Below are 47,956 nucleotides of genomic sequence, written 5' to 3'. Positions count from 1 at the left end.
GCGTTCGAAAACCTCAGGGGCCATGTGCCGACGCACAGCACCACACCCGCCCCTGTTGTCCCAGGGCACAACCGACCCCCGCCCCCGGACCGCCCTTTGTAACCTGCGGGAATGAGCCGCACCCCCGACGCACCCCCCGAAATCGCCCCCGTAGCGGCTTCGTTGCTGACCCGCTCCGAGGAACTGGGCACCCGGATGGCCCGCCGCATCCGCGCCGAGGTGCCGTACTACCGGAGCGACGAGCACGTGGCCTTCGAGGAGTTGGCCGCCTCCTGCCGACGCAACTGCGAGCTGGTGCTCCGGCAGCTCGTCGACGGCCGCACCGGCGACATGGCGTCGGCGCAGGACACCGGCCGCGAACGGGCCCGCCAGGGCACCCCGTTGGCCGAGCTTCTGCACGCCTACCGCGTCGGGTCCGAGGTGCTCTGGTCCGCGATCGCCGACGAGGCCCGTGCCGCCGAGGGCCTCACCACCGAGACGATCATGTCGCTGGCCGCGTGGTGGGTGAACGGCGGCCTCGCGGCCTCGGCCAGCGACGCGTACCGCGAGGAGGTCTCCGAGTTGGTGCTGCAACCCGAGCGGGAGCGCTCGGCGATGGTCGAGGCCCTGTTCACCGGGCTGCTCACGGACCGCACGACGCTGTGGGAGGCCGCCGATGTGCTGGGCCTGCCGACCGGCGGGCCCTACCTCGTGGTGGCCGCGGAGGTGCCGGGGCCCGGCCGGGAGGCGCTCCCCGGGATCGAGGCCCGGCTCCGGGGCGAACAACTGCGGTCGGCCTGGCGCCTGTTGCCGGACCTGCACGTCGGCGTGGTCGCCGTGCCGCGCCCGGACGCCGACGACGCGGTGCTGCGCGTCCTGGAGCGGTCGCTCGCCACCCGGGGAGGCATCAGCCCCGCCTACCGCGATCTGCGCGAGACCCCCAGGGCACTCCGGCTCGCCCGTCTGGCGCTCACCGGCGCCCGCGCCCGGCCCACCGGGAGCATCGCCCGCTTCGACAGCAGCCCGGCCGCCCTGTTGGTGGCGGCGGCGCCGGACGAGGCCGCACGGATCGCCCGCACCGCCCTGGAGGGCGTGCTGCGGCTGCCCGCCGACGAACGGGACCGGCTGCTGGAGACCCTGGAGTGCTGGTTCGCGGCGGCCGGCTCCACGGCCGCCGCGGCGCGCCTGTTGTTCTGCCACCGCAACACCGTCCGCTACCGGCTCAACAGGCTGGAGGAGCTGACGCAACGCTCGCTCCGCGACCCCCGCGCGGTGGCCGACCTCGCCGTGGCCCTGCACGCGCTGCGCCTGACGCCCGGCGAGTAGGACCTCACCACCGGGCGCCGAGGTCCCCCGCGGGGTGGCGCGCCCGGTGCCCTACCCGGCCGACTCCGCCCAGGTGACCGGCAGTTCGTGGACCCCGTAGATGTTCATGTCGGTCCGCAGCCGCACCTCGTCGGCGGGGACGGCCAGTTCGAGGGTCGGGAAGCGGCGCAGCAGCCCGTCGAAGCCGGCGCGCATCTCGATGCGGGCCAACTGCTGGCCGAGGCACTGGTGGATGCCGTGGCCGAAGGAGAGGTGACCGCGGGCCTTGCGGTGCAGGTCCAGGGCGTCGGGGTGCTCGAAGCGCCGGGGGTCGCGGTTGGCGGTCAGCAGCGAGACGACGACGGTCGACCCCCTGCCGATGGTCTCCCCGCAGAGCTCGATGTCCTCCGTGGCGTAGCGGTAGAAGATGTCGCCGACGGAGAGGTAGCGCAGGAGCTCCTCGACGGCGTTGGGCAACAGCTCCGGGTCGGCCCGCAGTTCGGCCAGTTGCTCGGGGTGCTCCAGGAGCGCGAAGGCGCCCAGCCCCAGCATGTTGGCGGTGGTCTCGTGGCCCGCGAGCAGCAGCAGGAAGGCGACGCCGGTCAACTCCTCGATGCTGAGGTCGTCCTGGCGGGCCAGGTCGGAGAGGATGTCCTCGCCGGGCTCGGCCCGCTTGCGGGTGACCAGTTCGCCGAGGTACGCGGTCAACGCCCCGTACGCGGCCATCTTGTCCTCCAGCGTCACCTCCCTCTCCATGAACTTCGCGGAGTTGGCCTGGAAGGTGTCCCGGTCCGCGTAGGGGACGCCGAGCAGTTCGCAGATCACCAGCGACGGCACCGGCAGCGCGAACTCCTTGACCAGGTCGATCGGCGGTGCCATGCGCGCCAGTTCGTCCAGTCGCCGCTCGGTGATGTCGACGATGTGCTCTTCGAGCTGCTTCATGCGCTTGACGGTGAAGGCGCCGGTGAGCCGGCGCCGCAGCCGGGTGTGGTCCGGCGGGTCCATGGCGACGAACAGGCCGGGCACCTGCGGGGACGGCTCGGTCGGCACGGGCATGCCGGGCGTCTCGTACGGCACGTGCAGCACGCCGAGGTCCTGGCGGGAGCTGAACCGGGTGTCGGCCAGGAGCTGACGGACCGCCTCGTAGCCGGTGACGACCCAGCCCTCGTGACCGTCCGGGAAGCGCATGGGGCAGACCGGACGGGACTCGCGCAGTCGGGCGAGGTAGCGGGGCGGGTCGAACGGACCGGCGTCGCGCTCCGTGGGGAGGCCGTTCGGCAGGGGAATCGGGTCGCTCATCGGACTTCCTTTCGTGGCGGAACCGCGGTGTGGAAACGCGGTGCGGAAATGCGGTGCAGAGTCACGGCGCACGCTTTGGCGCAGGCATGACAGAGGAAGGGGCGTGACACCCTTCCATCCGAAGAGCTCGAAGAAGGAGGGCTGAAGTCGCACGAGGAAGGGGTGGGTTAAGCGACCGGCCGGTCAGACGCGGGCGCGGCGCACGTCGATGTTGCCGTAGCGGCTGCGGGCGCGGACCTCGACGGTGTCCTCGGCCCCCTCCGGGCTCTCGGAGGCGTCGAGCGTGTTGCGCACCTGCCCCCGCTCGGAGCTCACGTCGAGCCAGGCGGCGGTGCCCGCGCGGATGCCGACCTCGATGGCACCGTAGGAGTTCTCCAACTGGACCGTGCCGCGGGCCACTTCGCCGACCCGCAGGGTGCCGTGGGCGGCGGTGGCGGCGACCGAGTCCTCGGCGCGCTGGATGTCGATGTCGCCGTGGGCGCCGCTCACCCGCAGCTCGCCGATGGCGGCGCCGACGACCGTGGAGCCGTGCGAGTTCTTCAGGACGGCGGGGCCGTTGACGGTGCCGACGCGCAGGCTGCCGGAGCTGGTGGTGATCTCCGCCAGACCCTCGACCCGGTCCACGGTGATCGAGCCGTGCGCCACGTTCAGATGGAGCGGTCCGGTGGCGTCGAGGCGCACGTCGCCCGAGGCGAGCTTCTTCACGCGGACCTCGCCGAGCCGCCCCTCACCTAGCAGTTGGGCCCAGTCGCCGGTCATCTCGACGCGCGAGCCGGTGGGCAGCTCGACGGCGACGTCGACGGTGCCGGTGCGCCCGACGAGGTAGCGCTGCTTGGGCGTCCGGACGGTCAACACGCCGCCGGCGTAGGTGACCTCGGTCCCCTCGGCGGCCCGCACGTCCTGGTCCTTCTTCGGGTCGCGGGGTCGCACCTCGACGACGGTGTCGGCGCGGTCGCCGGCGGAGAACCGCAGGGAGCCGGCGGTCACGTGCGCGGTGGTCGAAATCGGTTCGGGAGTGTCGAAAGAAGGCATGGCCGTACCGTCCTCGTGAGTCCTTGGATCGTCCCCGCCAGTGGGGGACGTGAGGGAAGTGAAGTGGTGCGGGACGGGACGCGACTAGCGCACCCAGCCCGTGAAGCTCTGCCCCATGCTGCGGGTCCGCTCCGTCGCCCGCGGCTGCGCGCCGCCGCCGACCGCGGCCGAAACCGCGCGCACCAGCCAGGCGTTGACCGACAGGCCCTCGCGGCCGGCGGCCTCCTCGGCGCGCGCCTTGAGGTGCGCCGGCAGCCGCAGGTTGACGCGGGCGGTGCCGCCCTCGTCGCCGTCGGCGGGCGCCGGCGCGGCGAGCGGCTCGACGGGCGGGGCGACCGCCCCCGCGGGACCGCCGCCGGCGGGCGGCGGCGTCACCACGAAGTCGGGGTCCAGTCCGCGCAGCCGTACGTCGACCGAGCCGGGGGCGAGCTCGCGGGTGATCTCGTCCATCGCGGCGGAGAGCACGTTGAGCATGGTCAGCCGGGTCGCCGACTCCAGCGGGGCGGTGAGCCGCTCCGCCAGCTCGCGGGCGTCTTCCCCGCCGGCTTCGGCGGCCACCGCGAGTTCACGGCGGAGGGTCTCGACATACGGGGTGAGGTCCATGACGCCATCATGGCACCATGATGGCGTCATGCGCAAGCGCGCATGGCAGCGAGTGCGGGGCCAGCCCAAGCCCACCCCGCCGACCTGGGACAACACCGAGGAGGCGAGCCGAGCCACGATGACACCACGCCTTCTCGCCACTCCCCGATGGCACGGAATGGCACCACGTGGCACCGGACGGCACCGTCCGACGCCGGACGGCGCCACGTGATGCCAGGCGACGCCGGACGGTGCCACGCCGTGCCGCCCGGCTTCGGGCGGGGCGCGGGCGCCGCCGTTCAGGTGAGGACGGAGCGCACAGCGCCCAGGGAGGCGCCAGTTCCGCGGCCCAACGGGCCCCGCGTGACGCTGCGGTCACCCCCTGCCGGCCCGATACTTGATCCCCCCGAGGCAGTCACGTAGGAAGGGCGTCACCCGATTGGCCGATGGTCGTTCAGGGAAGTCAGCAGCGCGAACGCCGGCCGGAGCACCGGCTGCCGAGTCTCCAGGAGGTACCCGTGAGGATGCTGATCAACGTCCCCGAGACGGTGGTGTCGGACGCCCTGCGCGGCATCGCCGCGGCGCACCCGGAGCTGGTGGTGGACGTGGCGAACCGGGTCATCGTGCGGCGGGACGCGCCGGTGGCCGGGAAGGTGGCGCTGATCTCCGGTGGCGGGAGCGGGCACGAGCCGTTGCACGGGGGGTTCGTGGGGCCGGGGATGCTGGATGCGGCGTGTCCGGGCGAGGTGTTCACCTCGCCGGTGCCGGATCAGATGGTGCGGGCCGCGGCGGCGGTGGACAGCGGGCGCGGGGTGCTGTTCGTGGTGAAGAACTACACCGGCGACGTGCTGAACTTCCGGATGGCGGCGGAGCTGGCGGAGGACGAGGGGGTGCAGGTCGCCAGCGTGCTGGTGGACGACGATGTCGCGGTGCGCGACTCGACCTTCACGGCCGGGCGACGCGGCACCGGGGCGACGCTGTTCGTGGAGAAGATCGCGGGGGCGGCGGCCGAGGAGGGGATGCCGCTGGAACGGGTGGCGGCGGTGGCCCGGCAGGTCGTGGCCTCCTCGCGCAGCTTCGGGGTGGCGCTGAGCGCCTGCTCGACGCCGGCGAAGGGCGGGCCGACGTTCGAACTCCCCGAGGGTGAGCTGGAGTTGGGGGTGGGCATCCACGGCGAGCCGGGGCGGGAGCGGCGCGGGATGATGACCTCGCGGGAGATCGCGGACGTGGCGGTGGAGGCCGTACTGGACGACCTCAAGCCGCAGTTGCCGGTGCTGGTGCTGGTGAACGGGATGGGGGCGACGCCGCTGCTGGAGCTGTACGGCTTCGGCGCGGAGGTGCGGCGGGTGCTCGACGAGCGCGGGGTGTCGGTGGCCCGTACGTTGGTGGGGAACTATGTGACCTCGCTGGACATGGCCGGATGTTCGGTGACGTTGTGTCAAGTGGACGGCGAGTTGCTGCGGTTGTGGGACGCGCCGGTCGAGACGGTCGGGCTGCGGTGGGGGCGGTAGACGGTGGTGCTGGACGGTGACCGGGGGTCACTGATGGGGTGTCGTCGGCTGGTTGTCGTTCGAGGAGAGGGGTGATGGGCGTGGTGGACGCGGCGCTTGACGGTGGGTTCTTCGTGCGGTGGCTGACCGCGGCGGCCGGGCTGGTCGAGCGGGAGGCGGAGCGGCTCACGGAGCTGGACTCGGCCATCGGCGATGCCGATCACGGAGCCAATATGCAGCGGGGGTTCGCCGCCGTGGTGAAGGCGGTGGACACCGAGCCGCCCGGGACGCCGGGGGCCGTACTGGTCGCCGCCGGGCGGCAGTTGATCTCGACGGTGGGGGGTGCGTCGGGGCCGCTGTACGGGACGTTGTTGCGGCGGGCCGGGAAGAGCCTGGGCGAGGCGCCCGAGGTGTCGGTGGCCCAGTTGCAGGCGGGGCTGCGGGCCGGGGTGGACTCGGTGCGGGAGCTCGGGGGTGCCGCGCCCGGGGACAAGACCATGGTGGACGCGCTGGTGCCGGCCGTGGAGGCGCTGGGCGACTCGCTCGACGCGGCGGCCGCGGCGGCCGAGGAGGGGGCGCGGGCCACCGTGCCGATGCTGGCGAAGAAGGGCCGGGCCAGCTATCTCGGGGAGCGGAGCATCGGGCATCAGGACCCGGGGGCGGCGTCCTCGGCGCTGTTGTTCGCGGCGTTGGCGGAGGTGGCGCGATGAGCGGCGCGGGGCCGCTGGTGGGCGTGGTGCTGGTGTCGCACAGCAAGGCGGTCGCGGAGTCGGTCGCCGCGCTCGCGGCGGGGCTGGCCGGGGACGGCGGGCGGGTGCCGTTGGCCGCGGCCGGCGGCACGCCCGACGGCGGGCTGGGGACGAGCTCGGCACTGATCGCGGCGGCGGCGCGGGAGGTGGACCGCGGCGCGGGGGTGGCGCTGCTGGTCGACCTCGGCAGCGCGGTGCTGACGGTGAAGGCGATGCTCGCCGAGGGCGACGAACTCCCGGACGGCGCGCGACTGGTGGACGCCCCGTTCGTCGAGGGGGCGGTGGCCGCCGTGGTCAGCGCGTCGGCCGGGGCGGACCTGGCGGCCGTGGTGGCGGCGGCCGGGGAGGCGTACGGCTACCGGAAGCAGTGAGTGCCGCGGGGCCTCAGGGCTTGCGGGCGACGGCGGCGTAGCAGGCGGCCTCGGCGTCGGTGACGTGGGTGGCGTCCTCGGGGCGCTCGGGGCGCCACTGGTGGGACAGCGCGATGCCCGGGTCGAGCAGTTCCCAGCCGTCGAAGAAGCGGAGGAACTCGGTGCGGGTGCGGAACTGCAGCTCGGTGCCCGCGTCGCGGTAGATGTCGACCAGCCGGTGCATGGCGTCGGGGCTGAAGTCCGGGGTGGCGTGCGTCATCGCCAGCGTACTGCCGCTGGGGAGGGCCGACTTGAGGGTCTCGACGACGGTGTGCGCGCGGTCCTGGCCGTCGTCGGTGACGAAGTGCATCAGGGCGTTGAGGCTGAGCGCGACCGGGCGGGTCAGGTCGAGGGTGGCGAGGAGGTGCGGGGCGGTCAGGATGCTGCGCGGGTCGGTGACGTCGGCCGGGACGTAGGCGGTGCGGCCCTCGGGGGTGCCGCGCAGCAGGGCCGCGGCGTGGGCGAGCACGATGGGGTCGTTGTCGGTGTAGACGACGCGGGCGTCGGGGGCGACGCCCTGGGCGATCTCGTGGAGGTTGGGCGGGGTGGGGATGCCGGTGCCGATGTCCAGGAACTGGCGCAGGCCGGCGGCGGCGAGGTGCCGGGTCGCCCGGTGCATGAACTCGCGGTTGATCCGGGCGGCCACCAGGGCGGCGGGGAAGACGCCCAGGACCCGGCCGGCGGCCATCCGGTCGGCCAGGAAGTTGGTCTTGCCGCCCAGCATGTAGTCGTAGATCCGGGCCGAGTGCGCCCGGTCCAACTTCAGCTCCACCACGGGCTCGTGCTCGGTCATCGCGCGCTGCCTCCCGCCGCCGGACGGGTCGCCGATCGACCGCCGGTCCCCGCCGCTCCCCCGCTCCGCCGCCGGGAGCGCTGTCGTAGCAGCACCCTGCCCTGCGCGCCCGTGTTCATGCGCCGGAAACGCTGCGCGCGCGGGGGCGGCACCGGTGCGCGCCGGGCGGACGGTGGTCGCATGGCGCACACCCGGGCGCGGGTTTTGATCGTTCCCGGTCAGGAGTAGTCATCTGCGTACGGAGCGCAGGAATATCTGTCGCCCGGTGCCACAAAACAGCGGGCTTTCCTGTTGATTGGAGGGTGAGGACAGACCGTCCTCCCGGCGCGGCCACCGTCCTCGGTGGCGCCGCGGCGGTGCACGGCGACGGGAACGAGGACGGCGCGTGAGCACAGACCGGGACCGACTTCTGCCGGCCAGAAGGCCGGACCCTGCTGCCATGGCGGAGATAGCCGTTCCCCAGGAATCGGGGCCGGAGTTGGCGCTCACCTTCGAGGCGTTCTTGGCGACCCACGCGCGCAGGTGGCTGGCCTACGCCTATCTGCACACCGGCAGCCGGACCGCCGCCCGCGAGGTGACCCTGGCGGCGTACGAGCAGTTGGGCCGGGTGTGGCCGCACGCGTTACGGCAGGCGTCGGTGGAGGCGTACGCATGGTCGGTGCTGAAGGAGCGGGTCACCGAGTGGCTCTACGACCGGCGGCAGCCGACCGCGCTCACCGAGACCGCCGCCTTCGCCGTCGTCACCCAGGCACTGCTGCGCGAGTGCCAGCAGCAATTCGCCATGCTGGAGAGTCAGTTGGGGCTCTATGCGGCGATCGCGCGGCTGCCCGAGCGGCAGTGCGACGTGATCGTACTGCGGCACGTCATCGGGTACGGCGACGCGCAGATCGCCGCGCTGCTGGGGGTGGACGAGGTCACCGTGCGTTCGTACGCGAGCCGGGGCAGGCGGAAGCTGGCCGCCGCGCTCGGCATCGATCAGGGTTGACCGGCCGGGCGACGGCCGGGAGTTCAGCGGGAGTCGGACATGGGGGAACGTGAGATGACGAGGACGCACCGGGACCGGGGCGAACGCCGGGAGACCGTCGAGTCGCTGCTGAGCGCCGCCGCGGCGGTGGCCGGGATCGACGGGCTGGCGGACTTCGGTGCGCTGGACGACGCCGGGGCCCTCGACGGGCTGGGCTGCCTGGCACCCGCCGCGGCCGTGACGGACCGGCCGGCAGTGGTGCCGCCGGGGCGGGCCGCGCCCAGCGGGTATCCCACCGCGCGGGACGAGGCCACCGGCGAGCTCCAACTGGCCTGCGCGCTGGTCATCAACGCCGCGGCGGCCGCGGCGAGCCTGGAGCGGTTGGTGGACGACCACCACATCGACCCGGAGGGCGCGCTGGTCTTCGGGTGCCTGCTGCACATCACGGGCCGGACCCAGGCGGCGCACTTCTGGTGGCACTTCGGCGCGGGGGCCGGCAGCCGGACCGCCGCGTACTGCCTGTACCTCGCGCACCGCCGGGACGGCGAGTTCCGCGACGCCGCCTACTGGCGCGAGCAGGCGGCGCACCCGTCCGACGAGGAACCCCGGGCGCTGGCGGCCTTCGACGAGAAGCAGTTGCTGCCCGACGAGGCCCGGCACAACCTCCTCGTCCAGTGGCACAGCGGGCTGGCGCCGACGCTGCCGGCGGCGCTGGAGCATGTGATCAACCGGCTGGTGGTGGAGGGCGACGACGAGGACTTCGGGGCCATCCCCCGGCCCTCGCCGACCCTGGTGCAGGACCTGGGGCGCGCCGCCCTCCGCTGACGCCGGCCGCCGCCCGCCCGGGGTCTCAGAGGAAGTTGACGCCCTGGGCGAGCGGCAGGTCGGCCGAGTAGTTGACGGTGTTGGTGGCCCGGCGCATGTACGCGCGCCAGGCGTCCGAGCCGGACTCCCGGCCGCCGCCGGTCTCCTTCTCGCCGCCGAACGCGCCGCCGATCTCCGCCCCCGAGGTGCCGATGTTCACGTTGGCGATGCCGCAGTCGGAGCCGTCGGCGGCCAGGAACCGTTCGGCCTCCCGCTGGTCGCGGGTGAAGATGCTGGACGACAGGCCCTGCGGCACGCCGTTGTGCAGGGCGAGGGCCTCGTCGAGGGTGCGGTAGGTCAGGACGTAGAGGATCGGGGCGAAGGTCTCGGCGCGGACGATCTCGGCCTGCCCGGGCATCCGGACGAGGGCGGGGCGGACGTAGGCGGCGTCCGGGGCCTCGGCCTCGAAGCGGCGGTCGCCGCCGGTGAGCACGGTGCCGCCGGCGCGCCGGGCGGCGTCCAGCGCCCGGGTCATCGCGGTGTGCGCGGCGGGGTTGATCAACGGGCCGACGAGGGTGGCCGGATCGTCGGGGTTGCCGACCGGGAGCTGTTCGTAGGCGTGCACCAGGCGGGCGGTGAGGGTGTCCGCGACGTCTTCGTGGACGATCAGGCGGCGCAGGGTGGTGCAGCGCTGGCCGGCGGTGCCGGCGGCGGCGAAGACCACGCCGCGGACGGTGAGGTCGAGGTCGGCGGTGGGGGTGACCACCGCGGCGTTGTTGCCGCCGAGTTCGAGCAGGCAGCGGCCGAAGCGGGCGGCGACCCGGGGTGCGACCTGGCGCCCCATCCGCACCGAGCCGGTCGCGCTGACCAGGGCCACCCGGGGGTCGTCGGCGAGCAGTTCGCCGAGTTCCGCGCCGCCGAGCAGCAGGTGGTGGACGCCGGGCGGGGCGCCGGCGTCGGCGGCGGCGCGGGCCAGCAGCGCGGCGCAGGCGAGCGCGGTGAGGGGGGTGAGTTCGGACGGCTTCCAGACCACCGGGTCGCCGCAGACCAGGGCGACCGCGGTGTTCCAGGACCACACGGCCACGGGGAAGTTGAAGGCGGAGATCACCCCGGCGACGCCGAGCGGGTGCCAGCTCTCGGAGAGCCGGTGGCCGGGGCGTTCGCCGGCGATGGTGCGGCCGTAGAGCTGGCGGGAGAGGCCGACCGCGAAGTCGCAGATGTCGATCATCTCCCGGACCTCGCCGAGCGCCTCGGAGCGGATCTTGCCGGCTTCGAGGGTGACCAGGTCGGCGAGGTCGTCCTGGTGGGCGGTGAGCAGCTCGCCGAGCCGCTTGACCAGCGCGCCGCGGACCGGGGCGGGGACGGTGCGCCAGGTGTGGAAGGTGTGTTGGGCGTCGGCGAGAGCGGCCTCGGCCTGCTCGGGCGTGGTGGCGGGCAGGTGGGCGAGGACGGCGCCGGTGAGCGGGGTGCGGGCGGTGACGGTGGCGCCGGGCGCGGCGGGGGCCTGTGCGGCGTACGCGTCGAGGCCGACCGCGCCGCAGCGGCGCAGGGCGGCGCTGGCGCGGGCTCGCAGGGCGTCGGTGCCGGGGAGGCCGAGGGTGCCGGGGTGCGCGCTGGTGGCGGTCATGGGGTCTCCTACGAGGGCGGTGGGGGCGGCTAGTTGGCGGCCGGGGCGTCCAGGACCTGGAGGGCGGCGTCGGCGCCCAGGGTGGTCAGGGCCTCGCGCAGCGCGCGGTCCTGCTGCTCGGCGTAGAGGGCGAACGGGTCGAGCACCGGGCGGTTGAGGGCCTCGGCGAGGCGGTGGGCGTCGAAGGGGGTGCCGTCGCGGCGCGGGTCGCGGGTGCCGTCGCCGGTGAGGTTGGAGTGGAAGATGCCGGCGGCGGAGCGGGGCAGGAAGTCCTCGTAGACGAGGGGGTCGGCGGTCAGCCAGCCGCCGGTGAGCAGTCCGGCGAGGTCGGCGGGCGGGCGGCGGCCGTCGCGGGGGCGGTCGGTCACCGGCCGGTGGGCGAAGAACGCCAGGCCCTCGACGGCCAGTTGGTGCTCGGTGCGGGGGAAGTCCCGTTCCCACAGGGCACGGGCGGTGCGCTCCCGCTCGGCGGCGGGTCGGCCGGCGGCGCGGCGGTCGGTCTCCGCGGTGAGCGTGTCGTAGCGGGCCCGGCCGGCGCGGGTCAGGGCGATGCCGCGGGCCTCGACCTCGCCGAAGCGGACCCGCAGGGCGCCGCGGGTGAGCCGGCCGTCGGGCTCGCGGAAGGTACGGGCCTCGTCCAGCGCGCGGAAGGAGGTCTGGCGCAGCAGCACGTCGGGGCCGGCCCAGCGCGGCGGGCCCTGGATGCGGTCGATCATGGTGATGCCGCGCTCCCCCATCCGCCGGTAGAGGGCGTCGATGTCCAGGACGCGGGGCGTGAGGTGGTTGATGTGGGTGCTGGTGACGCCGCCGATGTCGGCGGCGACCGCGGAGATCCGCTCCAACTCGGCGTACCAGGCCCGGTCGACGGGCTCGGCGGCGAGGGTGAACGCGCCGACGGCGAGGGTGAGGAACCGTTCGGCGTCCGACTCGACGAGGCCGCCGTCGCGTTCGGCCCGTCCGGCGAGCGGGAGGAGTGCGGGCGGGAAGAGTTGCCGGTGGGCGAGGAAGGCGGTCAGTCGGGCTTCCAGCTCCGGGGCGAAGAAGCGGCGGTCGCCGGTGGTGAGGAGGGAGGTGAAGACCCGGAAGGGGTTGCGGTCGAGTTCGACGGGGTCGGTGGGGCGGAAGGCGGTGGAGACGACGGGGACCGCGCCGATGTCGCCGTCCCGCAGGTCGTAGAAGCCGACCGGGTGCATGCCGAGGGCGGCGAAGACCTGGGCGGCCTGCCGGAGTTCGGCGGGGGTGCCGACGCGGATGGCACCGTGGCGTTCGGCGGTGACCCGGTCGAGGCTGCCGAGCCGGCCGGCGTCCGGATCGCGCCGGGCGACCTCGTCGTTGACCTGCCCGGCGACCTCCAGGAGCGTGGTGTAGGCGGGGACCTCGGTGCCGTACATGGCGGAGAGCCGGCGGGCGAAGGCGGCGCGCAGTCGCCAGGTGGGGATGTGGGGCATGGGGTCGCTTCCTTCGGGGCGGTCAGATGATGTGGGCCTCGGGGCGGGCGGCCGGGCGGCCCTCGAAGCGGCTGGCGGCGAGCGGGCCGACGTCGAGGAACGGTTCGCGGTGCAGGTAGAGGTCGCGGACGATCTCGCCGACGGCGGGGGCCTGGAGGAAGCCGTGGCCGGAGAAGCCGGTGGCGTAGAGGAAGCGGCCGGGGTGCGGGGCCTCGCCGATGAGGGCGTTGCGGTCGGGGGTCATCTCGTAGAGGCCGGCCCAGCCGCCGGTGATCGGCAGCTCGGCGAGCTCCGGGGCCCGGCGGGCCGCGGCGGCGCGGAAGGGGGCGAGCCATTCGCGGCTGAACTCCCGCTCGAAGCCGGGGGGTTGGGCGGGGTCGGAGAGGCCGAGGAGCAGGCCGTCGGCGCCGTCGTTGTGGAAGTAGAGGGTGGAGGCGTAGTCGAGGGTGAAGGGGATGCGGGGCGGGCGGGGGCGCAGCGGGCCGGTGAAGGCGATCTGCCGGCGCAGCGGGGTGACCGGGAGGGCGACCCCGGCCAGCGCGGCGACCCGCCCGGACCAGGCGCCGGCGCAGCAGATCACGGTGCGGGTGCGGACGGTGCCGTGCGGGGTGCGGACGGCCTGGAGGTGGCCGTCGGTGACGTCGATGGCGGTGACCGGGCAGCGGGTGCGGACGGTGGCGCCGCGCCGGCGGGCCGCGCGGAGGTAGCCGGCGACCGCGGCCTTCGGTGTGGCGTAGCCGTCGGTGGGCGAGAAGGCGGCGGCGACGAGGGTGGTGGGGTCGAGGTAGGGGCAGAGGTCCTGGGCGGCCCGCGGGGTGATCATGCGGCTGGGCACGCCGTGGGCGTGCTGGATCTCCATGCCGCGGGCGAAGGTGTCGCGTTCGGCCTCGCTGCCGAGGAGGAAGAGGTAGCCGACGGGGTCCAGTCCGACGTCGGCGCCGGGGCGGCGGGCGAAGTCCCGCCAGGCGTCCAGACTGCGTTGCCCGAGGCGGATGTTGAGCGGGTCGGAGAACTGCGCGCGGACGCCGCCGAGGGGTTTGCCGGAGGATCCGGAGGCCGGCAGGTCGCGCTCCAGCAGCAGCACCCGGCCGGCGTCCGCCTCGGCCAGGTGGAAGGCGATGCTCGCACCGATCACCCCGCCGCCGATGACCACGACGTCGACGGACGCCGGGAGCGGGGCGGGCGGCGGGTCGGTGACGGGGGGAGCCGACGTCGTGCGGTGGACCATCCGGGCCGCCTTCCCTGTCGCGTCGTCACGGGGGGGGACGTCCGGCCTCGGCGGGACCACCGGGCCGGTGCCCTTCGATGGTGACCGTCGGGGGGGCGCCCGTCCATGCAGGGTCGTTGGAGGTGATCTATCAGGAGGTGTGCGGCCGCGGGGGTTTGCGGCGGCGCGGATGGCTTCGGCGAGGGGTGGGTAGGGTCCCGCCGTGGAATTGCCGGGGGTGCAGCTGCGGACGCTGTTGGAGCTGACCCGGAGCCGCACGATGACGGCCGCCGCGGTGGCGCTGGGCTACACGCCGGGCGCGGTCTCCCAGCACGTCGCCGCGCTGGAGCGGGCCACCGGCACCGAGTTGGTCCGCCGGGCCGGGCGCCGGATGGAGCTGACGGACGCCGGGCAGACGCTGGCGGAGCACGCCGAGCGGATCCTGGGGGCGCAGGCCGAGGCGGTGGCGGCCCTGGAGCGGTCCCGCGGGATGGTGGGCGGGCGGCTGCGGCTGGGGGTCTTCGGGACGGCGGCGGCGATGCTGCTGCCGCCGGCCCTGCGCCGGTTGACCGCGCAGCACCCCGCGGTGCGGGTGGTGGGCCGCGAGGTGGACGTGGACCAGGCGTACGCGGAGGTGCGGGCGGGCCGGGTGGACGTGGCGCTCGGCCTGGACTATCCGGACGCGCCGCTGGACCGGGACGGCGCGGTGGAGTTGGTGCGGCTGCGGTCGGAGCGGTTCTCGCTGGCGATGCCGGTCGGGCGGGCGCCCCGGGAGAGGGAGCGGGTCCCGCTGTCGCTGGCCGGGGCCGCGCGGCACGACTGGATCCTGCCGCCGGCCGACTCGTACTACGGGCGGGCGATCCGGACGGCCTGCCGGCGGGCGGGCGGTGAGCCGCGGGTGGTGCACGAGATGACGGACACCGCGACGTCGCTGGCGATGGTGGGCGCCGGGCTGGGGGTGGCGCCGCTGACCGCGCTGATGCTGCGGCTGCGGTCGGAGGGGATCGTGGCGGTGCCGCTGCGGGAGACCGTCGAGCGGCACATCGTGGTCGCGGTCGGCGCGGCCGCCCGGGGCCGGCCGTCGGTGACGGCGCTGATCGCGGCGCTGCGGGCGGAGGCGGTGCCCGGGACGGGTGCGGGGAACGTCACACGCAGGAGTCAGACCGACCGGTCGGCGGCGCTTCGCTCGCAGGCGTGAGTCCACGGCGCCGGGGCCGGGTCAGTCCGCGACCTCGGCGTCCCCGGCCGGCGGCCACGCGGGGCGGCTGGCGGCGGGGACCGCGGCCAGCGCGTGGCCGACCGTCGGGTAGCAGGAGAAGACCCCCAGGGACTGCGTGCCGACCAGCAGCTTGAGCATCCGTACGCCCAGCGACGCCAGCAGCAGCCGGCCCTCCAGCCGCCGGCAGAGCCACTCCAGGGCGAGCAGGCAGCTCAGGCCGCGGGAGTCGCAGAATCGCAGCGCGGTCAGGTCCAGCACGAGGAAGCGGTGCCCGGCGGAGACGACGGACCGGGCCTCGGCGAGGAACGCCTGCTCGGTGCGGAGGTCCAACTCCCCGCTGACCCGCAGCACCGCGCACTCGTCCTCCTGGACGAGTGCGGTGACCGCCAACGACCGCATCTCCGAGCTCATGGCGTCCAGCCTAAGCGCCGTCGAACCCCGCACCACCGGTGTGGCACCGGCGTGCGCTGGCCGGCCCGGGGCGCGGTGACGGACGCGCACAGGGGCGGGAACGGGCCCGGCACCCGCGCCGGGGCCCGGAAAACGGCCTTCGGAAGCGGGCAGAATCGGGCGGCTTTGGTTCCGTAACGGGCGGCGGCGGGCAGGTGATCTGTTGCTATAAACCTGGCTGCGGGCAGAAACGGGCGCCGCTGTGACCGAACGGAAAGCAATCCGCTGGGGACGCGACTGTTCGGAAGCGGGCGGACGGAGCGCGGCGGGCGATCCCGCCAGGGGCAGGAGTGAGCGATGAGGGCCGAGGAACGCCAGAGCCGTCTGCTGGTGCTCGCCCGGCAGTCCGGGCGCGTGGAGGTGGCCGCGGCGGCCGACGAGTTCGGGGTGGCCCGCGAGACCGTCCGGCGCGACCTGCGGGAGTTGGAGCGGCGCGGGCTGGTCCGGCGCACGCACGGCGCGGCCTACCCGGTCGAGAGCGCGGGCTACGAGACCACGTTGGCGCGGCGGGAGACCCAACAGGTGCCGGAGAAGCGGCGGATCGCGGCGGCCGCGGCCCAGCTCGTCGGCGAGGCGGAGACGGTCTTCGTCGACGAGGGGTACACCCCCGAGCTGGTCGCGATGCTGCTGCCGACGGACCGGCCGCTGACCGTGCTGACCGCGTCGCTGCGCACCGCCTCGCTGGTGGCGGCGTCCGACACCACGACCGTGCTGCTGGCCGGCGGGCGGGTGCGGGCCGGGACCCAGGCGACGGTGGGGCCGTGGTGCCGGGACATGCTCGCCGGCTTCGTGGTCGACCTGGCCTTCCTCGGCGCCAACGGGATCTCCCGCGAGCACGGCCTGACCACGCCCGACCCGGCCGTCGCCGACGTGAAGGCGCAGGCGGTGCGCTCGTCGCGGCGGCGGGTGCTGGTCGGCGTGCACAGCAAGTTCGGGGCCAGCAGCTTCTGCCGGTTCGCCGCGATCGGCGACGTCGACGCGATCGTCACCGACACCGGGCTCTCCGCGCCGGAGGCCCACCGCTACTCCCTCCTGGGGCCGCAGGTGCTCCGGGTCTGACGCCCGACGCCCCTCTCCCCCCGCACCGCCGCCGGCCCGGCCGGCCGCACCCCTGGCATGCCCATGCCCGTCCCCTCGGGCCGAACCACCCGGAAAGGCAGGAGCCGTGCGCGCACGATCCCCCGGAGCCGTCGGCGGCGCGGGCCGCCGCCTGAGGCGGCTGGCCGCCCTCGCGGCCGCCCTCTCGCTGACCGCCACCGGCTGCTACCGCGGCGCCGGCGGCAGCGGCGACAGCGGCCACGACGGGCTGCACACCCTCAACGTGCTGATGGTGAACAACCCGCAGATGGTGGACCTCCAGCGGCTCACCGCCGAGCACTTCACCAAGGAGACCGGCATCCGGGTCCACTTCACCGTGCTGCCGGAGGACGACCTCCGCGACAAGATGAGCCAGGACTTCTCCAGCCAGGCCGGACAGTACGACGTGGCCAGCCTCAGCAACTACGAGACACCCATCTACGCCCGCAACGGCTGGCTCGCCCCTCTCGGTCAACTGGCCGCCAAGGACCGTGAGTTCGACCAGAAGGACATCCTCGCGCCGGTGCGCTCCTCGCTCACCGCCGCCGACGGCGAGGTCTACGCGGAGCCGTTCTACGGCGAGTCGTCGTTCCTGATGTACCGCAAGGACCTGCTGAAGGCGGCCGGGCTGACCATGCCCGCCCGGCCGACCTGGACCCAAGTGGCCTCCCTCGCCGCCGAGTTGGACGGCTCCCGCAAGGACCTGAAGGGCATCTGCCTGCGCGGACAGCCCGGTTGGGGGCAGTTGACCGCGCCGCTGACCACGGTGGTCAACACCTTCGGCGGCACCTGGTTCGACAAGGACTGGAAGGCCGGGGTGGACAGCCCTCAGTTCGCCCGGGCGGTCCGCTTCTACGTCGACCTGGTCCGCGCGCACGGCGAACCCGGCGCGCCCCAGGCCGGCTACACCGAGTGCCTCAACGCGATGCAGCAGGGCAAGGTCGCCATGTGGTACGACGCCACCGCCGGAGCCGGGTCGCTGGAGAGCGCGGACTCCCCCGTCGCCGGCAGGATCGGCTACGCCCCGGCGCCGGTCGAGCGGACCCGCAGCGCCGGCTGGCTCTACACCTGGGCCTGGGGCATCCAGAAGGCCAGCACGCACCGGAGCGCGGCCTGGCGGTTCGTCCGCTGGGCGTCCGGCAAGGGCTACGAACAGCTGGTGGGCCGGGAGTTGGGCTGGTCGCGGGTGCCGGGCGGCAAGCGCGCCTCGACCTACCGCGACCCGGCGTACCGCAAGACGGCGGGGGCGTTCGCGGCGGCGACCGAGCGGGCGATCACCTCGGCGCGGCCGGACGACCCGGGGGTGCAGCCGCGGCCGGCGCCCGGCATCCAGTTCGTGGGCATACCGGAGTTCTCGGACCTGGGGACCAAGGTGTCGCAGGAGATCAGCTCCGCGATCGCCGGCAAACAGAGCGTCGCCGACGCGCTGCGGACCGGCCAGCGGCTGGCGCGGGAGGTGTCCGATGCGTACACCGCGCGCTGAGCGGGCCGCGAACTGGGCCCGGCGGGCCCCGCTGCTGCCCGCCCTGGTCTTCCTGATCGCGGTCACCCAACTCCCGTTCGTGGCCACGGTGGTGATCTCCTTCCTGCGCTGGAACGCGCTCGCGCCCGACCACCGCGCATTCGCCGCCCTGGACAACTACCGGGCGGTGGTCACCGACCCCGCCCTGCGCTCGTCGATCGGCACGACGGTGCTGCTGACGGTGTCGGTGGTGCTGACCAGCCTGCTGCTGGGGCTCGGCCTGGCGCTGCTGCTGGACCGCAGGTTCCGCGGCCGGGGCGTCGTCCGCACCCTGCTGATCACCCCGTTCCTGGTGGTGCCGGTGGCCGCCGCGCTGCTGTGGAAGCACGCGCTCTACAACGCCTCGTACGGGCTGCTCAACGGCGTGCTGACGTGGGTGTGGCGGCTGTTCGGCGCCGGCGACCCGCCGCAGCCGGACTGGATGACCAACTCCCCGCTGGCGGCCGTCGCGTTGTCGCTGGTCTGGCAGTGGACGCCGTTCATGATGCTGATCCTGCTGGCCGGCCTGCAGAGCCGACCGGCGGACGCGGTGGAGGCGGCCCGGATGGACGGGGCGTCCGCCTTCGGCATCTTCCGCCACCTCACCCTGCCGCACCTGCGCCGCTACCTCGAACTCGCGGCGCTGCTGGGCACCGTCTACATCGTGCAGAACTTCGACGCGGTGTTCACCATCACCTCCGGCGGACTGGGCACCGCCAACCTGCCGTACACCATCTACCAGACCTTCTACCAGGCCCATGACTACGGCCGGGCGTCCGCGCAGGGCGTCGTGGTGGTGCTGTGCTCACTGCTGGTGGCGAACTTCGCCCTGCGCACCGTGTCGTCCCTGCTGCGCGAGGAGATCACCCGATGACGCGAGGAGAGAGCCGGGCCGGCCGGCGGACCCGGGGCGTGCTGGGGCTGGTGGCCTGGCTGTGCGGGCTGGCCTTCTTCCTGCCGGTGGCCTGGATGGTGCTGACCTCCTTCCACCGCGAGCCGGACGCCGCCACCAACCCGCCGAGCCTGACCGCGCCGCTCACCCTCCACGGCTACCAGGAGTTCTTCGGCGCGGGCGGCGCGGGGGTGAGCCCCTGGCCGCCACTGCTCAACTCGCTGACCGCATCGGTGGCTTCGACGCTGCTGGTGCTGGTGCTGGCGGTCCCGGCGGCGTACGCGCTGTCCATCAGGCCGGTGCGCAAATGGCGCGACGTGCTGTTCTTCTTCCTGTCGACCAAGATGCTGCCGCTGGTGGCCGGGCTGCTGCCGATCTACCTGGTCGCCCAGAACACCCGGATGCTGGACAACATCTGGCTGCTGGTCATCCTCTACACCTCGATGAACCTGCCGATCGCGGTGTGGATGATGCGGTCCTTCCTGGCCGAGGTGCCGGTGGAGATCCTGGAGGCCGCCTCGCTCGACGGGGCCGGGCTGCCCACCACGCTGCTGCGGATCGTGGCGCCGGTCGCCCTGCCGGGCCTGGCCGCGACCGCCCTGATCTCCTTCATCTTCAGCTGGAACGAGCTGCTGTTCGCCCGGGTGTTGACGGGCATCGTGGCCGGCACCTCCCCGGTGTTCCTGACCGGACTGGTCACCAGCCAGGGCCTGTTCCTGGCGAAGGTGTGCGCGGCGGCCACCGTGGTGTCGCTGCCGGTGCTGGTCGCCGGCTTCGCCGCCCAGGACAAGCTGGTGCAGGGGCTGTCGTTGGGCGCGGTGAAGTGAGGGCGGGGCGACGGGGGTTGCCGGGACGGCGGGAGTGACGGGAGCGGCGCGAGCGGTCAGCCACCGGGCCCACCCGGCTCGTCGGGCTCGTCGGGCTCGTCGGGCTCGTCACCGAGGATCGCCAGCAGGCGGTCGACGAACGCCCGTTGGGCCGTGACCAGCCGCCAGCGCGCCTCCTCGGGACCGCACCAGGCCACCCGGTCGATCTCCGGGAAGCTGCGGACCACCCCGGAGCCGCGCGGCCACTCCATCTCGAAGGTGCCGGGCACGATCCGGTCCGGGTCGAGGCAGCCCGCGACGGCCCAGACCGTCACCACCTTGCCGCCGGACTGCCGTACCTCCCCCAGGGGCAGGTAGCGGCCGTCCGGCGGCGCCGTCCCCAGCTCCTCGGCGAACTCCCGCCGGGCCGCGGCCATCGGCTCCTCCGGCGGCAGGTACTCCCCCTTCGGCACCGTCCACGCACCCGCGCCCCGACGGGCCCACAACGGCCCGCCCATGTGCGCCAACAGCACCTCGACCCCGCCGTCCGCACCCCGGCGGTACAGCAGCAGCCCGGCGCTCCGCTTCCCGGCCGTGCGTCCCGTCACCGCCGCCCCGCCAGCACCGTCTCGATCGTGTCGGCCTCCGCCGCCGTCTTGTCCTCCCGGTAGCGCACCACGCGGGCGAAGCGCAGGGTGACCCCGGCCGGATAGCGGGGCGAGGTCTGCAGCCCGTCGTGGGCGATCTCCACGACGAGTTCCGGGCGGACCGTGACCACACGGCCGTCGTCCGCCACCGCCCGCTCCCGCAGTTGCCCGGTCTGCCAGTCGAGGGTGGCGTCGGTCAGGCCCTTGAAGGTCTTGCCCAGCATGACGAAGCCGCCGTCCGCGGTCCGCGCCCCGAGGTGCAGGTTGGAGAGCCGGCCGGTGCGCCGGCCGTGCCCCCACTCGGCCGCCAGGACCACCAGGTCCAGGGTGTGCACCGGCTTCACCTTGAGCCAACCGGCGCCCCGGCGGCCGGCCTGGTAGGGCGCGTCGAGCGCCTTGACCACGACGCCCTCGTGGCCGCGGCGCAGGGTGTCGGCGAAGAACTCCGCGGCGGCGGTCCGCGCCCCGGCGTCGTCCGGGTCCTCGACGACGAGCCGCCGCACCCGCGCCGACTCCGGGACGAGCCAGGCGAGTTCGGTGGCCCGCTCCACCCCCGGGAGGTCCAGCAGCTCGCGGTCGCCGAGCGCGAGGAGGTCGAAGAAGACCGGGGTCAGCGGGAGGGCAGCACGGGCCGCGGCGACGTCCGTACGGGAGCCGAACCGGGCGGCGACCCGCTGGAACGGCACCGGCCGCCCGTCCGCCCCCAGGGCGATCACCTCCCCGTCGAGGATGCACCGTGTGACGGTCAACCCCCGTACCAGCGCGACGACTTCGGGCAGCCGGTCGGTGACCTCGTCCAGGGTGCGGGTGTGGATCCGCACGTCCGGGCCGTCCCGGTGCACCTGGACCCGGATGCCGTCCAGCTTCTCCTCCACCGCGCAGCGGCCGAGCCGGTCGATCGCCTCGTCGACGGAGCCGGCGGTCCCCGCGAGCATCGGCCCGACGGGGCGGCCGACGGTGAGCCGGAAGTCGGCCAGCGCGGGCGGGCCCTGGGCGAGCAGCGCCGCGGCGACGTCCGGGAGCGAACCGGCGAGCATCACGGCCCGCCGCACCGCGTCCGCGGGCGCGCCGGTGGCCGCGGCGAGCCCCTCGACGGCCAGCGCGTCCAGGGCGCCCTGCCGCACCTCGCCGGTCAGCAGCCCGCGCAGGAACCGCTGCTCCTGGGCGGTGGCCGCGGCGAACAGCTCCCGGACCAGGCGCCGCCGTTCGGCCTGTGCGCCGGGGCCGGCGACCCGGGCCAGGGCGGTCAGCGCGGCGTCCACCGCGCGGACGGTGAGGGTGGCCGCGTCCGCGGGCGGCGGCGGGTCGCGCAGCACGCTCCAGCCGACGCCGATCCGCCCCTGGGGCAGCCGCCCGGCCAGGTAGGGGATGACCAGCGGGGCGTCCTCCGGGTCGGCGGCCCGGAACAGCCCGGCCAGCAGCGCGGCCTTCCGCGACCGGGCCGAGGTGGTGGCGACCTCCGCCGACACCTGTGCGAGCGCCGCGAGCAACATACGGTCATCCTGCCCCCGCGGCGCGCCGACCGCTTCCGCAACGGCCCGGCACCGGACCCCCACCCGGCGCTACCGTGAAGAGGTGACCGCGCCCCGCGTCCCGGACCCCCTCGACGCCCCCTCCGACGGCGACGGCACCGCCCCGGCCGTCGTCCGGCACGTCTGGTACGCCGCGTACGGCTCCAACGCCCACCCGGAACGGCTCGCCCACTACCTCACCGGCGGCCGCCCACCGGGCGGGCTGCGCGACGTCCCCGGGTGCCGCGACCCCCGCCCGCCGCGGCGCAGCACGCCCCTCCTCCTGCGCGGCCGCCTGTACTTCGCCACCGAGTCGGCGCTCTGGACCGGCGGCCGCGCCTTCTACGACCCCGACGCCGACGGCGAACTCCCCTGCCACGCCTACCTCCTGACGCTCTCTCAATTCTCCGACGTGGCCGCCCAGGAGATGTACCGGGACCCGACCGCGGACCTCGACCTGACGCCGGTCCTCACCCACGGCCGCGACCGGCTGGGCCCCGGCCGCTACGAGACGCTGGTCTGCGCCGGCCGGCTCGACGGCCACCCGGTGCTGACCTTCACCGCTCCCTGGCGCAGTACGGACGTCCCCCCGAACCCGCCGTCCGCCGCCTACCTCCGCCACATCGCGGCCGGCATCGGCGCCGCCCACGGTTGGTCCCCGCACCGCACCGCGGCCTATCTCGCCGCGTGCCCAGGGGTGCACCCACGGTGGTCGGCGCAGGACATCGCGGCCCTGCTCGCCCCGGACCACCCCGCCCCCGCCGAGTGACCGACTTGCAAAAGCCCCCGAGCGGCGTTATGCCGGACGTAGGTGTGGACGTGGCTTCCGTCTCCCCTGGGTAGGGGGTGCACACTGTGCTGTTCACCGACCGTGCGGACGCCGGACGGCGGCTGGCCGAGGCGTTGCGTCACCTGGAACAGGAAGAGCCCGTCGTCCTGGGCCTGCCCCGCGGCGGGGTCCCGGTGGCCTATCAGGTGGCCCAGGCCCTGCGCGCCCCCCTCGACGTGATCGTGGTCCGCAAGCTGGGCGTCCCGTACCAACGGGAGCTGGGCTTCGGCGCGATCGGCGAGGGCGGGGTGCGGGTGCTCAGCGACGACATCATCCGCCGGGGCCGGGTCGGGCCCAAGGACGTCGACGCGGTGCAGCGCACCGAGGAGGCCGAACTCGCCCGCCAGGCCGGGCGGTTCCGGGCCGGCCGGGCACGCCTGCCGCTGGACGGCCGGACCGCGATCGTCATCGACGACGGCATCGCGACCGGATCGACCGCGGCGGCCGCCTGCCAGGTCGTCCGCGCCCAGGGCGCGTCCCGGGTCGTGCTGGCCGTCCCGGTGGCGCCGCCGGACGCCGCCGAGCGACTGCGCACCCTGGCCGACGAGTTCGTCTGCCTCTCCACCCCGTACGCGTTCTCCGCGGTGGGCGAGTGGTACGAGGACTTCTCCCAGACCTCGGACGACGAGGTGGTCGCCCTGCTGACCCAGGCCGCGGCCGGCACCGCTCCCCGGACCGGCGCCCGCACCCGGACGGCGCGCGAGGCGGGCGAGCCGGAGGAGGTCCGGATCGAGGCCGGTCCGGTCCGGCTGACCGGGGACCTGACGCTGCCCGCGCCGGGCGGGCCGGTGGTGATGTTCGCGCACGGCTCCGGCAGCAGCCGGCACAGCCCCCGGAACCGCGCGGTGGCCGTGACCCTGAACCGCGCGGGCCTGGGCACCCTGCTCTTCGATCTGCTCACCCCGGCCGAGGAGTTCGACCGGGCCAAGGTCTTCGACATCGACACCCTGGCCCGGCGGTTGGCCGACGCCACCCGCTGGCTGCGGGAGCGCGAGTCCGTGCCGATCGGCTACTTCGGCGCCAGCACCGGCGCCGCGGCCGCGCTGCGGGCCGCCGCCTACCCCGATGCGGACATCGGCGCCGTGGTCTCCCGCGGCGGCCGCCCCGACCTCGCCGGCCGCTCGCTGCTCGCCTCCGTCCGGGCCCCGACGCTGCTGATCGTCGGCGGCGCCGACACCCTGGTCGTGGATCTCAACCGCCAGGCCCAGTCGGCGTTGACCTGCGAGAACAAGCTCGAAATCGTCCCCGGCGCCACCCATCTCTTCGAGGAACGGGGCGCCCTGGACCAGGTCTCCGCGCTCGCCCGCGACTGGTTCACCCACCACTTCCACCTGCTGCCGGCGTGACGCGCGCCCCCGGACCGCAACGGCGGCCGGCGCCCGCCTCGTTGGGGCACCGACCGCCGGGCACGCACAGCCCTAGTACCGCAACGTCCCCGCGATCCCGCCCACCTCGGCGAGCACGCCGTCGGGCACGAACCGCACCTCCGCGCCGGTGTCCAACGACCGCTCCACGATCGCGTCCACGATGTCGTCGACGGAGTCCCGGTCGCCGGGCTCGGCCGGCATGAGGTGATCGCCGGTGTCCCGCACGGTCTCCCGGTAGTTCTCCTCCACCGCCAGCAGCGCGACCCGGCCCACCTCGGCGTTCTGCCGGATCTCGTCCACGCCGGCCGCGAAGGTCCGACGACCGCGCGCCCGGTCCAGTTCGGCCAGCACATCGGCGACTTCGGCCTCCGCGCGCTTCTCGGCGTACGGGCGGATCGCCTGCCAGAGGGCGTCCGGCGGGCCACCCGCCAGCCCCGTCTGCGGCACCTGCGTCACCGCGATCTTGGTGCCGGTGCCGCCCCGCACGACCGTCCCGGCATCGTCGAACAGCGAGAGCGCCGCCGCCTCGCCGACGACGTAGAGGGGCCGGGGGTCGGTTCTGACGATGGCCGCGAGCGCGGTGTCCGCGTCCCGCAGGAACCTACGGGTGTGCTCGTCACGGAAGGTGCTGGGTATGTCGCCGACCTGCAACTGGTCCTCGGGATCGGGGTCCACCAGGCTGCGGGTCAGCGGGAATCCACCGCGGTGCACCTCGGTGACGCGGTCCAACGCACCGCTCCACAGGCTGACGCGGTCGGCGGAGAGCGCCAGCACCCAGAACGGGTGCTCGGCGGCCTGCGCGGCGACAAGATTGCGGGTGAGGAAGGTGTCCGAGAGCACCACGCGGGCCGGGACCGTACGCCCCAGCGACCACACCTGGTGCTCACCCGGTGCCGCGAAGACGACCATGCCCTCCTCGGCGTGTGTCAGGTCGATCTCCGACACCGCCCGGTCCAACTGCTCGATGACATCGATCCGTCGCTCCCTGGAGACGTCCGGATCGTCCTGGAGCCGCTCCTTGGCTTCCGCCAGCATGTTCCGCAGCAGGACCGGGTCCTGTGCGTTGTCCGGCTCCCGGCGGTGCGTGGGCAGCAGGACCGACACGGCCGGATAGGGCCGCTGCCGGCGGAGTTCGGCGAGGTCAGCGGAGCTGAGCGCAGCATGCATCGGAACCCTTCTTTCGGTACGGGGATTCACGAAGCGGAGGCGGAACCGCAAAGGGGGCGGCGGAACCGCGGTACTACGAACGATATGCCCGATTCCCCGGTCGGGCAGCAGGTGCACGGGCCGCCGCATCGCGCCCCGGTGGCCGCGGGATTGCGGCCTCCCGGACGGCCTCCCGGCCCCGGAAGCGACCTTGCACCATCCGTGGTGTCATCGAAGAAAAGACGCCCCGCGCATCGCGCGGACGCCGTGCGAGGAACATCCCCAGGAGCTCTCCCAAGGGCGACGAGCACCGCCAAAACGCTCCCGGGAACGCTCCGTAGCACCCCCAGAACCCAGCACACCCATCCCTGTGACAGCGGGAGGAATCATGGCCGGCAACCTGCGAGCCCGGGACATCATGACCGGTGGAGTGCAATGCGTCGGCGCGCACCAGTCGTTGAAGGACGCGGCGCAGATGATGCGCGACCTGAAGGTCGGCGCGCTGCCCATCTGCGGCGACAACAACAAGCTGACGGGCATGATCACCGATCGTGACATCGTCATCAAGTGCTGCGCCGAGGGCATCGACCCCTCGACGGTGCAGGCCGGTTCGATGCAGAGCAAGATCCACTGGATCGACGCCGACGCGGACGCCGGTGACGTCCTGCGCACCATGGAGCAGCACCGGATCAAGCGCCTCCCGGTGATCGACGTCAAGGGCGGTCACCAACTGGTCGGCATGATCACCGAGGCCAATCTGGCCAAGAGCCTCACCGACACCCAGGTCGCCGAGTTCGCCAACCGCGTCTACGCGAGCGCCTGACCCCCTTCCCACCCCCAAGCACGCGGCGCCCGCGGCGCGTTGCGGATCAGCCCGGCCAACGACCACCGTTGGCCGGTGCGTTGACGCGTGCCACCGCGGGCGCACCCGGAGCTCACCTGGCCCGGACACGGCTCGGCCGCTCAGTGCGCGGTCCACCCGCCGTCCAGGGCCAGCGACGTCCCGGTCACGAACGACGCCTGCGGGGTGCACAGATACGCCACCGCCTCGGCGACCTCCGCCGGCTCGATGAGCCGCTTGAGCGCCGAGTCGACCAGCAGCACCTCGGTCAACACCCGCTCCTCGGGGATGCCGTGGGCGGCGGCCTGGTCGGCGATCTGCCGCTCCACGAGGGGCGTGCGGACATAGCCGGGGTTGACGCAGTTGCTGGTCACCCCGTGCGCGGCACCCTCCAGGGCGGCCGTCTTGGACAGCCCCTCCAGCCCGTGCTTGGCGGCGACGTACGCGGACTTGAACGGCGAGGCCCGCAGCCCGTGCACGGACGAGACGTTCACGATCCGGCCCCAGCCCTGCCCGTACATGTGCGGCAGGGCCCCGCGCAGCAGCCGGAACGGCGCCTCCAGCATCACCGTCAGCACCTGGTGGAACACCTCGGGCGGGAACTCCTCGATGGGGCGCACGAGTTGGATGCCGGCGTTGTTGACCAGCACGTCGCAGCCGGCCGCGCTCCGCTCGGCGGCGTCCAGGTCGGTGAGGTCCAGGGGGTGCGGCTCGATGGTGCCGGGGGCGGTGTCGCGCGCCTCCTCCACCAGGCCGGCGAGGCCGTCGGCGTCCCGGTCGACGGCGCGCACGGTGGCGCCGGCGGCCGCCAGCCGGTGGGCGCAGGCCCGCCCGATGCCGCTGGCGGCGCCGGTGACCAGGGCGACCCGGCCGCGCAGATCGAGGGCGACCGGCCCCGGCACACCGGGTACGGAGTTGGCGCCCGGGGTAACGGGGCTGGAAGGGGTGCCCGGCGCGGCCGGCACACCGGGTCTGCTGCTCGCGGTCATCTGCGCATGATCGCAGCGAAGTCCCCGCCGCAACAGCCTCCCGGGGCGGCCCGTGACGCTCACCCGAACGGCCGCCCCCGGGTGCCACCGCCACGCCCGGCCTCCTAGCGTCGAACGACGCGGCGGGCCGACTGCGCACCGCCGCCCTAGGAGGCCGACATGCACAGGCTGCTCGCCGTGCCGACCGCGTTGCTCGCCTTGGCGGCCACCGGCTGCGGGGCCGGGGAGGGCCTGGGGGAGGCGCCGGCCACCTCGTCCGCGTCCGACCCGTACGGCACCCCGGAAGCGCCGGCCTCCCCCGCCGTCCCGGGCCAGCCGGTGAGCTGCGGCGAGATCGCCGACGCGCTGGGCCGGGCGCACGGCGTCGCGCTGTTCGCGGACCCCGGCGCGGGCGGCACGGTGGGCTGCGGGGAGGTCCGCGCGGTGACGAAGGAGTTCTTCCTGCGGGCGCCGCCGCAGTCCCGCAAGCTCTCCGGGTCGCTGGCCGTGCGCGGCTGGTCCTGCCACTACGACGGCGGGCCGACCGGCACCTGGGTCACCGAATGCCGGCGCGGCGAACGGGAGATGCACACCGAGGAGGCCGACCAGGGCGGCGGTCCCAGCGGCCCGCCGGACGGCTCGGAGCTCCCCGGCGTGCCCGACGGGTCCTCGCTCCCGAACGGCCAGCCCTCGACCACCGAGCTGTAGCGGGCCGCTACCCCTGGGTCGGCTCCACCTGCCGCATCCCCCGGAACCAGGTCGGGCCGGCCTGCAGCGCCCTCTCGATGCGGCTGCGCGCGTAGTCGTCCAGCTCCGGGAGCGCGTCGAGGGGGAACCAGCCGACCTCCAGCGACTCGTCGTCGTTGACCCGCGCCTCGCCGCCGACCGCCCGGCAGCGCATCGTGACGTCCATGAACTGGCACGCGTCGCCGTTCGGATACCGGACCGGCGACATGGCCTCGACCAGGACCACGCCCTCGGGGACGACGTGCACCGCGGTCTCCTCGTGGACCTCGCGGACGGCGGTCTCGGCGGGCTGTTCACCGGGCTCGGGGATGCCGCCGATCACCGACCAGTCGCCGGTGTCCGCGCGCCGGGCGAGCAGCACCCGCCCCTCGTCGTCGAAGACCACCGCGCTCACCCCGGGCAGCCACAGCAGCTTGGTGCCGATGTCGGCCCGGAGGTCGCGGATGAAATCGGGGGTTGCCATGCACCGACCCTACGGGACCCGGCGACCGGTGCCGCCCGGCGCTGTCGGGGACCGGCGCTCAGGCCGCCGACGCCGGCCGGCGCAGCCGGAGCCGCTCGCGGACGCAGGCCACCGCGCCCTGGGCGTCGTCGACGGTGACGGTGAAGGTCCGCCCGTCGCCGAGCCGGAGCACCAGCGCCTCGCCGCGGCGGACGACCACGGCGGTGCCCTGCTCGGGGCGCCAGCGGTAACCCCAACCACCCCAGTGGCGCGGGGTGACGCGGGGCGCGAAGTCGGCGTCGACGACCGTGTCCAGGGGGATCCGGCGGCGCGGCACTCCCATGTGGCCGCAGCGCACCTCCAGGCAGTCCGCGTCGACCCGGACCGCGACGCGGACGAAGGCGAGGGTGCCGTAGAGCACCAGCAGCCCGGCGGCGACGCAGCCGACCACGGCCATCACCAGGGGGACCAGGCCGGAGGTCCAGCTGCTGTTGACGGCGAGCTCGACGCCCAGCGCCAGGCAGGCCGCGCCGATGCCGGCCAGCAGCCACTGGAAGCGGTTGGTGGCGCTGCCCTGCCAGACCTCGGGGATCTCGGGGTGGGAGCCGCCCGTGGGGCGGACACCACCCGGGACGGCGTCCGCGCCGGGGTGCTCGTCGGGGGCTGCGGCCCCCTCGTGGGGGTGGTCCCTCATGGGACGCAGCGTACGCGCCTTCGCACCCTGGGGCAGTGCACGGAACGGGCGGGTGCGGGTGGCGCCCGGTGCGTCAGGCGGTGTGCGGGGCGGCCGGGACGGCGCCGGCGAGCAGCCGACCCTCGGCGTAGGCCAGGACCACCTCGGGCAGCGGGCCCGGGCGGCCGCTGAGCAGCACCTGGAGGGTGCCGGTGGGGGCGGCCGCGGGGGCCGGTTCGGCGCCGGCCCGGCGGAGCGCCTGGGCGGCGACCGCCTCGGCGGAGCCGTGCAGTACCAGGGGTGCGCTGCCGGGCTGCTGGACGGCGGCGCGGATGCGCTCGGCGACCAGCTCGTAGTGGGTGCAGCCCAGGACGACGGCCCGGACGCCGGGCGGGGTGAGCGCGGCGGCCGCGGCCACCGCGGCGTCGATCGCGTCCTCGTCGGCCTGCTCGACGGCGTCGGCGAGGCCCGGGCAGGGCACGCCGGTGACCGCCACGCCCTGCGCGAAGCGGGCGATCAGGTCCTGCTGGTACGGGCTGCCGGTGGTGGCCGGGGTGGCCCAGATGGCGACCGGGCCGCCGCCGGCCGCGGCGGGCTTGATCGCCGGGACGGTGCCGACGACCGGGATGGACGGCTCCAACTCGGCGCGGAGCGCGGGCAGCGCGTGCACGGAGGCGGTGTTGCAGGCGACGATCAGCGCGTCCGGGCGGTGGGCGGCGGCGGCGCGGGCCACCGCCAGGGCGTGCGCGGTGACGTCGTCGGGGGTGCGCGGGCCCCACGGCATGCCGTCGGGGTCGGTGGAGACGATCAGGTCCGCGTCCGGCCGCAGGCGTCGCACGGCGGCGGCCGCCGGGAGCAGGCCGGTTCCGGAGTCCATCAGCGCGATCTTCACCCGGACACTTTACTCAACCAGCCGGCCCGCTTGTCATACCGGGCCGGAAGGGCCGGACCGGGTGGATGCCCTGCGGTGCGTGTCGGGCGCCGGTCCGCGGCGGTCCCGGTGGGCACACTGCGCCCGTGGAAGCGATTGCGTGGATCGGCGCCGGGTCGCTGCTGGCCTGGCTGTGGCTGCTGTTGGGGCAGGGCTTCTTCTGGCGGACCGACGTCCGGCTGCCGGCCCGCCGGGATCCGGAGCGCTGGCCGTCGGTGGCGGTGGTGGTGCCGGCGCGCGACGAGGCGGCGGTGCTGCCGTCGAGCCTGCCGACGCTGCTGGCGCAGAAGTACCCGGGCCGGGCCGAGGTCTTCCTGGTCGACGACGGGAGCACGGACGGCACCGGCGCGCTCGCCCGCGGGCTGGCGGCCGGCGGGGGCGGGCTGCCGCTGACCGTCGCCTCGCCCGGCGAGCCCGAGCCGGGGTGGACGGGGAAGCTCTGGGCGGTCCGGCACGGCATCGCGCTGGCGCGGGAGCGCTGCGCGCCCGAGTACCTGCTGCTGACGGACGCGGACATCGCCCACGAGCCGGACAGCCTGCGGGAGTTGGTGGCCGCGGCCCGCTCCGGGGAGCTGGACCTGGTGTCGCAGATGGCCCGGCTGAGGGTGGCGACGGGCTGGGAGCGGCTGATCGTGCCGGCCTTCGTGTACTTCTTCGGGCAGCTCTATCCGTTCCGTTGGGTCAACCGGCGCGGCGCCCGGACCGCGGCGGCGGCCGGCGGGTGCGTGCTGCTGCGACGGGAGGCGGCGGAGCGGGCCGGCGTCCCGGAGGCGATCCGGCACGCGGTGATCGACGACGTGGCGCTGGCACGGGCGGTGCAGCGGGCCGGCGGCGCCGTGTGGTTGGGGCTGGCCGACCGGGTGTCCAGCGTGCGCCCGTATCCGCGGCTGGCGGAGCTGTGGCGGATGGTGTCCCGCACCGCCTACGCGCAACTACGGCACCGGCCCGTGGTCCTGTTGGGCACGGTCCTCGGGCTGGCGCTGGTGTACCTGGCGCCACCGGCCGCCCTGTTGGCCGGAGTTGCGACCGGCGCCCCGTTGGCGGCGGTGCCGGGCGGCGCGGCCTGGGTGGTGATGTGCGGGACGTTCCTGCCGATGCTGCGCTACTACCGGCAGCCGCCGTGGCTCGCGCCGCTGCTCCCGTTCACCGCGCTGCTCTACCTCCTGATGACCGTGGACTCGGCCGTGCAGCACTACCGGGGGCGCGGCGCGGCCTGGAAGGGCCGCACCTACGGGGCGCCCTGAGCGCTCACTTGGTGGCCGGGGACCACGTCAGGCCCCAGCCGTAGGCGTGGTCGACGGTGCGCTGGGGGCTGACGCCGGGCGCGGGGACGAGGTAGCGGGCCTCGCGCTGGACGACGAGTTCGCCGCCGGTGTTGGTGATCAGGGCCAGCGCGCAGACGGTGGCCGGCACCGTGCAGGCGTCCAGCGCGAACTCCACCGGGGCGCCGTGCTGCGGCTGGAGGGTGACGGTGGCGTCCAGGCCCTCGAAGCTGCGGGCGCCGGCGTAGACCGTCACGAAGATCAGGATGCGGCGGAAGCGGGCCTGGTGGTCGAGGTTGATGGTGAGGTTCTCGCCGGTGGCGACGGCGCCGGTGCGGTCGTCGCCGTCGAGTTGGATGTAGGGCGGGGCGTGCAGGTCGCCGAAGGCGCCGGCGAGCGGGTGCACCACTCCGGCGGAGCCGTCGGTGAACTCGTAGAGCGCGCACAGGTCCAGGTCGAGGTCGCCGGTGGACGGGAGCAGCGCGCCGCGGGCGCCCAGCGCCGCCATCGCCGTGCGGCCCAGCTTCTTGCCGAGACGCTTGCCGGCGCCGCCCGCGCGCCAGTTGAGGTTGACCCGCATGACACCGGAGGTTCCACCCTGCTTCGTCAACGAGACGGCCGGCGCCTCCTTCGTCAGGGTGACCTTCGTCAGCCGGACGGGAGTGGGTGCGGGGGCGGGCGCTCCGTGGCCGGGCGGGCACGGAATTGACGCCACCGGTTGACCGGTGGGCGGCGGGGGCGCGGGCGGCGCCACAGGGGCGGGCGGCGCGATCGGGGCCGGCGGTACGGGCGCGGGAGTCGGCGGTGCGGGCGCGGGGGCCGGCCCGGCCGCCGGCTCGTCCGTGACGCTGATGCCGAAGTCGGCGGCCAGCCCCGCGAGTCCGGTGGCGTACCCCTGCCCCACCGCGCGGAACTTCCAGCCGCCCTGGCGGCGGTAGAGCTCGCCGAGCACGAACGCGGTCTCGGTGGTGGCGCCCGCGCTGTCGAAGCGGGCGAGTTCGGCGCCGCTGCCCGCGTCCAGCACCCGTATGGAGAGGCCGGGGACGGCGCCGAAGCTGCCGCCGTCGGCGGAGGCGGCCAGGACGACGGTGTCGACGGCCGCCTCGACGGCGGCGAGGTCGATGCGGAGGGCGTCGACCAACGTCCCGTCGGCCGGCCGCTTGCCTTCGTGGCGGACCGCGCCCGAGGCGTGCACGGGTTGGTTGTAGAAGACGAAGTCGGCGTCGCCGCGCACCCGTCCCGACCTCAGGAGCAGCGCGGAGGCGTCCACGTCCGGCGTCCCGGGGGCCGGTCGCCAGCTCAGTTCCACCCGCACCGCCGGCGCCGGGACCGGGACGTTGCCGCCCTTGAGCATCGACATCGCCGCACCCTCCTGTCGTCCTGTGGCCGCGTGCACCGTCAGCCGTGGCCCCCACCAACCTACTTGGCCGGGAACGTCCCGAACGCCCCCCGGTTCACCTACGAGAAGCGAGGTCTTTACACGATCCCTACGGGCGATCGCGACCGATTTTCACAACTTCGCTCACATTGGCGACCCGGAGCCGTTCCGAACACCTGAAACAACCCCCTTTCCAGGCTCCCCATTCGGCACATCGTGGGCTTAACTTATGAGGCATGACCTCCCCCCGCTCCACTTACAGCGGCGGCTACTACGCATCGCCCTCCTTCCCGGACACCCCCATCTACGACAGCCTCGTCGCAGAGCGGGGCACCCCGCAGATCGCCCCGATCCGCGTGAACCCCTCCCCCTGGGACACCGGTTCCTCGTTGCCTGCGCTGCCCTCGGCCCTGCCCGCGCTCCCCTCGGCGTCCTCGCCGCCGCCCGCGCCCGGTGGGTATCCGGGTGCCGCGGCGCAGCCGGTCGCCCCGTTGCAGCACACCCCGGCGCCGTACATCCCGCAGCAGGCCGGGACCCGCGGCTACCCGCCACCGCAGCAGTACCAGCGACCGGCGCCGGGTCCCGGCACGGGATACGAGGCGATGCGCCCGGCCGCCCCGGTCGCGCCGCGGCCCGCCTCGCCGTTCGACGACCAGGGGTACGGCCGCCAGTACCCGCGCGGCTACTGACGCGTCGTCCGCACGTCCGAAGCGACTGGCAGGATGGGTCCATGCCAATGCCACGGGTCCAGTCGCTGCACGTCTATCCGGTCAAGGCCACGACGGCCTCCGACCGGGCCGAAGCGGTGGTCGAGCCTTGGGGGCTGGCCGGGGACCGGCGCTGGCTGGTGGCCGACACCGCGGGGCGACAGTTCACCCAACGCCAGCACCCGAGGCTGGCGTTGGTTCGAGCCGAGGAGTTGCCGGGCGGCGGCCTGCGGCTGACCGCGCCCGGGGTGGAGCCGCTGGTGGTCCCGGTGCCCGAGCCGGTGACCACGATCCCGGTCGAGGTCTTCGCCGACGTCGTCCAGGCCGTGCCCGCGGGCCCGGAGGCGGCCGGGTGGTGGACCGCCTACCTGGGCGTCGAGTGCCAACTGGTGCACATGGACGCCCCCGACAAGCGCCGGCCCGTGGACCCGCGCTTCAGCGAGCCCGGCGACACGGTCAGCTTCGCCGACGGCTTTCCCCTGCTGGTGACCACCAGCGCCTCGTTGGACGCCCTCAACTCCCTCATCGCGCAGGGCGATCGGCCCGGCGAGGGCCCCCTGCCCATGGAACGTTTCCGGCCCAATGTGGTGCTCGACGGCACCGCCCCCTGGGCGGAGGACGACTGGCGCCGGGTGCGGATCGGCGAGGTGGTCTTCCAGGTCGCCAAGCCCAGCGGACGCTGCGTGGTGACCACCGTCGACCAGCGCACCGCCGCCCGCGGCAAGGAGCCGCTGCGCACCCTCGCCCGGCACCGACGCTTCGACGACCGGCTGCTGTTCGGCCAGAATCTGATCCCCCGCACAACGGGCGCGCTCCGCGTCGGCGACCCGTTCGAGATACTCGACTGACGGGGCGCATGCGGCGGCCGTCACCCTCATTGCGGGCCGCCCGGCGGCTGCCTACAGTGAGCGCACCGCGCCGCCGACGGGACGGGCCTCGGGGGGAGACAGAGAGCTGTTGTGCCGATGCCTGCCAGCCATGCCGCGAGCGGTCGCCTCATCCCCGTTCAGCGCCTGCGGCCCGGGGACCACGCCTTCGTCGGCTACGGCGACGACGAGGTGCGCTGGGAGGCGGTCACGGCGTTCGTCCGGCTCGGGCTGGCCCGCGGCGAGAAGATCCTGGTGCTGCCGTGCCCGGAGGTGCCGACGGACGAGGTGCTGGCCCGGATCGACTTCCCCAACCGCAGCCCGGTCCGGGCCCGCGAACGCGGCCAACTGGTGATCACCACCATGCGCGAACTGATCCGCCCGGACGCCGAGTTCACCGCCGCCCGGCAACTGGCGCGGCTGCGCGCGGCCACCGACCGGGCGACGGCCGAGGGGTACACCGGGCTGCGGGCGTTCATCGACATGGGCTGGGTGGCCGACCTCGGTGCCGACGCCTCGACGGTGGCGCGGCGCGAGACCGGCGCCCGGTCGCTGTTCGCCGGCCGGCCGTACACCGAGGTCTGCGCCTACGACCGGCGGCGGTTCGGCCGGGAGTGGGTGGGGGCGATGGAGTGGGCGCATCCGCGGGCCGTTCTGGAGCGGTTGGGCGGCCTGCGGGTGGCGCTCGGGGCGGGCGGGGTGCTGTGCTTCGTCGGCGAGGCGGACGCGGCCAACCGGGCCGCGTTCGTGCGGCCGTTGGAGCTCGCGCTGGCCCGGACCGCGGCGGCCCGGCGGTTGACCGTCGACCTGACGGGGCTGCACTTTCTGTCGGTGGGCTGCGCGGTGGGCCTGCTCGTACTGGTCCGGGGCGCGGCGGGCCACGAGCTGGTGGAGGTGCGCTGCGACCGCGGACAGCACCGGATGTTGCGGCGGCTGGGCGCGGAGGCGGTGCCCCGGTTGGCGCCGATTCAGACCGAGGGAGGAGCGCGGCCGTGCTGAACCCGGAACCCGCGGGTCACGGTGGGGCGGAGGGCCCGGTGGAGGAGCCGGGCCGTCGGTTGTTGCAGCGGCGCTTCACCGCGCGGCTGCTGCCGCAGTTGCGGCTGCTGGTCGAGGAGTGCGCGGCCCGCGAGGGGCTGAACGAGCCGCGGCGCGGGGAGTTCGTGCTGGCCGTCGACGAGATCGCCGGGAACGCCGTGGAGCACGCCGGCGGCGCGGGGCGGCTGGTGCTGCGGCGGGTGGGCGACGAGCTGGAGTGCCGGATCAGCGACGCCGGCCCCGGTTTCAGCGAGACGGTGATCCCGGAGCTGCTGCCGGGCCTGGACGGCGCGCCCAAGGGGCGGGGGCTGTGGCTGGCGCGACTGGTGACGGACCGGTTCGCGGTCGCCCCGGGCACCGGCACCGCCGGCCGGCAGGGCGCGGTGGTGACGGTGGCGGTCAAGCTGCACTGACCGGGCCGCCCTACGGGGGCGCGATCCGGCCGACTCCGCGGGGCGGCACAAGTGCGCCGAAATGCCGCCAACTCCCCCAGGATCGAGGGGAGTTCGTGGACGGTTGAGCCTGCCGGGACGGGAGGTGCCCGACCGCCGGCCGGCCGCGCGGCCCGATGTCGCCGCCCCCGTACCGGGCCGCGCGCACGGGCGCCGCTCCGTGCGGTATCCACGACACGGAAAGGGGGCACGATGCGGGCGATCAGGGGCATCTGGCACTGGCGGGGCAATCCGCTCCGGCGCCGCACCGACCGGTGGGAAGCCTGGCTGGCGCTGGGCGCCGCGCTGCTCATCGCCGTCGGGGCGCCGGCCGCCGGCTGGTTCGCCGGACGGACCGCGCACGGCGCCCTGTTGACGACCGTGCGGCTCCAGCGCCACGACCGCCGACCGGTGTGGGCGACCGCGACGCGGCCGGCCTCCGGCACCCGGGTCGCCCCCGACCCGGACACCTCCGTGCCACACCCCGGGCACCCGCGGGTCCTCGCCCGTTGGGCGGGGCCGGACGGCGGTCCGCGGAGCGGGGAGGTGGCCCCGCCGCGGCCGGTGCGGGGCGGCGAGCGGTTCCGGCTGTGGACCGACGCCCACGGGCGGCCGGCGCCACCGCCGATGGACGAGGGCACCGCGGGCACCCACGCGGGGCTGGCCGGGGCGGGCGCCGCGGTGGCGTTCGGGGGGCTCGTCGAGGGCGCCCGGCGGCTCGCGGTGCGGCAGTTGATGGTGCGTCGTTTCCGGCGCTGGGACGCGGCGTGGGAGCGCGCCGGACAGGACTGGGGCCGTGCCGACGCCGGGAGTTGAGACCGGCTGACCAGGCGGCGGACCATGGCAACCGGCACCCCTCAGGCGCGCTACGGTGGTGCCTCCAGCCTGACGGCTGGGGCCCCGCAGACCTCACAGCGGACATCCGCTGACGGATGGCTGCCGGGCCGACATCCGCCGTACGAAGTGGGGACACGACACCGCCATGGCACAGGGCTCGGTCCAGGTGACGCACTCCGGAACGTCGCGTTGGCGGCGCCGCACCGGCGAGTACAGTTCGCTCGCCGCCGCCCTGGAGGCCGCCGGGGACGGTGACGTCCTGACCGTGCCGGCCGGCACCTACCGCGAGAACCTGGTGCTGCAACGGGCGGTGACACTGCGCGGCCCGGAGGGGTCCCGCGGCTCGGTGCGGATCGTGCCGGCCGACGGGGTCGCGCTGACGATACGCGCCTCGGCCACCGTCCACGACCTGCACCTGGAGGCCACCGACTCGGCGGCGCCGGCGCTGCTGGTGGAGGACGGCGCCCCGGAGTTGGCCGACATCCGCGTGGTGACCCGGTCCGCGGCGGGGATCGAGGTGCGCGGTGGGGCCCGTCCGACGGTGCGGCGGTGCACGGTCGACAACGCCGGCGGGGTCGGCATCAGCGTCCTGGACGGCGCCGGCGGGGTCTTCGAGGAGTGCGAGGTGATGGCCGCGGGGCAGGCCGGGGTGGCGGTGCGCGGCGGCGCCCACCCGCGGCTGGAGCGCTGCCGGATCCACCACGCCTCGGGTGCCGGGCTGTCGCTGTCCGGCGAGGGCAGCACGGTCGAGGCGGTGGGCTGCGAGCTGTACGAGATCAAGGGCACGGGCGTCCAGGTGGCCGCGCGGGCCGCCGGCCACCTCACCGACTGCACGGTGCACCGCACCACCGCGGACGGCGTCACCCTGGACACCGACGCGGTGCTCACGCTCGCCGACTGCGACATCCACGACATCCCGGAGAACGCGGTGGACCTGCGCTCCCGTTCAGTGCTGACGCTGACCCGCAGCACGGTGCGGCACTTCGGGCGCAACGGCCTGTCGGTGTGGGACCCGGGCACCCGGGTGGACGCCAACCAGTGCGAGATCCACGACAGTACGGGCGACTACCCGGCGGTGTGGGTCAGCGACGGGGCGACCGCGGTGCTGGACTCCACGCGGGTGCACGACGTCCCCGACGCGCTGTTCGTGCTGGACCGGGGCTCCCGGGCCGACGTGGTCGACTGCGACCTGACACAGGTCCGCAACACCGCGGTGTCGGTGAGCGACGGCGCCACCGTCCAGTTGGACGACTGCCGGATCCGGGAGTCCTCCACCGGCGCCTGGTTCCGCGACCACGGCAGCGGCGGCACGCTCGCCAACTGCACCATCGACGGCGCGCAGACCGGCGTGATCGTCACCAAGGGCGCGGACCCCACCATCGAGGGCTGCACGGTCAGTTCGCCGACCGAGGCCGGGTTCTACGTCTCCGCGGAGGGCCGCGGCACCTTCCACGGCTGCCGGGTCACCGGCAGCTCCGGCTTCGGCTTCCACGTGATCGACGGCTGCCGGACGACGCTGACCCGGTGCCGCACCGAGCGGTGCGCCCGTGGCGGCTACGAGTTCGCCGACGCGCTCGGCAGCGGCGGCGGGCCCACGGTCGAGGACTGCACCAGCGACGAGAGCCGGACCACCCAGGCGCCCACGGTGACCGTGCCGCCCGTCCAACAGGCCACGCAGACCGCCGGGTTGCTGGGCAACGTCCCGAGCGCGCGGCCGGCGCCGGCCGCCACCACGGCCCCGGAGGCGGCGCCGACGCCCGGCCGCCCCTCCGAGGAGGTGCTGGGCGAACTGGACACCCTGGTGGGGCTGGACAGCGTCAAACGGGAGGTGCGCACCCTGATCAACATGATCGAGGTGGGGCGCCGGCGGCAGGAGGCCGGCCTGAAGGCCGCATCGGTCCGCCGCCACCTGGTGTTCACCGGCTCCCCCGGCACCGGCAAGACCACGGTGGCCCGGCTGTACGGCGAGATCCTGCACGCCCTGGGGGTGTTGGAGCGCGGCCACCTGGTCGAGGTGTCCCGGGTGGACCTGGTGGGCGAGCACATCGGCTCGACGGCGATCCGCACCCAGGAGGCGTTCGACCGGGCGCGCGGCGGGGTGCTGTTCATCGACGAGGCGTACGCCCTGGCCCCCGAGGACTCCGGGCGGGACTTCGGCAAGGAGGCCATCGACACGCTGGTGAAGCTGATGGAGGACCACCGGGACGCGGTGGTGGTGATCGTGGCCGGCTACACCGCGGAGATGGAGCGCTTCCTGGCCACCAACCCCGGCATCTCGTCCCGTTTCTCACGCACCATCAGGTTCGGCGACTACGCCCCGGAGGAGCTGCTGCGGATCGTGGAGCAGCAGGGCGAGGAGCACGAGTACCGCCTCGCCGACGGGACCGGCGAGGCGCTGCTGAAGCACTTCACGGCGCTGCCCAAGGGGCCGTCGTTCGGCAACGGGCGCACCGCCCGGCAGACGTTCGAGGCGATGGTCGAGCGGCACGCGGGCCGGGTCGCCGAGCTCACCGACCCGAGCACCGACGACCTGACCCTCCTCTACGCCGAGGACCTGCCCGAACTCCCCTGATGCGGCGGCTCGTCGGCGCGTTGGCCCGGTACTCCCGGGTCCAGCCGGGCGAGCAGTTCGGCGCGCACCCGGTCGAAGACGGGGTCGGCCTGGTAGTCGCCGTGGCCCAGGATCTGCGCGGGCAGCGGGTTCTGCAGGGTGCGGCCGAAGGCGAGCGGGTCGCGCAGCGGGCCCTCGTCGACCGACCGGCCGTCCTCGCAGGTGAGCCGGATCGGCCCACCGATGGGGTCGGTGAAGCGCCAGAGGTTGCGCCAGTCGTCCATCTCGCGGTGCAGGCCGGTGAGGAACGGCGGGCCGAAGAAGGCGGGGAACCAGCGGCCGTAGAGGCGCTCCAGCGGGCTGCCGTAGGTGAGCAGCGCGACCCGGCTGCGGGTGACCAGGTCCAACTGCCATACCGCGGCCGCGGCCAGCACGCTGCCCTGGGAGTGGCCGGAGAGCACCAGCCGGCCGTCGAACTGCTCGGTCCACGTGGCCATCCGCCAGGTCAGGTCGGGCACGGCGCGCTCGGCGTAGCAGGGCGGGGCGAAGGGGTGCGCGGCGCGCGGCCAGAAGGTGCCGACGTCCCAGAGGATGCCGACGGTGCGGCGGGCGGACTGGTCGCGGTAGGCGCGCCGCCCCATGGTGAGCAGCAGGACCACGCCGGCGCCCATCAGCCAGGAGCCGAGCGACTCGGCGGTGTCGGCCGCGGCGTGCACGAACGGCGGGGCGCCCGCGGTGGCGCGCCCCGGGGCCAGGTCGGTGAGCCAGGCGCCGACCACCGCGCCGGCGCCCAACAGCAGCGTGACGGTGGCGATCGCGGCGACCAGGACGGGCGCGGCGTCGGTGAGGCCGGCGCGGGCGATGGTGCCCGCGATGCGCTCGGTGCGCAGCACGTCGGGCCGCTCGCGCGGGTCGTACAGGCCGGGGACGTCCTTGGCGACCCGCCTTCGGACGACCAGCACCCGGACCCCGGCCAGGGCGGCGATCGCGGCGACCACGACCAGCAGCGCGGGCAGCACCGACGCCTGCCAGGACAGCAACACCGGCGGCCCGGGGACCGCGGCGCCGGCCTGGCCGGGGGTGGCGGACCCGTCGATCCAGTCCGCGAACCGCTGGGCCACTCCCCCGGACAGCACCCCGCCGAGCGCACAGGACAGCAGGGCGACGGCCGGGCCGCCCATGCCGCGCAGCGCGGTGCGGGCCTCGCCTCGGGCTGCGCGTTGGAGGAACCACGCGGTGACCGCCAGGGCCAGCACCAACGCGCCCTGGATGACGGCGATTGCGCCGAACGTCGCGACGCCGGGCAGCGCGCCGTGGCTGCGCGCCGCCGGCCGCGCCCAGGCGGCATAGCCGGCAGCGAGCCCGAGCGCCGCCAGCGCGGCGATCGGCAGCGCCCGCACGGTGCGGCGGTCGGGCTCCTCGTCCCGGTCCGCCTCGCTCCGGGCGGTGCGCCAGACGACGGCCAGGGTGGCGGCGGCCAACAGCACCAGCAGGCCGGCGAGGGCCTGGCCGACGGCGGCGAGGTCGACGGCGCCGGCCCGCCGGTCGGTCCGCAGGGACGCGAGCACCAGCGCGGCGGCGATGATCAGCACGCCGGCCGCGGTGTGCGCGGCGCGCAGCCGGGCGACGACCCGGCGGCCGTACCAGAAGCCGTCCAGGCCCAGCGCGGTGCGCTCGTGGGCGGGGGTGTCGCGGGAGGCGCCGGGGCGCCGCGGCGGCGGGGAGGCGGACTCGTAGGCGCTCCAGGTGCGGTGCGAGAGCCACCACAGGAAGCCGACGACGGCCAACGGCAGCGTGGCGCCGAGGACCAGGCGGCGCCCCGGGGCGCTCCACCAGCCCCCGTCGGCGGGGTCGAGGAAGCCCAGCCAGGACTTCCCGGCGGTGCAGGCCGGGGTGCCGGCGCACTGCCAGGCGGTGAGGTCGAGGGCGACCTCGCAGGCCGCGGCGGCCAGCAGGACGGTGAGGCTGAGGGCGAGCAGCCGCACCAGGAGGTCGTAGATCCGCTGCCCGCGGTGGTCGGGCGGGGCGGCCGGGCGCATCCAGTGGGCGAGGTTGGCGACCATGAACGGCAGCAGGACCAGCCAGAGCGCGCGGGCGCCGTTGCCGGAGGTGAGGTTGGACCAGCAGTACGCCTCGCGGACGGGGCGGGCGCGGTAGTCGTCGGGGCGGTGCTCGGCGTCCGCGTCGTCGGTGCGGCGGTAGCAGGCGGCGGTGTCGTCGCCGGTGATCCGCTGGACGCGCGGGTCGCCGAGCATCTTCTCGGGCGTGGTGCCGCCGACGCCGTGGACCAGCAGCTCCAGAGCGAGCTGGGGCCGTTGCGGGGCGGTGACGGGTGCGGTGGCTGGTGCGGTGGTGGCCGCCGGACGCGGTTCCCTCGCGCGGGCGGGTGGTGTGGCGACGGTCTCCACTGGCTTCCCCCGATGTCAGTGCGTGCGGTGTGAGCGGGCGGGCGGGTGTGCCGCACCGGATTCTCCCTGTCTTCTGGGAGCGCCGGCACCCCGGTTGTGGTTCCCGGGGCGCCGGTTGCGGTTCTCCCGGCCGTCGTTCACCCGGACCGGGGCCGCTGTCAGACCCACGTGCGAGGATGAGGAACGAAAGTGCCAGGACGGGCGAAGAGCCGGCTGACGGACCCGGGGTGGAGAGCCGGGCGGAAGGGACGGGCCGCGGTGGGCGACAACCAGAATCTGCTCGCGGAGCAGCGACGGGCCCTGATCCTCGACGAGGTCAGACGGCGCGGCGGCGTGCGGGTCAATGAACTCACCCGGCGCCTGAGCGTCTCGGACATGACGGTCCGTCGTGATCTGGACGCGCTGGCCCGCCAGGGCGTGATCGAGAAGGTGCACGGCGGGGCCCTCCCGGTGAGCGAGCCCAGTGCGCACGAGCCGGGCTTCGAGGCCAAGTCGGGGCTGGAGCTGAGCGCCAAGGCCGAGATCGCCAGGGCGGCGGCCGAGTTGGCGGTGCCGGGCAGCGCGATCGCGCTGGCCGGCGGCACGACGGCGTACGCGCTGGCACAGCGGCTGGTGGAGGTGCCGGAGCTGACGGTGGTGACGAATTCGGTGCGGGTGGCCGACGTGTTCTACGACGCCCAGCGGGCCGCGGCCAGCGGCCGCGAGGGACCCGCACCGGCCAAGGCGGCGACGGTGGTGCTGACGGGCGGCATCCGCACCCCGTCCGACACCCTGGTCGGCCCGGTGGCGGACGCCGCGATCCGCTCGCTCCACTTCGACCTGCTCTTCCTCGGCGTGCACGGCATATCGGTGGAGGCCGGGCTCTCCACGCCCAACCTCGCGGAGGCGGAGACCAATCGGCACTTCGTGCGCTCCGCGCGGCGGGTGGTGGTGGTCGCGGACCACACCAAGTGGGGCACGGTCGGCCTGAGTTCGTTCGCCGCCCTGGACGAGGTGGACGTGCTGGTGACGGACGCCGGGCTGCCCGCCGAGGCCCGGGCGGAGTTCGGCGACCGGCCGACGGAGCTGGTGGTGGCGGGCGAGACGCCGCCCGACGCGGACGGTTGAGGTTGACACCCCGTCAACGAGGGTGACCCTTACCCGTCCCACCGACCCCAGGAGTGCTCGTCCGCGTCCCGACGACTCCGCCCCGTCGCGCTCGACTTCGCCTCACCGGCGACGTCCGCTTCGCCGAGACGCTGCTCGCCACCGAGCCCGGCGCGCGCTACGCCTACCGCGTCGACACCACCAACGCCCCCGTGCTGCGGGCCCTGTTGGAGGACCGGCGGCTGACGCCGGCCGGCGCCGGGACCCGGGGCGGCGGGGCCGTCAGCCGTCCCAGGACCCGCTGGCGAGGAAGTGCTCGACGGTCCGGGTGTAGGGCGCGATGTCGAGCCCCTGGGCGGCCAACCAGTCGTCGGAGTAGTACTTGTCGAGGTAGCGCTCGCCCGGGTCGCACAGCAGCGTCACCACGGACCCGGTGCGCCCCTCGGCGACCATCTCCGCGACGATCCGCAGCGCGCTCCACAGCCCGGTGCCGGTCGAGCCGCCCGCCTTGCGGCCGATCGCCCGCTCCAGCGCGCGGACCGCGGCGATGCTCGCCGCGTCCGGCACCTTCATCATCCGGTCGATCGCCCCGGGCACGAAGCTGGGCTCCATCCGCGGCCGGCCGATGCCCTCGATCCGGGAGGCGGTGGCGCAGTCGGTCTTCGCGTCGCCGGTGCGCCAGCCGTCGAAGAAGCAGGAGTTCTCCGGGTCGGGGACGCAGATCCGGGTGTCGAACTGCATGTAGTGGACGTAGCGGGCGATGGTCGCGGAGGTGCCGCCGGTGCCCGCGGTGGCGACGATCCAGGCGGGCTCGGGATAGCGCTCCAGTCGCAGTTGCTGGTAGATCGACTCGGCGATGTTGTTGTTGCCGCGCCAGTCGGTGGCCCGCTCGGCATAGGTGAACTGGTCCATGTAGTGCCCGCCGGACTCGGCGGCCAGCCGCGCCGAGACCTCGTAGACGGTCCGCGGGTCCTGCACCAGATGACAGGTGCCGCCGTGGAACTCGATCAGCCGGGTCTTCTCCCGGCTGGTGGTGGCCGGCATCACGGCGATGAACGGGACGCCGATCAGCGAGGCGAAGTACGCCTCGGAGACGGCCGTGGAACCGCTGGACGCCTCGATCACCGGCTTCCCCGGGCGGATCCAGCCGTTGCACAGCCCGTAGAGGAACAGCGAGCGGGCCAGCCGGTGCTTGAGGCTGCCGGTGGGGTGCGTCGACTCGTCCTTGAGGTAGAGGTCGATGCCCCACCGCTCGGGCAGCGGAAAGCGCAGCAGATGGGTGTCGGCGGTGCGGTTGGCATCCGCCTGGACCTTGCGGACGGCTTCTTTCAGCCAGCCCCGGTAGTCCGGATCCGAGCGGTCCACGTCGACGGTCGGCAGGACCGGGATCTGGGTCGCCCCCTGGTCCCCGGGCCGGCCCTGCGGTTGTTGTGCGGTGCTCACCGGCGCGCTCCTCAAGGGTCTACGGGCCCGCCGGGAAGGCCGGCCGAGTAACGACTATAACCACCCGGCGCACGCTTCTCACCTGCATAAACATCGCTTTGAGCAGCCCCAAGAAGGGCCTGGGGGAAGGGTGTTGTGCGCCTCTGCGCCCCGTACGGCACTGGTGTACCGCGAGCGATATCGGCAAAATTCCCTGAGGGGGGCGGCGGACGGTACCGCCCACGGCATCGGGGAGTGGTGAAGATGGCGGACCAGGAGTACAACGCGACCGGCGTCCGGATCGAGCGCTCGTTGCGGTCCTTGACCAGGGCCGGACAGATCCGCATCAGCGGGGGCCGGCTGGCCCTTCTGACCAGCTACGGAACGGAAATCGACAGCGCACCACTCGGCTCCGTGGAAGCGCACAAGCCGCTCTTCGCGGCCCGCGACCGGGCGCTCGCCACGCTCAACGGCAACCGCTACTCGCTGACGCTGGGCACCCGCGACCGCTTCCTGAAGGCCGTGGAAGCAGCACGTCAGCCACGCGCGTGAACGCCGCCCGCGGCTGAGGCGGTGCGGTTGCGGCGGTGCACCGCCTGCATGACCCTGGACGAGTATCACCGAGGGTTCAACAGCGGTGACGCTGTGGTGCAGCCGGCATCGCTGGTTCCGATCTTCGCCCCTCCCCGGTACGAGGGGCGCCCGACCTCATCAGGGAGTCGCGGTCGTGATCAGGCAGCCCAGCAGACACTGCACGGTGGAGCTCCAGGCCCTTCCGGCCCGCATCGGGCACGTGCGCAGGATCGTCACCGCGCAGCTGCGCTACTGGCAGCTCGACGCCCTGATCGACCCGGCCGCACTCGGGGTGACCGAACTCCTCGCCAACGTCCACCGGCACGCCCGTCCGAGCAAGCAGTGCACGGTCGAACTGTGCGTGCTGCTCGACCAGTTGACGGTTTCGGTGCACGACCTCGACCCCCGGCTGCCGCGGCTGCGGACGGCCGGCAGTTGGGAGACCTCCGGCCGCGGGCTGGCACTGATCGCGGCGCTCAGCGAGAGCTGGGGGGTGCGCCCGCACGACCCGGGAAAGATCGTCTGGTTCACCCTCCCCGCCCTCTCCACCGCCCTCACGGAGGCCCGCGCGCGGCACGCCGGGTGGGACACCGCGCCGTTGCCGGAGTCGGCCACCGACCCCCGGCCGCGCACCCGGAGCGCTCAGGTCGGCTGAAACCCCCGCCCGTCAGGCCGCCTTCCCCCTGGGGCCGGCGCCGAAGTGCTCCTCCAGAACGGACAACCGGCGCCAGTACTCCTCCTCGTCGATCTCGCCGGCGGCGAACCGGCGCCCGAGGACGGCGATCGGCGTGGGCGCGTCCCCTCCGCCCGTGGGCCGGGCTCCCGACCACGGGCCGCGGAAGGCCCGCCCGGGACCGCCGCGCCGCCACCCGGTGTGGCGCAGCAGCGTCACCACCCCGAAGGCGACGGCCGCCCAGACCAGCGGGACGAACAGGATCCAGGGCCCCGGTCCACCGCCGGACCAGTGCCCCGCCAGCGCGTTCGCGGACGTACTCATGGCTGCGTTCACGGAAGTCAACTCCTCGACGACACGCCCCGGATGCGCACCGCCCGCGGATCGGCCGGCCCCTCTGGGGACGCCTTCGAGCCTCGCTCCCGGAGGTCCGCGCGTCGTCGTACGCGCGGCGACAGCGGGAGTACGACGGGGGGCGTAGGGGCCGGGGACGGGGGGCTTCTTGATCTCTGTAACTACTGGTATGTACAGTCGAGGCATGAGCAACAGCGCGCAGAACGGGGCGGCCGCCGAGTCGCAGGCGCCCCCGGCCGGCACCAGGGAACGGCTCGTCACCAGTACCCAGGAACTCCTGTGGGAGCGCGGCTACGTGGGCACCAGCCCCAAGGCGATCCTCCAGCGTGCCGGGGTGGGCCAGGGCAGCATGTACCACCACTTCGCCGGCAAGTCCGACCTCGCGCTGGCGGCGATCCGACGCACCGCGGAGGACATGACGGCGGCCGCCGAGGAGATCTTCGCCGGCCCCGGCACCGCGTACGACCGGGTCGAGGCGTATCTGCTGCGGGAGCGACGGGTGCTGCGCGGCTGCCCGATCGGGCGGATGACGCAGGACCGCGACGTGGTCCAGGACCCCGAACTGCGGGCCCCGTTGGACGAGATGTTCGGCTGGCTCCAGCACCGGATCGCCGAGGTCCTCACCGAGGGCCGGCGGCGCGGCGAACTGTCCGCCGGCCTCGATCCGGCCGCCACCGCGGCGAGCGTGGCCGCCGTCGTCCAGGGGGGCTACGTCCTGGCCCGGGCGGCCGAGGACACCGCGCCGTTCGACGCGGCCGTGCACGGCCTGCTGGCGCTGCTGGCCGCGCAGCGCACGCCGGACCGCCCCGCCGCGCCCGACGCCCCCTGACCGCACGCCCTCCCGGAGTCACCATGCACGCCATGCAGTACCGCATCACCCTGCCCACCGACTACGACATGGGGATCATCCGCCAACGGGTCACCACCAAGGGCCCGTTGCTGGACACCCTCCCGGGCCTCGGCCTCAAGGCGTACGGCGTCCGCGAACGCGGCACCGACGGCTCGCCGGTCAACCAGTACGCGCCCTTCTACCTCTGGGTCGACCAGGAGGCGATGACCCGCTTCCTGACCGGCGCGGGGTTCCGCGGCCTGTCCGACGACTTCGGGCGCCCGGCGGTCCACAACTGGCGGGGCCTGTACCACCGTTCGGGCCCCGCCGCCGCACACGCCCCCGGCGCCTACACCCGGCGCGCCGAACTCCTCCCGCAGGACGCCGACCCGACCACGGCCGTCGAGAACGCCCTGGCGGCGCACGAGGAGTTGGCGACCACGGACGGCGTCCACTCCACGGCCCTCGGCCTCGATCCCCGGCACTGGGAACTGGTCCACTTCACCCTGTGGGCCTCCCCCGTCCCCGGGTCCGCGGACGGGGAACGCTACCGGGTGCTGCACCTGTCGGCCCCGGGCACGGAGCTCTTGGGCACCGGGCGGCAAGGGTGAGCCCGTCCGCCGCCGCGCCGGGGGCCGACCGCCACGGGGCACCCGCCGCCCTCGTCATCCGCACCGTCCTCGGCGACCTCGCCCCCGAGCGGCTCGGCGTGTGCGACGCGCACGACCACCTGTTCCTCGCCAGCCCCCAACTGCCCGGCCAGGAACTGGCCGACGTCGACGCGGCCGCCGCCGAACTGCGGGCGTTCCGGGACGCCGGCGGGGCGGCGGTGGTCCAGTGGACGCCGCACGGCATGGGCCGGCACGCCGCCGAACTGCCGCGGCTGGCCCGCGCGTCGGGCGTGACGATCGTGGCCGCGACCGGCCTCCACCAGGAGGCGCACTACGCCCCGGAGGTCCTGGCGAACCTCCCGGCGGACCTGGCCGCGCTCTTCGTCGCGGAACTCACCGAGGGGATCCGGAGCGCGGGCCGCGGCGGGGCCCACGACGACGCCGGGGCCGACGCGGACCGCCCCGAGCCCCGCCCCCGGGCCGGCCTGATCAAGGTGGCCGGCGGCTTCCACGGGCTGGACCGGCACGCCCGGCGCACCATGACGGCTGCCGCCGAGGCCCATCGGGAGACCGGCGCGGCCATCGGCGTCCACCTGGAGCTCGGCACCGGGGCGCTGGACGTCCTCGACCTGCTCTGCGGCGAGTTGGCGGTCCCGCCGGACCGGGTGATCCTCGGCCACCTCAACCGCTCGCCCGATCTCACGGTCCACCGGATGGCCGCCGAGTCCGGCGCCTACCTCGCCTTCGACGGGCCGTCGCGCGCCCACCACGCCACGGACTGGCGCCTGCCGGACGCGGTGGCGGCACTGTGCGACGCGGGGTTCGCCGACCGCATCCTCCTCGGCGGCGACACCACGACGGCCGCCGCACGCTCGGTGAACGGCGGCCCCGGCATGCCGAATCTGCTACGCGGGTTCGGCCGACGACTCGCGGCCGCGGTGGGCGAGGTGTTGGTGCGACAGATGTTGGCCGCCAACCCGCGGATGGCTTTTGGCCTGCGTGTTGTTTGACATCCCACGTTGTTGGGTCTCCCGCCGCGCGGGTTGCTGTTGTTTGCGCCTGCGGCGCGGGGCCGCTGCCGGTCCGCTGCGCGGGGCGAGCCGATGGGTCCGCTGCGCGGGGCTGTTGGGGTGCGGTGACGGGCCTGCGGGGTGGGTGTGCAGGACTGCTTCGCTTTACGTCCTGCACACCCAC

47 protein-coding genes are annotated in these 47,956 nt (G+C 74.6%); 28 read left to right on the top strand and 19 right to left on the bottom strand.

Features of this window, described 5'->3' with window-relative positions:
* The first annotated feature begins 111 nt into the window (after window positions 1-111).
* Entirely contained in the window at window positions 112-1,305 is a 1,194-nt protein-coding gene (locus tag ACIQU6_RS35660) for a PucR family transcriptional regulator (RefSeq protein WP_403485873.1), read from the top strand.
* Between the two features lie 51 nt (window positions 1,306-1,356).
* Here ACIQU6_RS35660 and ACIQU6_RS35655 read toward each other — a convergent pair whose 3' ends face one another.
* From ACIQU6_RS35655 to ACIQU6_RS35645, 3 genes are all read right to left on the bottom strand, one after another.
* Entirely contained in the window at window positions 1,357-2,583 is a 1,227-nt protein-coding gene (locus ACIQU6_RS35655) for a cytochrome P450 (protein ID WP_403485872.1), read from the bottom strand.
* A 183-nt stretch (window positions 2,584-2,766) separates the two neighbouring features.
* Complete coding sequence (locus ACIQU6_RS35650; RefSeq protein ID WP_403485871.1) at window positions 2,767-3,615, bottom strand: DUF4097 family beta strand repeat-containing protein; 849 nt, start codon at window positions 3,613-3,615, stop codon at window positions 2,767-2,769.
* An 84-nt stretch (window positions 3,616-3,699) separates the two neighbouring features.
* A complete protein-coding gene (locus ACIQU6_RS35645) occupies window positions 3,700-4,218 on the bottom strand; it encodes a hypothetical protein (protein WP_403485870.1) in 519 nt (172 codons plus the stop codon).
* A gap of 503 nt (window positions 4,219-4,721) precedes the next feature.
* Between ACIQU6_RS35645 and dhaK the strand changes: the two genes are divergently transcribed.
* From dhaK to ACIQU6_RS35630, 3 genes are all read left to right on the top strand, one after another.
* Window positions 4,722-5,708: a dihydroxyacetone kinase subunit DhaK gene (gene dhaK, locus ACIQU6_RS35640; protein WP_403485877.1), complete on the top strand. Its 987-nt coding sequence runs from the start codon at window positions 4,722-4,724 to the stop codon at window positions 5,706-5,708.
* A gap of 74 nt (window positions 5,709-5,782) precedes the next feature.
* The gene (gene dhaL / locus ACIQU6_RS35635) at window positions 5,783-6,397 is read left to right on the top strand and encodes a dihydroxyacetone kinase subunit DhaL (protein WP_403485869.1); all 615 of its coding nucleotides are present in this window, start codon (window positions 5,783-5,785) and stop codon (window positions 6,395-6,397) included.
* A complete protein-coding gene (locus ACIQU6_RS35630; RefSeq protein ID WP_403485868.1) occupies window positions 6,394-6,807 on the top strand; it encodes a PTS-dependent dihydroxyacetone kinase phosphotransferase subunit DhaM in 414 nt (137 codons plus the stop codon). The genes dhaL and ACIQU6_RS35630 overlap by 4 nt, the downstream gene beginning before the upstream one ends.
* Before the next feature lie 13 nt (window positions 6,808-6,820).
* Here ACIQU6_RS35630 and ACIQU6_RS35625 read toward each other — a convergent pair whose 3' ends face one another.
* Complete coding sequence (locus tag ACIQU6_RS35625; RefSeq protein ID WP_403485867.1) at window positions 6,821-7,639, bottom strand: SAM-dependent methyltransferase; 819 nt, start codon at window positions 7,637-7,639, stop codon at window positions 6,821-6,823.
* A 439-nt stretch (window positions 7,640-8,078) separates the two neighbouring features.
* Here ACIQU6_RS35625 and ACIQU6_RS35620 point away from each other — a divergent pair, with 439 nt between their 5' ends.
* Both ACIQU6_RS35620 and ACIQU6_RS35615 read left to right on the top strand, forming a co-directional pair.
* Complete coding sequence (locus ACIQU6_RS35620; RefSeq protein WP_403485866.1) at window positions 8,079-8,624, top strand: RNA polymerase sigma factor; 546 nt, start codon at window positions 8,079-8,081, stop codon at window positions 8,622-8,624.
* A gap of 54 nt (window positions 8,625-8,678) precedes the next feature.
* Window positions 8,679-9,428, top strand: a complete 750-nt coding sequence (locus ACIQU6_RS35615) for a hypothetical protein (RefSeq protein ID WP_403485865.1) — start codon at window positions 8,679-8,681, stop codon at window positions 9,426-9,428.
* Between the two features lie 25 nt (window positions 9,429-9,453).
* Here the strand turns inward: ACIQU6_RS35615 and ACIQU6_RS35610 are convergent, their stop codons facing one another.
* The 3 genes from ACIQU6_RS35610 to ACIQU6_RS35600 are packed head-to-tail and all read right to left on the bottom strand — an operon-like array spanning window position 9,454 to window position 13,710.
* Window positions 9,454-11,034: an aldehyde dehydrogenase family protein gene (locus ACIQU6_RS35610; protein ID WP_403485864.1), complete on the bottom strand. Its 1,581-nt coding sequence runs from the start codon at window positions 11,032-11,034 to the stop codon at window positions 9,454-9,456.
* A 29-nt stretch (window positions 11,035-11,063) separates the two neighbouring features.
* Entirely contained in the window at window positions 11,064-12,482 is a 1,419-nt protein-coding gene (locus tag ACIQU6_RS35605) for a 2-oxoadipate dioxygenase/decarboxylase family protein (protein WP_403485863.1), read from the bottom strand.
* Between the two features lie 22 nt (window positions 12,483-12,504).
* On the bottom strand, window positions 12,505-13,710 hold the full coding sequence (locus tag ACIQU6_RS35600; RefSeq protein WP_403485862.1) for an NAD(P)/FAD-dependent oxidoreductase: 1,206 nt from the start codon (window positions 13,708-13,710) through the stop codon (window positions 12,505-12,507).
* 202 nt (window positions 13,711-13,912) lie between these two features.
* Here ACIQU6_RS35600 and ACIQU6_RS35595 point away from each other — a divergent pair, with 202 nt between their 5' ends.
* The gene (locus tag ACIQU6_RS35595; protein WP_403485861.1) at window positions 13,913-14,887 is read left to right on the top strand and encodes a LysR family transcriptional regulator; all 975 of its coding nucleotides are present in this window, start codon (window positions 13,913-13,915) and stop codon (window positions 14,885-14,887) included.
* Window positions 14,888-14,908: 21 nt separating this feature from the next.
* On the opposite strand, the gene ACIQU6_RS35590 is transcribed toward ACIQU6_RS35595, so the two are convergent.
* Window positions 14,909-15,319, bottom strand: a complete 411-nt coding sequence (locus tag ACIQU6_RS35590; RefSeq protein ID WP_403485860.1) for an STAS domain-containing protein — start codon at window positions 15,317-15,319, stop codon at window positions 14,909-14,911.
* A gap of 336 nt (window positions 15,320-15,655) precedes the next feature.
* Between ACIQU6_RS35590 and ACIQU6_RS35585 the strand changes: the two genes are divergently transcribed.
* From ACIQU6_RS35585 to ACIQU6_RS35570, 4 genes are all read left to right on the top strand, one after another.
* Complete coding sequence (locus ACIQU6_RS35585) at window positions 15,656-16,417, top strand: DeoR/GlpR family DNA-binding transcription regulator (RefSeq protein WP_403485859.1); 762 nt, start codon at window positions 15,656-15,658, stop codon at window positions 16,415-16,417.
* A gap of 106 nt (window positions 16,418-16,523) precedes the next feature.
* Window positions 16,524-17,918, top strand: a complete 1,395-nt coding sequence (locus ACIQU6_RS35580; protein WP_403485858.1) for an ABC transporter substrate-binding protein — start codon at window positions 16,524-16,526, stop codon at window positions 17,916-17,918.
* A complete protein-coding gene (locus tag ACIQU6_RS35575) occupies window positions 17,899-18,810 on the top strand; it encodes a carbohydrate ABC transporter permease (RefSeq protein WP_403485857.1) in 912 nt (303 codons plus the stop codon). Before ACIQU6_RS35580 ends, ACIQU6_RS35575 begins: the two co-directional genes overlap by 20 nt.
* A complete protein-coding gene (locus tag ACIQU6_RS35570; protein WP_403485856.1) occupies window positions 18,807-19,655 on the top strand; it encodes a carbohydrate ABC transporter permease in 849 nt (282 codons plus the stop codon). The genes ACIQU6_RS35575 and ACIQU6_RS35570 overlap by 4 nt, the downstream gene beginning before the upstream one ends.
* A 56-nt stretch (window positions 19,656-19,711) precedes the next feature.
* Here ACIQU6_RS35570 and ACIQU6_RS35565 read toward each other — a convergent pair whose 3' ends face one another.
* Together ACIQU6_RS35565 and ACIQU6_RS35560 are read right to left on the bottom strand one after the other, a co-directional pair.
* Complete coding sequence (locus ACIQU6_RS35565; RefSeq protein WP_403485855.1) at window positions 19,712-20,242, bottom strand: NUDIX domain-containing protein; 531 nt, start codon at window positions 20,240-20,242, stop codon at window positions 19,712-19,714.
* Window positions 20,239-21,774, bottom strand: coding sequence for an ATP-dependent DNA ligase (locus ACIQU6_RS35560; RefSeq protein ID WP_403485854.1), 1,536 nt, complete (start codon window positions 21,772-21,774; stop codon window positions 20,239-20,241). The genes ACIQU6_RS35565 and ACIQU6_RS35560 overlap by 4 nt, the downstream gene beginning before the upstream one ends.
* A gap of 82 nt (window positions 21,775-21,856) precedes the next feature.
* On the opposite strand from ACIQU6_RS35560, the gene ACIQU6_RS35555 reads away from it, so the two are divergent.
* Together ACIQU6_RS35555 and ACIQU6_RS35550 are read left to right on the top strand one after the other, a co-directional pair.
* Window positions 21,857-22,561, top strand: coding sequence for a histone deacetylase (locus ACIQU6_RS35555; RefSeq protein ID WP_403485853.1), 705 nt, complete (start codon window positions 21,857-21,859; stop codon window positions 22,559-22,561).
* 86 nt (window positions 22,562-22,647) lie between these two features.
* Window positions 22,648-23,967 (top strand): phosphoribosyltransferase family protein, encoded by a 1,320-nt coding sequence (locus ACIQU6_RS35550; RefSeq protein ID WP_403485852.1) that lies wholly within the window; start codon window positions 22,648-22,650, stop codon window positions 23,965-23,967.
* Between the two features lie 72 nt (window positions 23,968-24,039).
* Here the strand turns inward: ACIQU6_RS35550 and ACIQU6_RS35545 are convergent, their stop codons facing one another.
* Window positions 24,040-25,155: a chemotaxis protein gene (locus ACIQU6_RS35545; RefSeq protein WP_403485851.1), complete on the bottom strand. Its 1,116-nt coding sequence runs from the start codon at window positions 25,153-25,155 to the stop codon at window positions 24,040-24,042.
* 367 nt (window positions 25,156-25,522) lie between these two features.
* On the opposite strand from ACIQU6_RS35545, the gene ACIQU6_RS35540 reads away from it, so the two are divergent.
* Complete coding sequence (locus ACIQU6_RS35540) at window positions 25,523-25,957, top strand: CBS domain-containing protein (RefSeq protein ID WP_403485850.1); 435 nt, start codon at window positions 25,523-25,525, stop codon at window positions 25,955-25,957.
* Between the two features lie 140 nt (window positions 25,958-26,097).
* On the opposite strand, the gene ACIQU6_RS35535 is transcribed toward ACIQU6_RS35540, so the two are convergent.
* Window positions 26,098-26,964: a 3-hydroxybutyrate dehydrogenase gene (locus ACIQU6_RS35535; RefSeq protein WP_403485849.1), complete on the bottom strand. Its 867-nt coding sequence runs from the start codon at window positions 26,962-26,964 to the stop codon at window positions 26,098-26,100.
* A gap of 159 nt (window positions 26,965-27,123) precedes the next feature.
* Here ACIQU6_RS35535 and ACIQU6_RS35530 point away from each other — a divergent pair, with 159 nt between their 5' ends.
* A complete protein-coding gene (locus ACIQU6_RS35530; RefSeq protein ID WP_403485848.1) occupies window positions 27,124-27,651 on the top strand; it encodes a hypothetical protein in 528 nt (175 codons plus the stop codon).
* A 7-nt stretch (window positions 27,652-27,658) separates the two neighbouring features.
* Here ACIQU6_RS35530 and ACIQU6_RS35525 read toward each other — a convergent pair whose 3' ends face one another.
* The 3 genes from ACIQU6_RS35525 to ACIQU6_RS35515 form a co-directional block, all read right to left on the bottom strand.
* Complete coding sequence (locus tag ACIQU6_RS35525) at window positions 27,659-28,153, bottom strand: NUDIX hydrolase (RefSeq protein ID WP_403485847.1); 495 nt, start codon at window positions 28,151-28,153, stop codon at window positions 27,659-27,661.
* A 58-nt stretch (window positions 28,154-28,211) separates the two neighbouring features.
* Entirely contained in the window at window positions 28,212-28,826 is a 615-nt protein-coding gene (locus ACIQU6_RS35520; protein WP_403485846.1) for a hypothetical protein, read from the bottom strand.
* Between the two features lie 73 nt (window positions 28,827-28,899).
* Window positions 28,900-29,697 carry a glutamate racemase gene (locus tag ACIQU6_RS35515; protein WP_403485845.1) on the bottom strand — a complete coding sequence of 266 codons (798 nt, stop codon included), beginning with the start codon at window positions 29,695-29,697 and terminating at the stop codon, window positions 28,900-28,902.
* 134 nt (window positions 29,698-29,831) lie between these two features.
* Here ACIQU6_RS35515 and ACIQU6_RS35510 point away from each other — a divergent pair, with 134 nt between their 5' ends.
* On the top strand, window positions 29,832-30,980 hold the full coding sequence (locus ACIQU6_RS35510; RefSeq protein WP_403485876.1) for a glycosyltransferase: 1,149 nt from the start codon (window positions 29,832-29,834) through the stop codon (window positions 30,978-30,980).
* Window positions 30,981-30,984: 4 nt separating this feature from the next.
* Here ACIQU6_RS35510 and ACIQU6_RS35505 read toward each other — a convergent pair whose 3' ends face one another.
* Window positions 30,985-32,358, bottom strand: coding sequence for a TerD family protein (locus tag ACIQU6_RS35505; RefSeq protein ID WP_403485844.1), 1,374 nt, complete (start codon window positions 32,356-32,358; stop codon window positions 30,985-30,987).
* A gap of 254 nt (window positions 32,359-32,612) precedes the next feature.
* On the opposite strand from ACIQU6_RS35505, the gene ACIQU6_RS35500 reads away from it, so the two are divergent.
* The 6 genes from ACIQU6_RS35500 (at window position 32,613) to ACIQU6_RS35475 (ending at window position 38,827) form a co-directional block, all read left to right on the top strand.
* Window positions 32,613-33,065 (top strand): DUF6643 family protein, encoded by a 453-nt coding sequence (locus ACIQU6_RS35500; protein WP_403485843.1) that lies wholly within the window; start codon window positions 32,613-32,615, stop codon window positions 33,063-33,065.
* 41 nt (window positions 33,066-33,106) lie between these two features.
* Window positions 33,107-33,931 carry an MOSC domain-containing protein gene (locus tag ACIQU6_RS35495; protein WP_403485842.1) on the top strand — a complete coding sequence of 275 codons (825 nt, stop codon included), beginning with the start codon at window positions 33,107-33,109 and terminating at the stop codon, window positions 33,929-33,931.
* Between the two features lie 117 nt (window positions 33,932-34,048).
* Window positions 34,049-34,948 carry an MEDS domain-containing protein gene (locus ACIQU6_RS35490; protein ID WP_403485841.1) on the top strand — a complete coding sequence of 300 codons (900 nt, stop codon included), beginning with the start codon at window positions 34,049-34,051 and terminating at the stop codon, window positions 34,946-34,948.
* On the top strand, window positions 34,942-35,400 hold the full coding sequence (locus tag ACIQU6_RS35485; protein ID WP_403485840.1) for an ATP-binding protein: 459 nt from the start codon (window positions 34,942-34,944) through the stop codon (window positions 35,398-35,400). The genes ACIQU6_RS35490 and ACIQU6_RS35485 overlap by 7 nt, the downstream gene beginning before the upstream one ends.
* A gap of 231 nt (window positions 35,401-35,631) precedes the next feature.
* Window positions 35,632-36,234: a hypothetical protein gene (locus ACIQU6_RS35480; RefSeq protein WP_403485839.1), complete on the top strand. Its 603-nt coding sequence runs from the start codon at window positions 35,632-35,634 to the stop codon at window positions 36,232-36,234.
* Window positions 36,235-36,400: 166 nt separating this feature from the next.
* Window positions 36,401-38,827, top strand: a complete 2,427-nt coding sequence (locus ACIQU6_RS35475) for a right-handed parallel beta-helix repeat-containing protein (protein WP_403485838.1) — start codon at window positions 36,401-36,403, stop codon at window positions 38,825-38,827.
* Here the strand turns inward: ACIQU6_RS35475 and ACIQU6_RS35470 are convergent.
* A complete protein-coding gene (locus tag ACIQU6_RS35470) occupies window positions 38,797-41,214 on the bottom strand; it encodes a hypothetical protein (RefSeq protein WP_403485837.1) in 2,418 nt (805 codons plus the stop codon). The two genes, ACIQU6_RS35475 and ACIQU6_RS35470, sit on opposite strands and share 31 nt — an antisense overlap.
* Window positions 41,215-41,472: 258 nt before the next feature.
* On the opposite strand from ACIQU6_RS35470, the gene ACIQU6_RS35465 reads away from it, so the two are divergent.
* The gene (locus ACIQU6_RS35465) at window positions 41,473-42,321 is read left to right on the top strand and encodes a DeoR/GlpR family DNA-binding transcription regulator (protein ID WP_403485836.1); all 849 of its coding nucleotides are present in this window, start codon (window positions 41,473-41,475) and stop codon (window positions 42,319-42,321) included.
* 261 nt (window positions 42,322-42,582) lie between these two features.
* Here ACIQU6_RS35465 and ACIQU6_RS35460 read toward each other — a convergent pair whose 3' ends face one another.
* Complete coding sequence (locus ACIQU6_RS35460) at window positions 42,583-43,689, bottom strand: PLP-dependent cysteine synthase family protein (RefSeq protein ID WP_403485875.1); 1,107 nt, start codon at window positions 43,687-43,689, stop codon at window positions 42,583-42,585.
* 297 nt (window positions 43,690-43,986) lie between these two features.
* On the opposite strand from ACIQU6_RS35460, the gene ACIQU6_RS35455 reads away from it, so the two are divergent.
* Together ACIQU6_RS35455 and ACIQU6_RS35450 are read left to right on the top strand one after the other, a co-directional pair.
* Window positions 43,987-44,274: a hypothetical protein gene (locus tag ACIQU6_RS35455; protein ID WP_403485835.1), complete on the top strand. Its 288-nt coding sequence runs from the start codon at window positions 43,987-43,989 to the stop codon at window positions 44,272-44,274.
* Between the two features lie 175 nt (window positions 44,275-44,449).
* Complete coding sequence (locus ACIQU6_RS35450; RefSeq protein WP_403485834.1) at window positions 44,450-44,950, top strand: ATP-binding protein; 501 nt, start codon at window positions 44,450-44,452, stop codon at window positions 44,948-44,950.
* A 12-nt stretch (window positions 44,951-44,962) separates the two neighbouring features.
* Here ACIQU6_RS35450 and ACIQU6_RS35445 read toward each other — a convergent pair whose 3' ends face one another.
* A complete protein-coding gene (locus ACIQU6_RS35445; protein ID WP_403485874.1) occupies window positions 44,963-45,292 on the bottom strand; it encodes an SHOCT domain-containing protein in 330 nt (109 codons plus the stop codon).
* Between the two features lie 214 nt (window positions 45,293-45,506).
* On the opposite strand from ACIQU6_RS35445, the gene ACIQU6_RS35440 reads away from it, so the two are divergent.
* Genes ACIQU6_RS35440 through ACIQU6_RS35430 form a run of 3 tightly spaced genes read left to right on the top strand, consistent with a single transcriptional unit; the run spans window position 45,507 to window position 47,772 of the window.
* On the top strand, window positions 45,507-46,151 hold the full coding sequence (locus ACIQU6_RS35440; RefSeq protein WP_403485833.1) for a TetR/AcrR family transcriptional regulator: 645 nt from the start codon (window positions 45,507-45,509) through the stop codon (window positions 46,149-46,151).
* 23 nt (window positions 46,152-46,174) lie between these two features.
* Window positions 46,175-46,762, top strand: coding sequence for a DUF4865 family protein (locus ACIQU6_RS35435; RefSeq protein ID WP_403485832.1), 588 nt, complete (start codon window positions 46,175-46,177; stop codon window positions 46,760-46,762).
* Window positions 46,759-47,772, top strand: coding sequence for a phosphotriesterase (locus ACIQU6_RS35430; RefSeq protein WP_403485831.1), 1,014 nt, complete (start codon window positions 46,759-46,761; stop codon window positions 47,770-47,772). Before ACIQU6_RS35435 ends, ACIQU6_RS35430 begins: the two co-directional genes overlap by 4 nt.
* The last annotated feature ends 184 nt before the right edge of the window (window positions 47,773-47,956 follow it).

It is taken from the genome of Streptomyces sp. NPDC090442 (genome assembly GCF_044769405.1).
In the GTDB taxonomy this organism is placed as follows: Bacteria; Actinomycetota; Actinomycetes; order Streptomycetales; family Streptomycetaceae; genus Streptomyces.
This window is presented reverse-complemented; position numbering and strand designations above follow the sequence as displayed.

Bases quoted from the DNA above. Each gene is read 5' to 3' on its own strand.
- ACIQU6_RS35660 (WP_403485873.1), top strand. From the start codon at position 112: ATGAGCCGCACCCCCGACGCACCCCCCGAAATCGCCCCCGTAGCGGCT.
- ACIQU6_RS35655 (WP_403485872.1), bottom strand. From the start codon at position 2,583: ATGAGCGACCCGATTCCCCTGCCGAACGGCCTCCCCACGGAGCGCGAC.
- ACIQU6_RS35650 (WP_403485871.1), bottom strand. From the start codon at position 3,615: ATGCCTTCTTTCGACACTCCCGAACCGATTTCGACCACCGCGCACGTG.
- ACIQU6_RS35645 (WP_403485870.1), bottom strand. From the start codon at position 4,218: ATGGACCTCACCCCGTATGTCGAGACCCTCCGCCGTGAACTCGCGGTG.
- dhaK (WP_403485877.1), top strand. From the start codon at position 4,722: ATGCTGATCAACGTCCCCGAGACGGTGGTGTCGGACGCCCTGCGCGGC.
- dhaL (WP_403485869.1), top strand. From the start codon at position 5,783: ATGGGCGTGGTGGACGCGGCGCTTGACGGTGGGTTCTTCGTGCGGTGG.
- ACIQU6_RS35630 (WP_403485868.1), top strand. From the start codon at position 6,394: ATGAGCGGCGCGGGGCCGCTGGTGGGCGTGGTGCTGGTGTCGCACAGC.
- ACIQU6_RS35625 (WP_403485867.1), bottom strand. From the start codon at position 7,639: ATGACCGAGCACGAGCCCGTGGTGGAGCTGAAGTTGGACCGGGCGCAC.
- ACIQU6_RS35620 (WP_403485866.1), top strand. From the start codon at position 8,079: ATGGCGGAGATAGCCGTTCCCCAGGAATCGGGGCCGGAGTTGGCGCTC.
- ACIQU6_RS35615 (WP_403485865.1), top strand. From the start codon at position 8,679: ATGACGAGGACGCACCGGGACCGGGGCGAACGCCGGGAGACCGTCGAG.
- ACIQU6_RS35610 (WP_403485864.1), bottom strand. From the start codon at position 11,034: ATGACCGCCACCAGCGCGCACCCCGGCACCCTCGGCCTCCCCGGCACC.
- ACIQU6_RS35605 (WP_403485863.1), bottom strand. From the start codon at position 12,482: ATGCCCCACATCCCCACCTGGCGACTGCGCGCCGCCTTCGCCCGCCGG.
- ACIQU6_RS35600 (WP_403485862.1), bottom strand. From the start codon at position 13,710: ATGGTCCACCGCACGACGTCGGCTCCCCCCGTCACCGACCCGCCGCCC.
- ACIQU6_RS35590 (WP_403485860.1), bottom strand. From the start codon at position 15,319: ATGAGCTCGGAGATGCGGTCGTTGGCGGTCACCGCACTCGTCCAGGAG.
- ACIQU6_RS35585 (WP_403485859.1), top strand. From the start codon at position 15,656: ATGAGGGCCGAGGAACGCCAGAGCCGTCTGCTGGTGCTCGCCCGGCAG.
- ACIQU6_RS35575 (WP_403485857.1), top strand. From the start codon at position 17,899: ATGCGTACACCGCGCGCTGAGCGGGCCGCGAACTGGGCCCGGCGGGCC.
- ACIQU6_RS35570 (WP_403485856.1), top strand. From the start codon at position 18,807: ATGACGCGAGGAGAGAGCCGGGCCGGCCGGCGGACCCGGGGCGTGCTG.
- ACIQU6_RS35560 (WP_403485854.1), bottom strand. From the start codon at position 21,774: ATGTTGCTCGCGGCGCTCGCACAGGTGTCGGCGGAGGTCGCCACCACC.
- ACIQU6_RS35545 (WP_403485851.1), bottom strand. From the start codon at position 25,155: ATGCATGCTGCGCTCAGCTCCGCTGACCTCGCCGAACTCCGCCGGCAG.
- ACIQU6_RS35540 (WP_403485850.1), top strand. From the start codon at position 25,523: ATGGCCGGCAACCTGCGAGCCCGGGACATCATGACCGGTGGAGTGCAA.
- ACIQU6_RS35535 (WP_403485849.1), bottom strand. From the start codon at position 26,964: ATGACCGCGAGCAGCAGACCCGGTGTGCCGGCCGCGCCGGGCACCCCT.
- ACIQU6_RS35530 (WP_403485848.1), top strand. From the start codon at position 27,124: ATGCACAGGCTGCTCGCCGTGCCGACCGCGTTGCTCGCCTTGGCGGCC.
- ACIQU6_RS35525 (WP_403485847.1), bottom strand. From the start codon at position 28,153: ATGGCAACCCCCGATTTCATCCGCGACCTCCGGGCCGACATCGGCACC.
- ACIQU6_RS35520 (WP_403485846.1), bottom strand. From the start codon at position 28,826: ATGAGGGACCACCCCCACGAGGGGGCCGCAGCCCCCGACGAGCACCCC.
- ACIQU6_RS35505 (WP_403485844.1), bottom strand. From the start codon at position 32,358: ATGTCGATGCTCAAGGGCGGCAACGTCCCGGTCCCGGCGCCGGCGGTG.
- ACIQU6_RS35500 (WP_403485843.1), top strand. From the start codon at position 32,613: ATGACCTCCCCCCGCTCCACTTACAGCGGCGGCTACTACGCATCGCCC.
- ACIQU6_RS35495 (WP_403485842.1), top strand. From the start codon at position 33,107: ATGCCAATGCCACGGGTCCAGTCGCTGCACGTCTATCCGGTCAAGGCC.
- ACIQU6_RS35490 (WP_403485841.1), top strand. From the start codon at position 34,049: ATGCCTGCCAGCCATGCCGCGAGCGGTCGCCTCATCCCCGTTCAGCGC.
- ACIQU6_RS35480 (WP_403485839.1), top strand. From the start codon at position 35,632: ATGCGGGCGATCAGGGGCATCTGGCACTGGCGGGGCAATCCGCTCCGG.
- ACIQU6_RS35475 (WP_403485838.1), top strand. From the start codon at position 36,401: ATGGCACAGGGCTCGGTCCAGGTGACGCACTCCGGAACGTCGCGTTGG.
- ACIQU6_RS35455 (WP_403485835.1), top strand. From the start codon at position 43,987: ATGGCGGACCAGGAGTACAACGCGACCGGCGTCCGGATCGAGCGCTCG.
- ACIQU6_RS35445 (WP_403485874.1), bottom strand. From the start codon at position 45,292: ATGAGTACGTCCGCGAACGCGCTGGCGGGGCACTGGTCCGGCGGTGGA.
- ACIQU6_RS35440 (WP_403485833.1), top strand. From the start codon at position 45,507: ATGAGCAACAGCGCGCAGAACGGGGCGGCCGCCGAGTCGCAGGCGCCC.
- ACIQU6_RS35435 (WP_403485832.1), top strand. From the start codon at position 46,175: ATGCACGCCATGCAGTACCGCATCACCCTGCCCACCGACTACGACATG.